Raw genomic sequence first — 56,375 nt, 5'->3', positions numbered from 1 at the left:
GCCCGGCAGCTTGTCCTGCGGATCGAGCGTGATGGCAAAGCGGCCATGGCCGTGCGCGTTGACCAGTTGCGCCAGCGTGGCGTCTTCGGCAATCGTCGCGCCCTCGGCGATCTTGGCCGTCGCGCGCAGCGACAGGTCGGACAGGCACTCGACCACAAGCATGCGGACCGGGCCATCGCCATGCAGCTGCATCACCAGCGCGCCGTTGAACTTCAGGTTGGCCGATAGCAGCGCCGCGGCCGCCATCATCTCGCCCAGCAGGCGCCGCACCGGTGCCGGGTAGGCCTGGCGGTCCAGCACCTCTTGCCAGGTGGCCTCCATGCGCACCAGCTCGCCGCGCACGGGGGCCGCGTCGAACAGGAATTTCTGGAGGGTGTCGGGATTGGATGTAGCGGTCACGGTTCTATCAGTCTTCGGTTAATCCGGCGTATCAGCCGATACGCTTCAGTTCGGTCTTGTACATGGCCTGCCGCGTCGCATACGTTTCGGCATTGCGGTAGAGGTTGGCCACGTCAGCATCAGTCAGTTCGCGCACCACCTTGGCGGGCGCACCCAGGATCAGCGAGCGGTCCGGGAATACCTTGTTCTCGGTCACCACGGCACCGGCGCCAACCAGGCATTCCTTGCCGATTACGGCACCATTGAGCACCACGGCCTGAATGCCAATCAGCGAGCCATCGCCAACGGTGCAGCCATGCAGCATGGCCTGGTGGCCGACGGAAACCTTGTTGCCGAGCGTCAGCGGACGGCCCGGGTCGGTGTGCAGCACAGACCCTTCCTGGATATTCGTATCCTCGCCCACCACGATCGGTTCGTTGTCGCCGCGAATCACCACGCCGGGCCAGGCGCTTGCGCGCGACTTCAGCGTCACGTTGCCGATGACTGTGGCTTCCGCTGCCACGTAGGCATCTTCGTGAATGGTCGGGGCGATTTCGCCGAGCTGGTAAAGCGCCATGGGGTCTCCTGCCTGAAGCAATGTAGGTAATTGGGGATGGCCGTCCCGATTAAAAGAGCCTGTTCCTGTGCACCGGCGTGGCGCCGGCGAAGCTCTACAATGGCGGCTTGCCGGATTTTACGCCTATGCCAGTCATCGCACCCGCCGAGATCGCCGATTCGCCACTTTCCGCGCGCCGCCAGGCGCTGGCGGTGCTATGCATGACCGATGCCAGGGCTAAGGCCGCGGCGGCGCGTGCGCTTTTTGCCGCGCTGCTCGCCGATGAGAACACCGTAGTCGATCCCGATGAAGTCCTTGTGGCGGAAGCCGGTGCAGTGCCGGGACGTCCGGCGCGGCCCGAACTGGTGCCGCCGGTGCGTGTGGGGCGCCGGCGGTCGATCCACACCACGGCAGGCCGCGCGAACATGATCCATGCGTTGTGCCACATCGAGTTCAACGCGATCAACCTGGCGCTCGATGCGGTCTGGCGGTTCTCCGGCATGCCGGCGGACTACTACGCCGACTGGCTGCGCGTGGCAGACGAAGAGGCGTATCACTTCACGCTGCTGGCCGATCATCTGGAAACGCTTGGCGCGAGCTACGGTGATTTCCCCGCCCACAACAGCCTCTGGGAGATGACCGACAAGACGGCCGGCGACGTGCTCGCGCGCATGGCGCTCGTGCCACGCACGATGGAAGCGCGCGGGCTCGATGCCTCTCCGCCGGTGCGCGCCAAGCTGGCCGAGGCCGGCGATGCAGCGGCCGCGGCGATCATCGACATCATCCTGCGCGACGAGGTGGGGCACGTGGCGATCGGCAACCGCTGGTACCGCTGGCTGTGCACGCAGCGCGGCCTCGACCCCGTTGCCACCTATGCGCAGCTCGCCGAACAGTACCGCGCGCCGAAGCTGCGCGGCCCGTTCAATCTCGACGCCCGGCGCGCAGCCGGTTTCGACGAGGACGAGCTGGCCTGGCTGGAAGCGTCCGCACGCTAGCCGGCGCTCTTTAGCCGGCGTTCTTTGCCGCGCGGTCCTGCTCCAGCAGCCGCAGTACGCGGCGCTGGATCTTGCCGGTGGTCGTCATCGGCAACTGGTCGATAAACTCGATTGCCTTCGGATACTCGTACGGCGCCAGTTGCCCTCGCACATGCTGCTGCAGTTCGGCGATCAACGCGGCATCGTTGTCGAAGGACCGCGCCACCGATGGCGTCAGCACGATGAACGCCTTGACGATCGCACCGCGCTCTGGGTCCGGGGACGGCACCACCGCGCAGTTCGACACCGCCGGATGCTTGAGCAGGCAGTTCTCGATCTCGCTCGGCCCGATGCGGTATCCCGATGACTTGAACACGTCGTCGGCCCGGCCCTGATACCAGAGATAACCATCCGCATCGATCCTTGCCAGGTCGCCGGTACGGCACCAGCGCAGCCCGTCGTACTCCGAATACTTGGCCGCCGTGGCTGCCTCGTTCTTCCAGTAGCCGAGAAAGAACACCGGATCGGGATGGCCGTGGATATCGGTGGCGCAGACCGCGACCTCGCCGTCCTCGCCCGGCGGGCACGGACGGCCGTCCTCGTCGATCACGGCGACGCGATGGCCGGGGTAGGGCCGGCCCATCGAACCCGGCCGCGCGGGCCAGCCGAGCCGGTTTTCGTTGTACTGCGCGGTGCAGTTGCCGACGATGTAGTTGATCTCGGTCTGGCCAAACATTTCGTTGACGATCACGCCGAGTGCGTCGCGGCACCACGTGAAGACCGTTTCGCCCACGGCCTCGCCGGCACTCATGATCGCGCGCAGCTTGAGCCGATAGTGCTCCGATGGCGACACGCATGCCTTCATCATTTGCTTGAGCGCGGTCGGGAACAGGAACGTGTTGGTGACGCCATAGCGTTCGAGCAGCTCGAACGCGCGCTCGGCCGAGAAACGCCCCTGGTACCCCACGATGGGGCGGCCGAAGTAGAGCGCCGGCATCAGCGCATCCCACAGGCCACCGGTCCAGGCCCAGTCAGCAGGGCTCCAGAACACGTCGTCATCCTGCGGATACCAGTTCTGCGAACAGACAAAGCCAGTCAGGTTGCCGATCAGCGCGCGGTGCGGGATCACCGCGCCCTTGGGCGGGCCGGTGGTGCCGCTCGTGTAGATCAGCACGGCGGCCTCGTCGGCCTTGGTCTGCTCGGCCGTGAACTCGGGGATCTGCGCTGCCAGCAGCGCGTCCCAGTCCAGGTCGCCGCGGCCCGTTGCATCGCCCACGCCGATCACCGTCTTCAGCGTCGGGCATCCGGGGCGGGCGGCCAGCACGTTGTCGATCGAGGTTTCGTCGGCGATCGCCACGCGCGTTTCACTGTGGTCGATCCGGTAGGACAGCGCTTCGGGGCCGAACAGCATCGACAGCGGCATGGCCACCGCGCCTAGCTGGTAGACGGCCATCCCGGCGATCACGGTCTCGATGCGCTGGGGCATTACGATCGCCACGCGGTCGCCGCGTTGTACGCCAAGGTCACGCAACGCGCGCGACAGCCGATTCGCCTCGGCCTGAATATGTGCGTACGTATGGGAGCCGCGCCGGCCGTCTTCGTGCTCGGTGTAGACCGCGACACGATGCATCGTGGCCGGATCGCGCGCCCAGCGGCCGCAGCAGACTTCGGCCAGGTTGAAGTATTCGGGCACGTCCCAGTGGAATGATTCATGCAGCGTGCGATAGTCGTCACGCCGCGTGGCCGGCAAGGCGGTCATCCGGTTGTCTCCAGTTTGCTGGTTGCGTTCGGATTGCATCGTTATGGCTATAATCGGCAAACGAACGATCGTTCTATTTTTATCCGGGCCGCCGCGTGGCCATATCCCCATATCCCGCGCGCGCGCCAGAAGACCCGGGCACAGAGGGTAGAGACCATGACCATTACGGAAACCTCGCGTTCCGAATTTATCACGCTGCGCGGCCTTCGCACGCACGTGCGCCATTGGGGGCAGCCCGGCGCGCCCAAGCTGTTCATGCTGCATGGGTGGATGGATGTCGCGGCGTCGTTCCAGTTCCTGGTGGATGCGTTCCAGCGTGACTGGCATGTGATTGCGATGGACTGGCGCGGCTTTGGCGAATCCGATTTTCCAACGCGTTATCCGGGCACCACGTCGTACTGGTTCCCCGACTACGTGGCCGACCTTGAAGCGCTGCTGGACCACTACCAGCCTGACGGCCAGGTTGACCTGGTGGGGCACAGCATGGGCGCCAACGTGGCCTGCATCTATGCCGGCGTGCGTTCGGAACGCGTGCGGCGTGTCGTGGACCTGGAAGGGTTCGGGCTGACCCGCACGCGCCCGGAACAGGCGCCGGGCCGTCTGGCGCGCTGGCTCGACGAGTTGCGCGAGCCACCGGTGCTGAAGACCTACGACAGCGAGGCCGCCGTGGCGGCTCGGCTGCAGAAAACCAATCCGCGCCTGCCCGACGACCGCGCCGCGTTCCTGGCCGCTCACTGGTCACGCCGCAATGCCGATGGCCAGTGGGAGGTTCTTGGCGATGCCGCCCACAAGATGACCAACCCGACGCTCTACCGCGTCGACGAGATCATGGCGATCTGGGAGAAGGTGACGGCGCCGGTGCTGCACGTGGAGGCACGCAATTCACCAACGCTCGCGCATATCGCACACAAGCAGAGCATCGAGGAATTCAGGGAGCGCTTCCGGGCATTTCCCGACTTCCGCGAGGTGTACGTCGATGATGCGGGGCACATGCTGCATCACGACCAGCCCGCGGTGGTGGCAAAGCTGATCGAGGACTTCCTGGGTTAAGTGTTTTCTCCCCTCTCCCGCATGCGGGAGAGGGGAGCAGCGCCCAAGGGGAAATCAACCGTGCGTGAGCTTCTCCTTGAGCGCGGCGTTGTTGCTCGTATGCACGTGCACCAGTGATTTGTCGGGGAACGCATAGTGGTAGGCGCGGCGCAGCGCCAATGCGGCTTCGTGGAAGCCCGACAGAATCAGCTTCTGCTTGTTCGGATAGAACACGATATCGCCCGCGGCGAAGATGCCTCGGCGAGAGCTTTCATAGGTTGTGGTGTCGACAGCGATGCGGCCCGCGCGCATGTCCATGTCCCACTGGGCGATCGGGCCCGCCTCGGATACCAGGCCGTACAGCGCCACCAGCTCATCGGCCGCGATCGTCTGCTCGCCGTCCCGCGTCTTGATGACGGCCCCGGTCAGCGCGCCAGCGCCATCGGTCTGCAGGCTGCCGAGCATGCCCACTACAAAGTCCATTTCGCCAGCTTCCACCGCCGCCCGCATCGCGTTGACCGAGTGGTCCGCCGCGCGGAAGCCCTCGCGCCGGTGCAGCAGCGTAACGTGTGCAGCCGTCTTGCGTAGCGCCATCGCCCAGTCGAGCGCCGAATCGCCGCCGCCAGCCACGATCACGCGTTTGCCGGCAAAGCGCGAGACATCGCGTACCGCATAGTGAACATGGCGGTCCTCCAGCGCGGTCGCTTCAGGCAACGCTACGCGCTGCGGCGCAAACGCACCGGCGCCCGCGCAAATCAGTACCGCCGCCACGTCGAAGCGCTTGCCCGCGTCAGTGGTTACCAGCAGGCGCGGATGGCCGTTCGCGCCAGTGGTTTCACTGACCGATTCGGCGCGCTGGCTGAAATGCATCGGGAACGCGAATGGCGCGCACTGCTCCAGCAGGCGGTCAACCAGTTCCTGGGCAAGGCAGCCCGGCACTGCAGGAATGTCGTAGATCGGTTTCTCGGGATACAACTCGGTGCACTGGCCACCCGCGCGGTCGAGTACATCGACGATTTCGCATTTCAACCCCAGCACGCCAGCCTGGAACGCCGCGAACAGCCCCACCGGACCGGCCCCTACGATCAACACGTCGGTCTGGATGGTCTCTGGTGTGGTGGCGGGCGTGGTCGGCATGGCGGGAACGGTTGCGAATCGGGTCATGAATGTCCCCATCATACCGTGCGTGCCCGTGCAATCCGGGCACGCCACCGTTGGCGGCAGGGCTAAAAAACCCTGTCAGGAGTAGAATGATCACCATGAAAAGCCCCCACACCATCAACGCCGATCTGCACTGCCATTCCACCGTGTCCGACGGCCTATTGTCGCCGTCAGACGTGGCTGCGCGCGCGCATGCAGGGGGCGTGGAGTTCTGGTCGCTGACCGACCACGACGAGGTGGGCGGGCAGGCCGAGGCGCGCTGCGCAGCAGAAGCGCTTGGCATGCGCTATGTGCCGGGCGTGGAGATCTCGGTGACGTGGGCGGGGCAGACCGTCCATATCGTCGGCCTGCAGATCGACCCTTCCCACCCCGAATTGATCGACGGCCTTGCTAAAACGCGCGATGGCCGCGCGCGCCGCGCGCAGGACATCGGCGAGGCGCTGGCAAAGATCGGCATTTCGGGCGCATACGAGGGCGCGCTGCGCTACGTCGGCAATCCCGACCTGATTTCGCGGACGCACTTCGCCCGTTGGCTGGTCGACGAAGGGCGTTGCGCCACGATTGGCGATGTGTTCAGCGAGTACCTGTCCGAAGGCCGTCCCGGCTTTGTGCCGCACCGCTGGGCGAAGCTGGCAGAAGCAGTGGGCTGGATCCGCACCGCCGGCGGCATTCCGGTGATGGCACATCCAGGCCGCTACAACTACACCGAAACCCAGCACGATGCGCTGTTCGACGAGTTCACGCAGCTTGGCGGCCGGGCCGTCGAGGTTGTGACGGGCAGCCACACGCCAGACCAGTTCCGCCGCTATGCCAATGTGGCGCGCCACTACGGCCTGCTGGCTTCGCGCGGTTCCGATTTCCATGGCCCCGGCGAGGGGCGCGTGGAACTGGGTGCGCTGCCCCCGCTGCCGGCGGACGTCACGCCGGTCTGGCACGACTGGTAAGCGTCCTGATAACAAGCGCCCTCACGGCCAGGCCTACATGTCCCAATACTTCGAAATCCATCCAGACAATCCGCAGGCGCGGCTCATCAAACAGGCGGCCCAGATCGTACGGCAGGGCGGGCTGATCGCACTGCCCACAGACTCCAGCTATGCGCTGGCCTGCCAGCTCGACGACAAATCCGCGGTCGAGCAATTGCGCCGTCTGCGTGAGATCGACGAAAAGCATCACCTGACGCTGATGTGCAGTGACCTGTCCGAACTCGGCAACTTCGCGCGGGTGGACAACCGCCAGTACCGCTGGATCAAGGGCGCCACCCCTGGGCCGTACGTGTTCATCCTGGAGGCCACCAAGGAAGTGCCGCGCAGGCTGTCGCACCCCGCGCGCAAGACGATCGGCGTGCGCGTGCCTGACCATGCAATTCCATTGGCGCTTGTGGCCGAACTGGGGCAGCCGCTGATCTCGGCCACGTTGCAAATGCCCGGTGACGATGCGCCGATGAACGATCCGTCCGAGATTCGGGCACGTCTGGAGAAACGGCTGGACCTGGTGATCTGCGGCGGCCCGGCGCCGGCCCAGCCGACCACGGTGATCGACCTGACCAGCGGCGAGCCGGAGCTTGTCCGCGCCGGCCGGGGCGATGTCGAACGTTTTGGATTGAACGCGTCAGACCTCGCCACGATCTGACACATATTAGACAGCTTCGCGGGCACGTTGCCCGATAGAATAGCCCGCATGGATTCCTCCCTGATTCAGACCGTCGCGGTCTACGCTCTGCCAGTTCTGCTTGCCATTACGCTGCACGAGGCCGCGCATGGCTATGTGGCGCGGATTTTCGGCGATAACACGGCATACATGCTTGGCCGCGTCAGCCTGAATCCGCTGCGTCATGTCGACCCGATCGGCACGGTGGCCGTGCCGCTGCTGATGTATTTCCTGACCAAGGGCCAGTTCGTGTTCGGCTTTGCGAAGCCGGTGCCCGTGGCGTTCAACCACCTGCGCAACCCGCGCTGGCACGGCATGTGGGTAGCGCTTGCGGGCCCTGGCAGCAACATCGTGCAGGCACTCCTCTGGGCGATCGTGGCGGTCGGACTTGCGTGGCTGCAGATAGTGGGGTCGTTCTGGAACGAGATGGCGCGTGCCGGCGTGATCGTCAACGTGGTCATGGCCGCATTCAATCTGTTCCCGATTCCGCCGCTCGACGGTGGCCGTGTGCTGACGGCCCTGCTGCCGCAGCGCATCGCGCCATTTGTGAGCCGCATCGAACCGTTTGGCATTTTCATCGTGCTGGCGCTGGTGGCCGCCAATGTGATCACGGATTTCTGGATGCGCCCCGTGATGACCGCGTTGCTCTCCATCGTCGAACTGATGCTGCGCCCGGTCATGTGGCTGCTGCACTGATTACCTTCCCAAATCGCATGTCCCTGATGCATCCACCCCTTGCCGCGCCGTCTTCGTGGATCACGCGCTGGGCGCACCTGATCCGGCCCGGCGGCCGCGTGCTCGACCTCGCCTGCGGCAGCGGTCGCCATGCGATATGGCTGACGGCGCAGGGATTTTCCGTACTAGGCGTCGATCGCGATGCCGAGGCCATTGCGGGGTTGCCATCCGGCATCGAGGGGCGCGTGGCGGACCTTGAGCAAGGTGCCTGGCCGTTGGCCGATGCCGGCCGGTTCGACGCCGTGGTGGTTGCGAACTATCTGCATCGTCCGCTCTGGCCGCACCTGCTGGAGGCGCTGGCGCCCGGCGGGGTGCTGCTCTATGAGACTTTCGCGGCGGGCAACGAGACGGTGGGCAAGCCGTCGCGCCCCGATTTCCTGCTCCGCCCCGGCGAATTGCTCGATGTGGCGCATGGCGCGCTGCGCGTAGTGGGATACGAGGACGGCACGCTTGAAGTGCCGCGTACGGCGTTCGTGCAGCGGATATGTGCGGTGCGCGAAGCCCCGGGCGCAGCGGACGGCACCGCGCCGCCGCGTTACCTGCTGCCGGCCTGACCCACGGCTTTTGGTGTCAGCGCGGCGCAGCCTTCACACGTTACGCACGCTAACGTTTTCCCTCACTCCGGGGGTGTCCGGACGGCCTGACGGTTCCGGTACAATCTCGGTTGTTCGAATTTCCGAATTCCTGAGCTATGACACAGATTACCGGCAGCATCGTGGCCATCGTCACCCCGATGCATGAGGATGGCAGCCTGGACTTTCCGGCCCTGCGCGCCCTCATCGACTGGCACGCGGCGGAAGGCACCGATGGCATCGTGATCGTGGGTACCACGGGCGAATCGCCGACGGTCAACGTGGATGAGCATTGCGAGTTGATCCGCGTCGCCGTCGAGCAATCCGCGGGCCGTGTGCCGATCATCGCCGGCACGGGTGGCAACTCCACCAGCGAAGCCATCGAGCTGACCGCCTTTGCCAAGAAGGTCGGTGCCGATGCATCGCTGCAGGTCGTGCCCTACTACAACAAGCCGACGCAGGAAGGCATGTACCGCCATTTCCGCACGATCGCGGAAGCGGTGGAACTGCCGGTGCTGCTGTACAACGTTCCCGGCCGTACGGTTGCTGATATGAGCAACGACACGATCCTGCGTCTGGCGCAGGTGCCGGGTATCGTTGGCGTCAAGGAAGCAACCGGTAATATCGACCGTGCCGCGCAACTGATCAAGGACGCGCCGGAAGGCTTCGCCATCTACAGTGGCGACGACCCCACCGCCGTGGCGCTGATCCTGCTGGGCGGCCATGGCAATATCTCGGTCACCGCAAACGTAGCCCCGCGCAAGATGCACGAGATGTGCGTCGCCGCGCTCAAGGGCGACGTGGTGACGGCGCGCCGCCTGCACATGGAACTGATCGACCTCAACCGTGCGATGTTCGTCGAGGCCAATCCGATCCCCGTGAAGTGGGCGCTTCAGCAAATGGGCAAGATGGAAGGCGGTATCCGCCTGCCGCTGACCCCGCTGGCCGAAGGCCAGCACGAAACCGTGCGCCGCGCGCTCGCCGCCGCTGGCCTGCTTGGCTAAGACTTACCGGCTCACATGCGGCGATGTGCCGATTCTTGAAACCAGGATTACGTGTCAATGAAACAGAAGCTTAACCGTCGCGGCGCGACGCAGATCCGCCGTGTCGCAGTGGTTGCGCCCGTGCTGGCGCTGTCGCTGATTGCCGGCTGCAGCAGCATCAATGAAGCGATGCAGCCCGACAAGATCGACTACAAGTCCCAGGGCAAGAAGACCGCATCGCTCGATATTCCGCCGGACCTGACCAAGCTCGAAGGCGACCGCCGCTACACGGTGCCTGACGCCGCGGGTACGTCGACGCTGTCGAACTACAGCCAGGCCACCAAGACGCGCGAAGCGTCGCCGACCGACAACGTGCTGCCGAACGCGCAGGGCATCCGCATGGAGCGTGATGGCAACCAGCGCTGGCTCGTGATCAGCAATGGCATGCGTGCCGATCAGCTGTGGGAGTCGCTGCGCGGCTTCTGGCAGGAGAACGGCTTCCTGCTGACGCAGGACTCGCCCGAGACCGGCATCATGGAAACGGACTGGGCCGAAAATCGCGCCAAGATTCCGCAGGACTTCATCCGCAACACGATTGGCAAGGTGTTCGACGGCCTGTATTCGACCTCCGAGCGTGACAAGTTCCGTACGCGCGTGGAGCGCTCGCAGAACGGCCAGCTCGAAGTGTTCATCAGCCACCGTGGCGCGCAGGAGCAGCTGACGGGCGTGGACAAGTCCCAGACGGTCTGGACGCCGCGCCCGGCCGATCCGGAGCTCGAAGCCGAATTCCTGTCGCGTCTGGCACAACGCCTGGGCGTGCAGAAGGAACAGGCCGACCAGATGGCCAAGAATCCGACCGCCGTGGGTAACGGCGCGACGGCAGCTGCCCAGCCGGCAGCGCCTTCGGGCACTGCATCGGGTATCGGCGCAGCTGCGGCCACCGGCGCGGCAACTGCTGGCAGCGGCAAGTCGTTGCTGTCGCAGGTCAATGGCGCTCCGGCGCTGCAACTGCCTGAGCCGTTTGACCGCGCCTGGCGCTCGGTTGGCCTGTCGCTTGATCGCGTGAACTTCACGGTTGAAGATCGTGACCGCGCGCAAGGCCTGTACTACGTGCGCTATGTCGATCCGAAGACCACTGTGGATGATCGCGGCTTCTTCGGTAAGCTCTTCACCAAGCCCAATGACGGCAAGACTGCGAAGAAGTATCGCGTGGCGCTGAAGGGCAACGGTACGGGTACCACGGTGACGGTGCAGAACGACGCCGGCCAGCCGGAGAACACCGAAATCGGCAAGCGTATCCTGACCCTGCTCGACGAACAGCTGCGTTGATGTTCGTCCCTGGCGGGCACATGGCACCGACGGCGTCTGCCGTCGGGCGCCAACCCGAGCGAGCGCATCAATGATGCGCTTTGCTTTTTTGGGCAGCGGCAGCGAGGGCAACTCGCTGTTGATCGAATCCGGTGAGGGCGCCAGTACGACGCGCGTGTTGCTGGATTGCGGTTTCGGCATCAAGGAAACCGCCCGGCGGCTGGAGCGGCTTGGTATCACGCCGGAGCAGCTTGATGCCGTGCTGGTTACGCACGAGCATGGCGATCACGTCGGTTCTGCCTACGCGTTTGCGGCCCGCCACAAGCTGCCGGTCCATACGAGCCACGGCACGTGGCTGGCCACATCACATATGCGTGGCGCGGATGTGGCGGATGTACGCGTGTGCTGCGCCGATCATCCGTTCTCGATTGCCGGCCTGCAGATCCATCCGTACACGGTGCCGCATGATGCACGCGAGCCGTTGCAGTTCGTGCTGACCGATGGAGATGCACGACTTGGCGTGTTGACCGACGCCGGCATGGAGACGCCGTATGTCACGGCGCGGCTGGCTGGGGTGCACGCCCTGGTGCTCGAGTGCAATCACGATCGTGAGATGTTGCGCAACTCGGCGTACCCATACTCGCTCAAGCGGCGGATAGGCGGTGATTTTGGGCATCTGGCGAATGAGATTGCAGCGAGCATTCTGTCGCAAGTCATGCACGGGCAATTGTCTTGCGTGGTGGCAGCCCATCTGAGCAAGCAGAACAATACGCGCGAACTGGCGGCTGGTGCGCTGGCGACCGTGCTTGGTGTGACGCCCGACGAAATCCTGATTGCCGATCAGCAGGAGGGGCTGGATTGGCAGGCCGTGCGGCCATAATCGCAGCGGTCCATGCCCCGCGAATGAGGGGGTAGGGTAGCGATAATCGAGGAAATAAAAAAGCCGACCCGAAGGTCGGCTTTTTTGTTCGGATGAATCCGATTACTGCTTGGCAGCCGGAGCCGAAGCGTCAGCAGCCGGAGCCGAAGCGTCAGCAGCAGCAGCCGGAGCCGAAGCTTCAGCCGGAGCGGCAGCAGCCGGAGCCGAGGCTTCAGCCGGAGCAGCAGCAGCCGGAGCCGAAGCAGCGGTGTCAGCGGCCGGAGCAGCGGCTTCTTCCTTCTTGCCGCAGGCAGCCAGAGCAACTGCAGCCAGCAGGGATGCGATCAGGAGAGACTTCTTCATTGTTCGTCCTTTAACTTTTAATAACGAAAACAGGCGATGAATAATTACCGGTAATTATCGCTCTTGAACTGCTAATTCGTGGCTCTCCCGGGTGCCGACAATGCAGTGGTCCACAGTACTAGCCAGCGGGCGATTATATCCGCGTTTCCCCTGCTTGTGTACAGTCGAATTTTACACGTTCGATTTGTTACGCATTATTACACGCGGGCGGGCGCAAGTTGCAGCCATCCTTCCATGGCCCAGTCATGAAATGTGTCGATAAGATCGGGCAATGCAACGCAGGCTTCGACTTCACTCGCGGTGAGATGACGCCTGTCTGCCAGGCGCCGCAGCCACTTGGCCAACGGGGCCGGCGGCTCGTACGCTTCGCCGTTGAGGAAGAAGTGCGTGCGATCGTAGAGCGCAATGGTGGCGGGCGCAAGAACCACACCGTGTGCGCGCGCCAGCTTCGTGAACTGCTTGAGCGGAATCTCGCCAACTTCATCGAACTGTACGGACGGCTTCGGCTCGGACAGATACGTACCAAGAAATTCCGAGACCATGCCGGCGTTCCATTTGAGTGCCTGGAGGCGCTCGGTCACGGTACGTGCAAGGTGCGGCGGCAACTGTGCCGGCGAGGACGTTGCGACTTCGCCAGCATCCGCATAGCGGCCGTCGAGATCTTCGTTGTCCGCTACGGTCTCTGAGAGCCATGCGAGGAAATGGCCTGCAAGCTCGCGGTATGCGGGCGCGCGGAAGCCGATCGAGGCGGTCATGCACTCACCCTCGGCCACGCCGTCATGCGCGTACTGTGGCGGCAGGTAGAGCATGTCGCCAGGCTCGAGCACCCATTCCTGTTCCGCGCTGAAGTCCGAAAGGATCTTGAGCGGCATGTCGGGAATCAGGTCGAGTTTCGTCTGTGACGAAATGCGCCAGCGGCGCCGGCCCGATACTTGCAGCAGGAATACGTCGTAGGAGTCGAAGTGCGGTCCCACGCCGCCGCCGTCGGTGGCGTACGAGATCATCACGTCGTCGAGGCGCGCATCAGGTACGAACCGGAACTGGCTCATCAAATCGGCAGCCGCCCGCTCATGCAGATTGACCCCCTGGACCAGCAGTGTCCACTTGCCGGTCTTGCGCGAGGGCAGGTTATCTTCGGCGAACGGGCCGTGCTCGAGTTTCCAGCGGTTGCGAAAGTACGACACCAGGCGTGACTCCACGTCGTCGCGGTCGGCGAGCTCGAAAAGCGCTTCGCGCGACACAGGGGGCACAATTCCCGGCACGGCCTGTCGAATCAGCAAGGGTTTCCGGTGCCAGATCTCACGCATGAAAGCCGCGGGCGTCATGCCCCCGAGCAGCGTGAGCGGCGCGTCGGGATCGACAGGTTCCGCAGGCAGGGCCTGCGCGTATAATGCGGAATCGCTCATGGAGTCAAGAATTGAAAATCGCTAAGAACACGGTAGTGTCCGTGGTGTACAAGCTGTCGGACGCGCAGGGCAATCTGATCGAAGAGTCGGATGAGCCCATGGTCTATTTGCACGGCGGCTATGATGGCACGTTCCCCAAGATCGAGGAAGCGCTGGACGGGCATGACGCCGGCTTCGAGACCCAATTGCAGCTCGAACCTGACGATGCATTTGGCGACTACGATGCCGAACTCGTGAAGGTGGAGCCGCGCGATCGTTTCCCCGAGCCGCTTGAAGTTGGCATGCAGTTCGAAGGCGTTCCCGAGGACGGCGACGACGAGGATTCCATCATCTACACGGTAACCGATGTGGCCGAGGACAAGGTGGTGCTGGACGGCAATCACCCGCTGGCCGGCATGGCGCTGCGCTTCTGGCTGAAGGTGTCCGAGGTTCGTGAAGCCACGGCAGAGGAAGTCGAGCATGGCCACGCACATGGTGCTTCGGGCATCGAAGTGGTCGACGAGGACGATGACGGCGAAGACGAAGCGCCGCGCACGCTGCACTAAGCAATACATAGACGAGCGATACGCGACAGGTCATCGCGGGATGAAAAAGCCGGCAAATGCCGGCTTTTCTCTTTTTGGTTCTGTTGACGGTGATCAATCGCCTTTGGGCCCGTCCTGCAAGCTCACCTGAAAGACCGACTTCGTTCCTGGGGTGATCGTCAGCTCAGTCCAGCGGGAAGGGGAGCCATTCGGCAGTGCCACGCGCGTGAAATTGGCGACGATCTTGCCAGCCGCATCGCGCATTGGCTTGTCGACGCTGAAGCCGTTGTCGCTCGCATGGACCAGTAGCACCTGACCGGAGAATCTTGCAGTCAGGTCGCGAAGCTGCCGCTTGAACTCCGCATAGCCGTCGCGCGGGCCATGCCGCACGAAGGCGTCCAACAGCGTTGGCTTGCCACGCTTTTCCCAACCGTTGCCAAACTGAGGATCGCCGTGCGCGATCACGACGATGCCCGGAAGGTCGCGCTGCCCGGCCACCGAGAACGCCCGCGCCAACCACTGGCGATTGGCCTCGCGCCGGTCCTCGAACTCGCCATTGCGCCCGCCTTCGCTGCGATAGTGATTGTTATCGCCCGGCAGATTCAGACCCACCAGCATGACGTTGCCGGCCACCAGCCTCACGTTCTCGCGATAGCTGCGGAACAGCGCCTGGTCTGACTGCCGTATCACGGGTAGTGTCCGCTGGCCGAGCGTTGTGTCGACCGGAAAAAACAGCTCGCGCAAGCGATTAAGCCGTTCGACGGCGTCGAATTGCCCGTTCGAAGGCTTCTGGCATTCCGCCCAGTCGGTTTCACCCGGCACATAGAGCAGCGGGGCAGGGGAGTCGTCAAGGACCTGCAGGCGCGCACTGAGAATCGCGTCTCCACACGATTCTGTGTCGCCCTTCAGTCCGCCGGCATGGACAATCAGCGCCACCTGCTGGGCGTTCATCATGTCGAACAGCGCGGAGGTTTCCGATTCGGCTGCTGGCCACTGCGGCACATCGGCAACCAGCGCAATCCGCGTTGGCTGCACGGTTGGCGCTGGTGGCGGCGCAATCTTCTCCGAGTGCGCCGCACGCGCGAGTGTGGGCGCTGCGAGCAACGCGCAGGTGGCAGCCGCTAGGACCGCCAGAAGGGCGGTTGCGGCGTTCCGACTCCGGGAGCAGGGCGTCATACCGTACGCGCCGTCTCCGCAATTGCCTTGAGCCGATACAGTGCCTCGAGTGCATCGCGCGGCGACAGGCTGTCTGGATCGATGTCCGCCAACGCCTCCAGCGTTGCCGATTGCGCGGGTGACGCTGTTGGCTGGCTGGATGCCGACTCTCCGGTGTCGTCCTCGCCCGACGGCGCCGGGGGCGCTGCGAACAGATCCAGTTGTGGAGTGGGTGTGGCATCCGCGGACTGCTGCTCCAGCCAGGCCAGATGCTTGCGCGCCGCGCGAATCACCGGCTGAGGAACGCCCGCCAGTTGCGCGACCTGCAGCCCGTAGCTCTGGCTGGCCGGGCCATCCTGCACGGCATGCAGGAACACGATGCCGTCGCCGTGTTCCACTGCGGACAAGTGCACGTTGGCTGCCTGCGGGAATTCCTGCGGCAGCTGCGTCAGCTCGAAGTAGTGCGTTGCGAACAGCGTGTGGCTGCGGTTATGGGAAAGCAGATGACGCGCAATGGCCCACGCAAGCGCCAGGCCGTCGAAGGTCGAGGTGCCTCGGCCGATCTCGTCCATCAGCACCAGGCTTGATGGCGTGGCGTTGTGCAGGATCCCCGCGGCCTCGGTCATCTCGACCATGAACGTCGAGCGGCCGCCGGCCAGATCATCGGCCGCGCCGATACGCGTGAAGATGCGGTCCACCGGGCCGATCATGGCATTGCGTGCGGGTACCCACGAGCCCACGCAGGCCAGTAGCACGATCAGCGCGGTCTGGCGCATGAACGTCGACTTGCCGCCCATGTTCGGGCCGGTGATCAGCAGCAGCTTGCGCGCCTCGGTCAACTGGCAGTCATTGGCAATGAACGCGACGGACTCCGCGGCAAGCTGCCCTTCGACTACCGGGTGACGACCCTGGGAGATGTCGATGACGTTCTCCTTGACGCGCTCCGGCTGGGTCCAGTCGAGCGTTTGCGCGCGTTCGGCCAGGGTTGCCAACACGTCCAGGCGGGCCAGCGCGCCGGCCACGCGGCGCAGGCTGCCGATATGCGGCAGCAGCAATTGCAGCAGGGCTTCGTAGAGCAGTTTCTCGCGCGCCAGCGCGCGGTCCTGCGCCGATAGCGCCTTGTCCTCGAACGCTTTCAGTTCCGGGGTGATATAACGCTCGGCGTTCTTGAGCGTCTGGCGCCGGCGGTAGTCATCCGGCACCTTGTCGGCCTGCCCGTTGGTGACTTCGATATAGAAGCCATGCACGCGGTTGTACTCGACACGCAGGTTCGTGATGCCGGTGCGTTCGCGCTCGCGCGTTTCAAGGTCGATCAGGAACTGCCCGCAGTTCTCGGAGATGTCGCGCAGTTCATCGAGTTCGGCATCGTAGCCACGTGCAATCACGCCGCCGTCGCGCAGCGCGGTCGACGGTTCTTCGGCCACGGCGCGCAGGAGCAGGTCGAGGCAGTCCTGCGGGATGTCGAGTTCTTCCAGCGTCTGCGCCAGCAGCGGTGCTTCGTCAGGCTTGATCACACTGGCCTGCACATCTGGCAGTGCGCGCAGGGTATCGCGCAGCGACGACAGGTCACGCGGGCGTGCAGACAGCAGGGCGAGTCGCGCCGTGATCCGTTCCACGTCGCTGAGTCTGCGCAGCGTGGCGCGCACGACGTCCGGACCCTGGGCGATCAGCGCGCCGATCGCCTGCTGGCGCGCCCGCGGCAATGCCGGGTCGCGCAGCGGGTGATGCAGCCAATGGCGCAGCGCGCGGCTGCCCATCGTGGTCGAGCAAGTGTCAAGCAGCGAGAACAACGTTGGCGATTCGCTGCCACGCAGTGTTTCGGTCAGTTCGAGATTGCGCCGCGTGGCCGAATCGAGGCCGACGAATTCGGACTCGCGTTCGACGGTGACGCCCTGGACGTGCCGGAGCGACTGGCCCTGAGTGGTTGCGGCATAGTTGAGCAGCGCGCCGGCCGCTCCCAGCGCAGCGCCCAGGCCTGCACACCCGAACGGTTCGAGGCTGGCCACGCCGATCTGCTCGCGCAGGCGGCGCGTTCCTGCGTCCTGGTCGAAGTGCCACTCTGGCAGGCGTGTGCGTGCGCAGGTGAGGTCCGGCAGTTCCATGCCGTCGGCATACAGCAGCTCGGCCGGGCGGATGCGCTCGAGTTCGCGCGAGAGTTGCGCGGCGTCACACTCCATCAGACGCAATTCACCGCTGGCCAGGTTCAGCCACGCAAGGCCGGTCTTGCTGACGCCACGGCGCGTGGTCTGCTGGTGCACTGCCATCAGATACGTGTCGGACTTGTCCGGCAGCAGCGCGGCATCGGTCAGCGTGCCTGGTGTAACGATGCGCACCACCTTGCGCTCGACCGGGCCCTTGCTCGTCGCAGGGTCGCCGATCTGTTCGCAGATCGCTACCGATTCGCCAAGCTTCACCAGCCGGGCCAGGTACTGGTCTACCGAATGGAATGGAATACCGGCCATGCGGATCGGCACGCCCCCGGACTGCCCGCGCGAAGTCAGCGTGATGTCGAGCAGCCGTGCGGCCTTTTCGGCGTCGTCATGGAATAGTTCGTAGAAGTCACCCATCCGGTAGAAGAGCAGCGTGTCCGGATGATCGGCCTTTATGCGCAGGTACTGCTGCATCATCGGCGTGTGCTTCTCTGCCTTTTCGGCTTTTTCCGGCTTCTCGGCTTTCTCGGCCTTGGCGGAAGTGGCGGCAAGGTCAGTCAACTGGCCCGCGTTTGCGGTGTTGTCGCCTTCAGTGGCAGGTGCGGAAAGGGCTTCTGCTGGCATGCATTCCTCTTGGGCGGCAGCCGGCCTTCGGGCCGGGCCGCCGGTGTATCGATTGCCGTCGGTCAGGGATCTTGTGGCGTAAGGGCGTCAGCGTTGCCCAGCCGCGGCGCAAAGCGGCATTTTACTGCCACCAGACACAGCGGCTTCGTGCCGAATTCTCATTTTCACTTGGGAATTTTCGCTTTTTGCGCTCAGGCGCCGCTTGCAATGGCATCGAGCGCCACGCGGGCGAGGAAACCACTGCGCGTTTCATGGCGGCGTTCGACGAAAGCATCGATCTTGTGCAGTACAAAGCGCGGCAGGCTGATATTGATACGTTCGGGGCGGGCGTCCAGCTTGCTCGTGTCGACGTCGGCCAGCGCCCAGATTGCCTCCGCGTACTCTGGCCGGGCCTGCAGCGTTTCGATCGGCGTTGCCTCGAGCACAACTTCTTCTCCAAGGGAGAGCAATGCCTCGACGTGTGTCGTGATGGCGTCACGCGCGTTGCGGATCGCGTCCTCGATGGTTTCCCCGGCCGAATAGCAGCCCGCAACGTCAGGCACGGTCACGCCGTAAACCGAGTTGGCGTCCTTGTAAATGGCGATCGGAAAGTCCATGTCGTTCCTCTTTGTGCTGGGTGCGCTGCTCATAGCCCGGCCGTCCTCAGGATGCTGCGGACCGTGCCGGCTGGCAGGTCCTTCTTCGGGTGCGGCACGGTGATGACGAGCATGCACCGCGGATGCTTGAAAGTGAAATGACTGCCGTGCGTGCGCACCAGCCTCCATCCCTTCTGTTCGATCAATCGGATCAGCGCGGACGAATGCAATGTCGACCCCCAGGTTGATCCGTGTGTAAGTCTACACACGGTGAGAGGGGGCGCAAGTAAAATTGTGTGTCGCGAGCAACTTTAGGTAGGGTCGATCAGAAAATCCCGTGCCGGATTCTGAAAAGAAGTGCGCAAAATGAAACAGGCGCCATCGGATTTCTCCGATGGCGCCTGTGATGCGCGGGTCAGGCTTGCTGTCTGGCGATCAGGCCGCGGCGGGCTTGGCGTTGTCCAGCGAGAAAGGCGCCAGCAGGCGGACCATCTGCGCAAAGATCTTCGGGTTGCCGGCCAGTACCTCGCCCTGTTCCATCTGGCGCGATTCACCGGCGTAGTTGCCAACCAGGCCACCGGCCTCGGTAATCAGCAGCATGCCAGCGGCCATGTCCCACGGCTTGAGTCCACGCTCGAAGAAACCGTCCAGGCGGCCGCAGGCCACGTAGGCCAGGTCCAGCGCGGCGGCGCCCGGCCGGCGCAGGCCGGCGCAGCTGCGCGTCATCAGCGCGAACATCTCCAGGTACTCGTCCATGCCTTCCAGGTCACGGAACGGGAATCCGGTTCCGATCAGGCAATCGGCCAGCTTGTCACGGCGGGTGACGCGGATGCGGCGATTGTTAAGGAAGGCGCCGGCGCCCTTGCTGGCCGTGAACAGTTCGTCGCGGGTCGGGTCGTAGACCACCGCCTGCGATGGCACGCCCTTGTGCAGCAGGCCGATCGACACTGCATACTGCGGGAAACCGTGAATGAAGTTGGTGGTGCCGTCCAGCGGGTCGATGACCCAGGTGAATTCGGCCTGCTCGTCGCCGTCGGCCCAGGATTGGCCGGACTCTTCCGCTAGAATGGCGTGCTCGGGGTAGGCAGTGCGGATGACGTCGATGATGGCGGCCTCGGCGGCGCGATCAACTTCCGTCACGAAATCGTTGTGTTGTTTGCGCGAAACGCGAACCAGGTCGACGTCGATGGACGCGCGATTGATGATGGATCCCGCCTTGCGGGCCGCCTTGACGGCGATATTGAGCATCGGATGCATGAATCTCTCCAGGCGGGGCAGCAGCGCAACGGCGCGACAGGAATCGCCGCAAGGGCGAAGCGCGCGGGCTGCCGGGACCACCAGACAACACAACGGATTGTAGAAGAACGAGGGGCGTCGCCATGTGAGGCGCCGCACCGCAATTGGAAGGCAGCATTGTATAGGAACCCGGCCAGTCGTACGAGTCGAGAACGCCAATCGACGTGGCCGGGACGTCCCAGATGACCGAAGCGTTGAATTCTCAGACCGATCCGATCCCCGGCGCCAAAGCCGATGGTGATCTTTCAGGCATTTTTTCCCGTGTGCGCGTGGTGCTGGTGGAAACCAGCCACCCGGGCAACGTGGGCTCTGTCGCGCGCGCGATGAAGACGATGGGCTTCGGGCAGGCGCCTGGCAGCCTCGTGCTGGTTTCGCCGCGCGAGCCCGGCGTGCTGACGCACCCGGATGCCGTGGCGATGGCCAGTGGCGCCGACGACGTACTGGCCGGCGCCCACATCGTGGATAGCATCGAGGCCGCGCTGTCCGGTACGGCCTACACGGTTGCGATGACGGCCCGGCAGCGCGAATTCGGGCCGCCACGCCTGTTGCCGCGCGCCGCAGTGGCCCAGGGGCGGGCGATGCTGAACGCGGATCGCGATGCCTGCGTCGCCTTCGTATTCGGCAACGAACGCTACGGCTTGCCGAACGACGTGGTGTTGCGCTGTTCGGCGGTGACCCATATCCCGGCCAATCCGGCCTATGCGTCGCTGAACCTGGCCCAGGCCGTGCAACTGATCGCCTACGAGTTGCGGCTTGCCTTGCTCGAGGCGCTGGAGGCGGCAGGTGCGCCGTCGGACGACGCCGGCAATATCGGCTATGCTGGTGACCCCGCCACCGCCGAGCAGATCGAGGCGATGTTCGGCCATCTCCAGGCCGGGCTTGCCGCAATCGGGTTCCTGGACCCCGAGAATCCGCGCAAGCTGATGCCGCGCCTGCGCCGGCTGTTCGCACGGGCGGGGCTGGAGCGCGAGGAGGTCAACATCCTGCGCGGCATTGCCAAGCGCATGCTGCTGGCGAGTGAGACCAGGAACGAAGGCAATAAGGAAGGCTAGATCCGTGGCAACCATTCCGGCGTACCCCATGCATTGCCCTATCCGTGGCGGAGCGGCAGACTGCCGTCCGGCCGTGGGGCTGGCATGCGCGACCCTGCCGGAACGATGTTGAAGCCGGTGCCGCTCGAATAGCCCTGACGTCGTCGGGGCGGGGCGGTCGACGCGCAAATCTCTTACACTCGCTGTCTCGCGCGCCTGGGCCGTTCCCACAACACCTGCTCAATACCGGCCAATGACTGCATCGGCGACCGTTCGCATGGACGGCGCACGCTGCGGCTACACGACACGATAAAGATGTTCACTCGCCTGAAGGAAGATATCGACGCAATCATGCTGCGCGACCCCGCTGCGCGCAGCCGTCTGGAAGTCCTGACCTGCTATCCCGGGCTGCATGCCGTGATATTTCATCGCGTGGCCAACGCGTGCTGGCGCGGCGGCTTTCACTGGCTTGGCCGCTGGATCTCGCACTGGTCCCGCTTCCTGACCGGTATCGAGATCCACCCGGCGGTCAAGCTTGGCCGCCGCGTATTCATCGATCACGGCATGGGCGTGGTGATCGGCGAGACCGCCGAAATCGGTGACGACTGCACGATCTACCAGGGCGTGACGCTTGGTGGCACGTCGTTGTACAAGGGCCAGAAGCGCCATCCGACGCTTGGTGCCGGCGTGGTGGTCAGTGCCGGCGCGAAGGTGCTGGGTGGTTTCGAGGTGGGCGATGGCGCGCGCGTGGGCTCCAATGCCGTGGTGCTGAAGCCCGTGCCGGCTGGCGCGACGGCCGTGGGCATTCCCGCGCGCATCATCATGCCGGACGCGCCAGCGCCGCAGCAGGGTGCGAGGCAGGAATTCTCGGCCTATGGCATTACGCCGAACGCGGACGATCCCGTGTCGCTGGCGCTCAAGAGCCTGATCGACAACGCGGCCAAGCAACATGACCGCATCGAGGCCGTGCTGGCCGCGCTCGACCGGCTCGGCGAGCATCTCGAGAACACGCCGAACGACCGCTTCGACGCGAGCGAGCTGCGCAAGCTGATGAAGTAACGGAGGCGCAGGCGGGACGCCGCGGTGGCTGTCGCTTGGTCGAATGCATGGTCATTCGACCTGCGGCAGCACGTGGAAGCCGGTATGGTCAAGTTGCAGGACGGCTGCGCGCGGATGGCGGCCATCGAGGTCCCAGTCGGTCAGCACCCAGCGCACACCGCTGCCGTGTTCGTGGCGAGCGGGGCGATGGGTGTGCCCGTGGACCAGCGTACCGGCTGCGCTGGCCGCCAGCAGCGCGCTGACGGCGTCAGGCGCGGCATCGCCATAGGTTGGTGGTGTCGCTTCGTCGCGCTGGCGAGCACGTCCGGCCTCGCTATCGGCGCGCAAGCGTCGCGCAACCGCCAGCCGTGCGGCCAGCGGCAGCATCAGGAACAGCCGCTGCACCCAGCCTTTGCGTGTCCAGTGGCGGAAGCGCATGTAGCGTTGGTCGTCGGTGCACAGCATGTCCCCGTGGCTGAGCACCACACGCTGGCCAGCGCAGACGATCACCGAAGGGTCCGGCAAGAGTCTGGCGCCCGCCGCGGCGGCAAAGCGCCGGCCGATCAGGAAATCGCGATTGCCATGCATCAGGTAGATCGGCACGCCCGCGTCCGATAGCCGGCGCAGGGCTGCCGCCACTTCGGTGGCGAACGGCGTGTCGGTTTCCTCGTCACCCACCCAGAACTCGAAGAAGTCCCCCAGGATGAACAAGGCGCGCGCATCCCGCGCAGCGCGTTCCAGCACGTGGCGGAACGCGGCCAGCGTGCGGGGCATGCCGGCAGTCAGGTGCAGATCGGAAATGAACCACGCCGGCGCCTGCACCTCGACAGGTGCGGCCACCGGCGTGCGGGTGGGAGCGGTCATGCGGTCCGGATGTATGTGTTCACCACGAGCGGCATGCCGCGTATCGGTTGAATCGACGGTAACGTGATTACTCGACGATCGTGGCCTTCTGGATTACCACGTCGTCCATCGGCACGTCCTGGTGGAAGCCCGAGCTGCCGGTGCGCACGCCCTTGATGGCGTCCACGACGTCGGTGCCTTCCACGACCTTGCCGAACACGGCGTAGCCGAAGCCTTGCGGCGTGGGCGAGCTGAAGTTCAGGAAATCGTTGTCCACCACGTTGATGAAGAACTGGGCCGTGGCCGAGTGCGGTGCGTTGGTGCGCGCCATGGCAACCGTGTAGCGGTCGTTCTTGAGGCCGTTGCCGGCTTCGTTCTCGATCGGCGCATCGGTATCCTTCTGCTTCATGCCCGGCTCGAAACCGCCGCCCTGGATCATGAAGTTCTTGATCACGCGGTGGAAGATCGTGTTGTCATAGTGGCCCTTGCGCACGTACGACAGGAAGTTCTCGACCGACTTCGGAGCCTTTTCGGCGTCCAGTTCGATGGTGATGACGCCTTGCGTGGTTTGGAGTTGTACCTTGCTCATGGGGTTACCTCTGTACGATGTTCGATGTTCGGTGATGGGGTGTTCGGGGTTACTTCGTCACCACGGTGGCCGATTCGATCACGATCGGCGCGGCGGGCACGTTGCGCATGGCGCCATAGGCGGTGGTCGGCGCGGTCTTGATCTTGTCGATCGTGTCCATCCCCTCTACCACCTTGCCAAACACGGCATATCCATTGCCGTCCGGCTGCGGGTAGTCGAGGTTCGGATTATCCACCACATTGACGAAGAACTGGGCAGTTGCCGAGTTCGGATTGGCCGTACGGGCCATGGCGACGGTTCCGGCCTTGTTCTTCAGGCCATTCTGCGATTCCAGCGGGATTGGCGCCAGTGTCGGCTTTTCCTTCATGTCGCGGTCGAAGCCGCCGCCCTGGACCATGAAACCGTTGATCACGCGGTGGAAGATCGTGCCGTTATAGAAGCCGCTCTTCACATAGCCGAGAAAGTTAGCGACAGTCTTGGGCGCGGCATCCGGGTACACCTCGATGGTGAACTTGCCGTCGGTCGTCACGAACTGCACGCGTTCGGACTTCGGCGCGGCGGCGGCCGGGCTTGCGCCCTGTGCCATTGCGGCCAGCGGAGACAGGGCGGTGGCGGCGGCCATCAGGCCGGCCAGGACGAAGCGGCGGGAAAGGGTCATCTCTGGACTCCGGGTTGCAGGTCAGGCAGACGGCGACATCACCTGGACATCGCCAATGTGGATGAATATCTGTCGGTGCTCAGTGTGCTGCGGGTGAGCTGGCCGGGGCGGCTGCGGGCTCCCTGGTGGGCTCCTTGGTAGGCTCCTCAGCCGATTCCTTGGCCTGCGCCTTCGCAGGTGCCTTCACTGACGCCTTGGGCTGTGCCTTGGCCGGGGCGGCTGGGGGGCTCGAGGCCGGCTGCAGCTCACGCAGGCTTGCGGCAGCGCGCTTGTCGCCAGGGTTCCGGCGGACCGCGTCCCCGTAGGCCTGCACGGCCAGCGCCCGATAAATGTCGCCAAGGTTGCTGTAGGAAATGGCGTAGTCGGGCTTGGCCTCGATGGCCAGCAGCAGTTCCGCTTCGGCGCGCTTCAGGTCGCCACGCTTCGCATACAGCAGAGCCAGGTTGTTGTGCGGTTCGGGTAACTCGGGGAAATCCTGCGCCATTTCGGCGAAGGCCTGGATCGCTTCGTCCTCATGCCCGGCCTTGGCCATTGCCCATGCGCGCTGGAAACGCGCCTGAGCATTGCGCGGGTTGGCCGCCAGCACGCGGTCGAACCCGGCGATGGCTTCGTCATAGCGCTTGTCATTGGCGGCCTTTTGCGCGGGCTTCATGCCGGGATCGGCCGATTGCGGGCCCGTCGGGACCGCTGGCGGGGGCGTCAGCGACAGCGGCCCGTTCTGCGCGATTGCCGGCGCGGCGGCCAGCATGGCGGCCATCGCCAGCGCACTTGCCAGTGCGGAAAGTGATCCGCCACGGCGGAGCGAAGCAATGGTCGGGTTGGGCAGAAGCAGGCTCATGTAAGGGCGGTCCGTTATACTCCGCGGCATTCTAGCAAAGCGGCGAGGCGTGCAGCACTGGCCGCACGTCTGCAAGACATCATCGACAGCGTGTCCGGCTGCCGTTGAAGGCTTCCGGTAAGATATGGGGCCCGCGCGTCATTGGCACGCGTGCCCGTGCGCCGCGGTCTTCGCTCGATGTCATCGACGCCGTCACCCACTCACATCGCTTCATGCAGCAACTGAACATCTACAACACGCTCGCGCGTGAAAAGCAGCCTTTCGTGCCCATCGAACCCGGCAAGGTCCGCATGTACGTGTGCGGCATGACCGTGTACGACTATTGTCACGTTGGCCATGCGCGCGTGATGGTGGTGTTCGACATGGCGCACCGCTGGCTGCGCGCTGCCGGCTATGACGTGACTTACGTCCAGAACATCACCGATATCGACGACAAGATCATCCGCCGCGCTGCCGAAAACGGCGAGACGATCGGCCAGCTGACCACGCGCTTCATCCAGTACATGCATGAGGATGCGGCCGCGCTGGGCGTGATCCGCCCCGACTACGAGCCTCGCGCTACCGAGTACGTGCCGCAGATGCTCAACATCATCGAGAAGCTGGAGGCCCGTGGCCTGGCCTACCAGGCCGCGGACGGCGACGTGAACTTCTCGGTGCGCAAGTTCCCCGGCTACGGCAAGCTGTCCGGCAAGTCCCTGGAGGACCTGCGCGCCGGCGAGCGCGTCAGTGCCAACGACGCCAAGCAGGACCCGCTCGACTTTGTGCTGTGGAAGTCGGCCAAGGAAAGCGAACCGCCCGAGAGCAAGTGGGATTCGCGGTGGGGCAGTGGCCGTCCGGGCTGGCATATCGAGTGCTCGGCCATGAGCTGCACGCTGCTTGGCGAGCACTTCGACATTCATGGCGGCGGCGCGGACCTGCAGTTTCCGCACCACGAGAACGAGATTGCCCAGTCCGAAGGCGCCAGCGGCAAGCCGTTCGTCAACATGTGGATGCACAACGGCTTCGTGCGCGTGAACGACGAGAAAATGTCGAAATCGCTCGGCAACTTCTTCACGATCCGTGACGTACTCAAGGAATACGATGCCGAAGTGGTGCGCTTCTTCATCCTGCGCGCCCACTATCGCAGCCCGCTGAACTATAGCGATGCGCATCTTGACGACGCGCGCCACGCACTGACGCGCCTGTATACCGCGCTCAAGGAAACGCAGCCGGGCGGCTGCGCGGTGGAGTGGGATGAGCCGCACGCCAGGCGCTTTGCCGAGGCGATGAACGACGATTTCAACACGCCGATCGCCGTTTCGGTGCTGTTCGACCTGGCCAGCGAGGTTAATCGCACGGGTTCGGTGGCGGCTGCCCATCAGCTCAAGGCGCTTGGCGGTACGCTGGGCCTGCTCGAACGCGATCCACATACGTTCCTGCAGGGCGGCCAGGTGTCCGGCGGGTTGAGCGGCGATGCGATCGAAGCGCAGATCGCCGCCCGCCGCGCAGCCAAGGCCGCGCGCAACTTTGCCGAAGCGGACCGTATCCGCGCCGAACTGCTGGAAGCCGGCGTGGTGCTGGAAGACAAGCCAGGTGGCGTCACCGAGTGGAGGCGTGCTTGAACGCTGCCGCGCGCAAGCCGAAGGCAATCGCACCTGCCCAGCCGGGGCCGGCGGGCAAGGTCGCCGCCAAGCGGGCGCCCAAGGTGCTCGACAAGGTCGCCGATAAGGTCACCGTAAAGGCTCCAGCAACGGTCCCTACGAAGGGCGCCGCGAAGGCCCCCGCAAAGGTCGCCGGCAAATCCCGCAAGGCCGATCTGCCTGAGGTGGACGCCATACCGTTGCCGGTCGAGACCGTCATCGACGCCGTTCGCCCCGCGTACTGGGACGAGGCCTGCGCCGACCTGATGAAGCGCGACCGCATCCTGCGCAAGATGATCCCGACCTACGGTCCGGCGCACCTGGTGTCGCGTGGCGATCCGTTCATCACACTGGCACGCTCGGTCGTCGGCCAGCAGATTTCCGTCAAGGCAGCGCAATCGGTCTGGGAGCGGCTGGTTGCCGCGTGCCCACGCCTGACCCCCGCGCAGTTCCTGAAGGCAGGCACCGACGAACTGGCGGCCTGCGGGTTGTCGAAGCGCAAGGCGGAGTACATCATCGATCTGGCCGACCACTTCAAGGCCGGGCGCGTTCATGTCAAGGAATGGGCGGGCATGGACGACGAGGCGGTGATTGCCGAGTTGACGCAAATTCGCGGTATCGGACGCTGGACGGCGGAGATGTTCCTGATGTTCAATTTGATGCGGCCCAACGTGTTGCCGCTCGATGACGTTGGGCTGATCAATGCGATCTCTGCCAACTACTTTAGCGGCGAGCCCGTGACGCGCAGCGAGGCGCGTGAGGTGGCCGCCAACTGGGAGCCGTGGCGAACCGTGGCGACGTGGTACATGTGGCGCAGTCTTGATCCGGTGCCAGTGACGTATTAGGAGCAATGCGGGTTGTATTGGGACAAATACGGTGTTGATTTCCGCTATTTGTGCGTTGAAATCAACTTTCAGGGCGGTCGGAAACCGGTCTTTTTCCGGTAGAATGCGCCCCTTCACAGACAGGTCCGCGTTTTTATGAAAACCACCTTCCTGGATTTCGAACAGCCGATTGCCGAACTCGAGGCAAAGATCGAAGAACTGCGTTTTGTGCAGGACGATTCGGCTGTCGATATTTCCGAAGAGATTTCCCGGCTGGCCGGCAAGAGCCAGCAGCTGACCAAGGACATCTATGCCAGCCTGACCCCGTGGCAGGTGGCACAGATCGCGCGCCATCCCCAGCGTCCGTACACGCTGGACTATGTGCGCGAGATCTTCACCGATTTCCATGAACTGCATGGCGATCGCGCGTTTGCCGACGACCTCTCGATCGTTGGCGGCATGGCGCGCTTCAATGGCCAGGCTTGCATGGTGATTGGTCACCAGAAGGGCCGCGACACGAAGGAGCGCGCGATGCGCAACTTCGGCATGTCCAAGCCCGAAGGCTATCGCAAGGCCAAGCGCCTGATGGAACTGGCCGACAAGTTCGGCCTGCCGATCTTCACGTTCGTGGACACCCCGGGCGCGTTCCCGGGCATCGACGCCGAAGAGCGTGGTCAGTCGGAAGCGATTGGCCACAACCTCTACGTGATGGCCGGGCTCAAGGTGCCGCTGATCGCCACGATCATCGGCGAGGGCGGTTCGGGCGGTGCGCTGGCAATTGCCGTGGGTGACGTGGTGCAGATGCTCCAGTTCGCGACCTACGCCGTGATTTCGCCGGAAGGCTGCGCGTCGATCCTCTGGAAGACCGCCGAAAAGGCGCCGGAAGCTGCCGAGGCACTGGGCCTGACGGCTCACCGCCTGAAGGCGCTGGGCCTGATCGACAAGATCGTGAGCGAACCGCTCGGCGGCGCGCATCGTGATCCGAAGGGCATGGCGACGATGCTCAAGCGCTCGCTGGCTGAATCGCTGCGCCAGTTCCAGGGCATGAGCGTCAAGGAACTGCAGGCGCGCCGTCACGAGCGCCTGATGGCTTATGGCAAGTTCAAGGAAACCGGCGCCCAGGAATGATGTGAACGGACGTCGTCTGACCGACAAGGTCGCACAGGCTCTTCAGGCCGGTGCGGCCTTTGTTGTTTCTGGCGCTGGCGCGCCGCTCACGATCGCCGTGGCGCTGTCCGGCGGCCGTGATTCGGTGGCGCTGCTGCATGCCACGCGCGCCGCGCTGGCCGAAGCATGGCCGCTTGCGCGCCTGGTAGCCATGCACGTCCACCATGGCCTGCAGGCGCAGGCTGACGAGTGGGATCGTTTCTGTGAAGCGCTGTGCGGCGAATTGCAGGTGCCGCTCGTAGCCGAACGCGTGACCGTAGCGACCGCGACGGGCGAGGGTATCGAAGCAGCGGCGCGCCGCGCGCGCTACGAGGCGCTGGGCCGCATGTGCCGTGCGCAGGGTGCGAGCCTGCTGCTGTTCGCTCATCATCGCGACGATCAAGTGGAAACGGTGCTCCTGCGCCTGTTTCGCGGTACCGGCGTGGCCGGAATGTCTGGCATGCCCGCGCGGCGTCCGCTCGATGCGCAGGGCGATGTGCAACTGCTGCGCCCGTGGCTTGACGTCTCCCGCGCCGAGATCGACGAGTACTGCGTGCAACACGGGCTTCGATGGATCGATGACCCGTCGAACGCCGATACGCGCTTCGCCCGCAATGCCTTGCGTGCGCAACTGCCCATCCTTCGGCAGTCATTCCCGGCTCTATACGAAAACGTGACTCAGGCCGCCGCCCATTTCGGTCAGGCGGCCGGCATGCTCGATGCAATGGCCGCACAAGCCCTGGCCTCGCTGGCTGGTCCCGGGCGCGATGCCGATACGCTAGCGGAACTCGATCTGGCCGGTTTGCGGGGTTTGACCGCCGACCAGGCCGATGCCGTGCTGCGACTGTGGTTGCGTGACCTGGGCGCGCAGCCGCCTGCCACGGCGCGACTGGCCGCGATGCGCGCGCAGTTGATCGAGCATGTCGGCGGTGAGCCGGCCATCAAACATGACGGACTCATCCTGCGACGCTTCCGCGACCGGGTGCTGGCCTGCCGTGCCGTACCCGCCGAGGCGCCGGCGCCATTCGTGTTCGATTGGCGTGGCGAGCCCCGCATTGTGGTACCCGCGTGGCGCGGGGAGCTGCGTTTTATGCGCGACGACGATTATGGTGTGCCGGAAGCGGTACTGCGCCGGCCGCTGCGGCTGACGGGCAGGGCGGGCGGTGAACGAATTGTGTTGCGTCCCGGCGGCCCGGCGCGCGCGCTCAAGCAGGCCTATCAGGAGGCCGCAATCCCCGCGTGGCGGCGTGCATATCTGCCGCTGCTCTGGAGCGAAGATGCGCTCGTGCTGGCGGCTGGCCTGGGCATGCATCGCCGTTGGCCTGCCGATGACGCCCACGCGCCGCGCTGGCGCGTGGAATGGGTTGCGCGGCCGGACCTGCATGGATAGCCGCCGGGTTTCAGGGGAAAATTGGGGACAGAGTCTTTTTCGCTTGTGAATTATTTTCACAAGAAAATGACCCAAAATGTGCGACGTTTTTGCTGGTTTTTTGCCCTTCGGCCTTTACGGGCAGCCACTCTTCGTGTAATTTCATTGGCTTTGCACAATCGCTGGCGTCGACAAGAAGATGGCTCTCATCGTTCACAAATACGGCGGCACTTCGATGGGTTCCACGGAACGCATCAAGAATGTCGCCAAGCGCGTTGCCAAGTGGCATCGTGCCGGTCACCGCGTTGTCGTGGTGCCTTCGGCCATGTCGGGCGAGACCAATCGCCTGCTGGGCCTTGCCAAGGAAATTTCCGCGCAGCCGGACCCGCGTGAACTGGACATGCTGGCCTCTACTGGCGAGCAGGCCAGCGTGGCCCTGCTGGCCATCGCGCTGCATGGCGAAGGCATCGATGCGGTCAGCTACACGGGCTGGCAAGTGCCGGTGAAGACGGACTCGTCCTACACCAAGGCCCGTATCGAATCGATCGACGATGAGCGCATCCTTGGCGATCTCGACGCCGGCCGCGTGGTGGTGATCACGGGCTTCCAGGGCATCGACGACGACGGCAACATCACGACGCTTGGCCGCGGTGGTTCCGATACGTCGGCAGTGGCCATCGCCGCCGCCATCGAAGCCGATGAATGCCTGATCTATACCGACGTGGATGGTGTGTACACGACCGATCCGCGCGTGGTCGAAGACGCCCGCCGCCTGGACCAGATCACCTTCGAGGAAATGCTGGAAATGGCCAGCCTGGGCTCGAAGGTGCTGCAGATCCGTTCGGTGGAGTTCGCCGGCAAGTACCGCGTGAAGACGCGCGTGCTGTCGTCGCTGACCGACCCCCTGATGCCGCTCGAGCAGGAAATGCATTCGGGCACGCTGATTACTTTTGAGGAAGAGTCTGACATGGAAGCAGCCGTCATCTCCGGCATCGCCTTTGCCCGTGACGAAGCCAAGATCACTGTTCTGGGCGTGCCGGACAAGCCGGGCATCGCCTACCAGATCCTGGGCCCGATCGCCGACGCCAACATCGACGTCGACATGATCATCCAGAACCAGTCCGTGGACGGCAAGACCGACTTCACGTTCACCGTGCCGCGCGGCGATTACCAGCGCGCGCTGACGATCCTGAACGACAACGTGAAGGCTCATATCGGCGCGGCAAGCGTGTCGGGCGATCCGAAGGTGTCGAAGGTGTCGGTGGTGGGCGTGGGCATGCGCTCGCACGTTGGCATCGCCAGCAAGATGTTCCGCACGCTGTCGGAAGAGGGCATCAACATCCAGATGATCTCCACCTCGGAAATCAAGATCTCGGTGCTGATCGACGAGAAGTACATGGAGCTCGCCGTGCGCGCGCTTCACAAGGTGTTCGAACTGGATCAGGCGTGATCCGGAGTTGAAATAGTTCTGGCGAGGGCGCAGCTTTTTTTGCTGCGGGTCGGTGAAATTTCATTGACCAGTTGCAGGACCCTCGCTAGAATACGCGCTTCGTTGTGTGGCTCCCTCGCACAACGCAAGTTTGGGAGACGTGGCCGAGAGGTCGAAGGCACTCCCCTGCTAAGGGAGCATCCGGGCCAAAACCTGGATCGAGGGTTCGAATCCCTCCGTCTCCGCCAATGTCCGTTAGGACGGTAGTTCTGGCGGTGGAAACCCCGTAGAGTCGCGGCTCTACGGGGTTTTTGTTTTTTCGGAGGGTAGTTCTGCGCCTCTGTTCCGTGGTCGCTTTCTTGCCGCGCTGTCGCAGCCCTTCGCACACCTTCGCGTCCTGCTCGCGTCCTCCGCGTCCTCTCAGAGTCCTGCACGAACTCGCTACTAGTTGCCCCGAATCAGAATTGATCCGGGAGCCCGAATTCTAACGCGAGTCCTGCACGGGGGTATCGCGGAGTGCCCGCTGCGTGATGCACCGTATGACCATCTCTCAGGGCTGCTGTAGGGCTGAGTGGCGCGATTCTCCCGGAGCCCGAAGCCGGGGTGCAGGAGCCCTTCGGAGGCGCGGCGCCACAGGGGAGCCTGTACCCTCCGCCGCCCTGTGCAGGGCTGGGCGAGAGATGTGTGAGAGAACATATCCTTGGGATATCGACCGATCCCCGGACGGCCCTAGACGACTTCCCGACCGGGGCGCGGCGGTTCCCCGTAGCCTTCCCAGCGGATCATCAAATCCGCACAGCCGGCACAAGAAATACGCCGTATCTACGCGAAGAAGGCACCCTCGCCAAGCGCCAGGGATTGGGTAGATTCGGTTCCTGAATTGAAGTCCAAGAAGGGGCTGATGACTTGGAGGGCAGTTTGCGATCACCTGAAGATCGACACCGCAGGCGACTCGGCGCGGCGCAAATTGAAAGGTTGGGTAAAGGACAATCGGCCTAACTGGCCGGAAGTACCGGAAGCGGGTTAGGTTCGCGACGCACTCAGCCCACTAGTGCACTAGGGACTAATGACCCGGCAAGTCCCATAAGCGATGCCTTCCCGTCCGTTGTTCTCAACGTAGTTGAGTCCACCGCCGAAAAGCTGGAGGTCAAATCCAGAAGCGAAGTGGTAGAACTTCTTGATCTTGCTGCCGGCTGGACCTTCGGAAACAGCCACCTTGTCCATCTTGTAGCGATCGCATTCCTTTTTTCCAGTCGATTGCCCGATGGAGCAGCGCGAGACGAAGGCACCTTGGGGGCCCTCTTCGATGACGTTGGAATATTGGTACTTCGCTATCAGCTCGTCCGAGTAGACCCGCTCTGCATCGACCTTGCGCGACGCGACGCAGGTGTACCCGGCGGCTGTTGCTTGCGTCACGAGCATCGCTGCCAGAACGCCAACTGATAGATTCAGCTTCATAGCCTCGCCCACGCTCGTTCGAGTTCGGCCTGCGTCATACGTGAACAGGCCGAACGCAACTGGGTGATTGGAACGTTCGCGTACTTGTCGATGTTCGTCTTGACGGCAGGCGATACAATTTTTGCGGCAACCTTCTGGGACGCCACGTTTCCTTGCTCCACAATAGCCAGCGCCCCGCAGTCCTGCCGAAGTCCTTTGAGCAATTTGATGCGCCGCCAACCGCCCAGAATCCCTTACGGGCATTGAATTCACAGAATGCACGATTCTCCCTTTCTACGGGAGTTCCCGCAACGTTTCATGCGGCGAATAGTCCTCAGGGAATTAATGTCTGATGAGCCGCTTTCTGCACTGGCGAGAGCCACTGGCATGAAATGTTTAGCAGGCGGGCGGTAATGCAAAGCTTCGCGGCCTGTCCTTGCCTACAGTGGTTTTGAGGCGGGAGTGACAGCAAACGAAGGGAAATGATCGAAATGTTTAAGTTCATTCGCAAAATAAAAGAAGAGCGTCGCGCGCGCGAAGAGGCGCAAAAGCGGCTCGTCCATTCGTGGATGTATTTCCATTTTTCTCAGATGAAATTTATGGAACGCTATACAGCAGAAAAGGAAGGGAAAAGCGTTCTGTGGAATCAACGCGCTCGGCTCATTTGGGACTTTCTGGAAAAGCAGGCAAAAGAAAGCAATGACGTCATGGGTGCAGCAAAGACATACATGAACGTTGATATTAATAAATCATGCGAGACGAATTCTCTTTGTTATCGCGATCCTAATATGGTCGACCGTGATCTTGAAGCATATCCCAGCGGAGTACAGGCAACCGCAGCGATGCTGGAAAAAGCGGCAAGTGTCGTTGCAAATGGTCCGACTCCGTTTTGATTTGCGACAAATGATCCATCTCTTTTTCGGGTTGCTGTGCATCCTATTGGTCTGCATCTTCTGGCGGATATTTCTGCCGGTGGGTATTTTGGCTCTGCTTGGCTTTCTGCTCCTTCTGGCAATATCGTATCTAGCGCAAAACGATTGGAGGGCGCTGCGCTCCGAACCTGCGCCCGCGGCAGTAAGCGCCCTGGAACCAAGCTATGATTCCCCAAACTACCAAAGCGGAACTGCCCATGACAGCTACGCGCAAGAATGCTATATCGAGGGCGTGCGCGGCGATCACGATATAGAGGTATGCGTCATGCGTAAGCAAGCTGCTGAGTGATAGCGCTTTTGAGGCGGCTGCGCATCGGTTTTTCGTGACTCGGGGAATGGTTCTCAAGCCCAATCACAAGGTTATGCTTGGGGTGAGCGCGCCACGGCCTAGTGGTTGTGATGGCGGACGGGACGACCGAAGGCTTCAAATCTACCCGCGCCGCGTTCCGCGCTTTGAACTTGCCGGGTTCGCGCTGTATCAAGTTCCGTCTCGGGCTGAAGGAGTCGGGGCGCGAAGTGTTTGTTAATGCCGGAGTTGAGCTGGCGTGCCCGCGCGAGATCAATGTCCTATCGCTTCCGTAGGCGCGGCGGATACCGGAGCCTTAACCGCCCGTTACTCCCCTTAAGCGGGAGCGCCGTAACCCATTTTTTATGGATCCGTTTGCATCAGATTGGCGCAACGGGACTTATCCGGGCCGCGAACGCGCAAAAGAAAAGCCGCGACACGCGCGGCTCCCGTTCCAAAAACGAACCTATAAATTATGGGCTCTTTCGCTTACCCCAACTTCGCCGCGATAGATTCCGCCGAAGGCTTCGCATAAATCGCTAACATGCTAAGCGAACGGTGGCCTGATACTTGCGGGACTTCGGCAATCGAAAGTCCCTTTTCGATCATCAAGGACACCGCTTCTCTACGGAGATCATGCATCCGCAGCCCTTCGATGCCCGCCCGGTCCCGGCACAGCACCCACGCGCGTTTAAGGTTTCGCGAAGTCATCCCGTGTAGCACCCGCTCACCCTCTCGCGGAATCTCTTCGAGAATCGCGCAGGCCTTCGAAGACAGCGGAATCGTTCGCGGGTGTCGATTTCCGCACTGGCGAATTGGAGTGGCATGAAGTGTCAAGCAGACGAACAGTAATGCAAAGTCTCGCGGACCATTCCTGCCTACAGTGGTTTCGGAAGCAATGCGTAATTAATCGGCGCTAATTGTTGTGATGGATTGGCAACGGATTTGCGCGACAAACTAACCGTCCCATAGTTCTAATCCGACCAAAAGAAATAAAGTCATGAAACGCACTCTCATTGCCGCGCTCTTCGCGCTTGCCTCCGTCCCCGCGTTCGCGGCGGGCGGCGTCCTCGCCACGATGCCCAACGAAGCCGGTGGAAACATCGAGATCACCAATATTAAATGTCCGGACGGCTATTCCGGTTTCATCACGCGTTCGTTCTTTACGAACGGGCAAGCGGAGGACATTTTTGGATGCTGGATTCCAAGTGCCGACACCGCCCACATCCGAATCGTCTGGTATCCGCGCGATCAACACAAAACCAGCCGAACCTATAACACCAAAGATTTCGTCGCGACGAAATACGGCGATGACCGCTCGCATTGGGACGAACTCGACAAGTAAATTTGACCCGACCATTCAAGGAGAACCACCATGAAAAAGACCCTCATCGCGCTCGCGCTCGCCGCCGCCTCCGTCCCGGCCTTCGCCCAGTCCTATAACAGCCAACAAGTCGGCAACACGACCTTCTATTCAAACGGCGAAACCGCCCAACGGATCGGAGACACTACGTTCTATTCCAATGGCGAAACCGCCCAACGCGTCGGCAATACGACCTTCTATTCCAACGGCGAAACCGCCCAACGGATCGGCAACACGACCTTCTATTCGGACGGCCAGACGGCGCAACAGGTCGGAAACACGACCTTCTATTCAAACGGGCGGACCTGTCAACAGATCGGGAACCAGCGCTTCTGTCAGTGAACTTTTTGGTTCGACAGCCAAAATATTTCTTGCGCTATCACTTAAACGCATTCTGGATTTGAAGACTGAACGAGAATCGAAGCTTCTCGAAAATCGCCGCCATGGCGCTTAGCGCGGGAAAATAGGAGGGCTGGTCATGCGAATCGATTCTGTATGCACCGAATGGAAGAAGTTTCCTGATCCGAGACACGGCGGCATGCTTGCCGCGCCTTTCGGACCGGGGTGTTATGAGCTGCGACTTGGTAATGAACTCGTTTTATTCGGGACCGGCAAAAATGTCGCCTATCGTATGAGTTCGCTTTTGCCCGAGCCATTCGGAGCCGGACACCGCAGTAATAGCGCGAAACGGGATTACGTCCTGGCGAACTTAGGCAGCATCGAATATCGGACCTTGGCCTGCGCGACTGCGGAGGGCGCCAAGGAGCAAGAGCGGCGATTGAAAAACGGCAGCAATAGCTATCGGTTCCCGACTTGATGGGCAGTACGCGGCGGACCGTTCCGCCCGCCGACCATGTCCGGGCGCACGAATCAATGTTCTACGCCGTGTAACGAGCCGCCATCAGGCTACCCTACACTAAGCCGCGATCATCGCCCGTAGGCGCTCCGCCCGCCGCGTCCTCTCAGAGTCCTTTGCACCGGCAAACGCGCACCAAGCCACCCGGAACCCCTTACGGGCAGTGGATTCCCCACTCGCACGATTCTCCCTTTATAGGGGAGTCTCCCCGTTGCGGAAGCGATCAGCCCGGACGGTGGGTAGTAAGAGGGGCGCAGATCCCCAAAAACCTCTCATGCCCATCCCGTCATACAGTTATGGCGATGTGTCAATTCGTGTTCGAGCAAGCTGTCAGTCTTTGTCGAAAAGAACTCCAAGCACGAAACGACATCTGCCACGTATGCAGCATCTAGAATGCCCGGATTCGCAAGGCCAGGGACATTTGCTGGAGTCGAGAACCCATGAGCAAATGAATGGCGAACGTCCATGATGCCCTTCAAAAAACTTTGCGTATCGTTCTGAGTGGCGAAGCGTGGTGCCCATATCCAAGACGGATAGGGGTCCATTCCTGTAACGTTCACGATCAACTCACGAGCCTTATCCCAGCTTGGCGTATTTAATTCGCTGGTCGCTTTCTGCACCATGGATTCGAATTGAACGATAAGCGGCCATGCTCTTCGATGAGCTTGAACTCTGGTCTTGGATACAAACTCCTTCAAAACCTCTTCCAGATACCCCTCCCAGCAACCAACAGCCTGAGCGACTGATGCTCGCATGAGATTTTGATCAGTAAAGTTCTGATCTGCGCTCGCAACACTTGCAGTCCCGACAAAACTCGCAAGTACCTTTGCACCGGCAATGACTGTCCGAAACTTGATAAGAGCCGCAGAGTCCATTAGAGCCTCTGCACTAGCTTCGCAACTGCCTTCGTATATTTATCGATTGCTGTCTGGTTGACTTGCACAACTTTGCCATCAATCGTGTGATGTCCGGATTGCAATTGCGACAACGGGCACCCCTCGCTCGAAGCAACAACAGCAACCGAGTGGTAGTCCGGCATTTGTGCAAATAACTGCGTCACGCTAGAATGGCCAACGAAAATCTTTTTCGAGGCTGCGTGTGCCTGACCAACTATTTCCCGTATTGGCTGGCTCTTAGCCTCGAATGCCGAACTGGGTTGCGACTTATACATGGTGACACGATTATTCACAAAGGTGTGCAAACGAGGTAGATCAATTTTCTCCTCCGTGGCCCGCTTGGAAAAGCTAAGGCGCGCATAACCCTTTAGTTCATTATCGGCAACGCCATAAAGCAGTGCAAAGACGTTTTCAATCCCGCGTCGTGAGCTGTCATCCGCGGTAAATGGAACGATTAAAAATTCTGCCGAACAAAGAGCGATCTGCGTGTAGACGGAAAAACTGGGATTGCAGTCTACGAAAGCTGTGACATCACTCGCCTCAGACGCTTCGGAAAAGGACTTGATCAAGTCTAGCAGCCAGCGCATGACTTTTGACCACGCATCCATCGGTAGCGGCATTTGCGAAGCTTGGCGAATTGCTTCGGCCAAAAGCTCAAGAAGATTATCCCCAGGTACTAGATATAGATTCTCTGGGATATTCTCGTTGAAGTCGGCCGGTCTGGTGATGAATGGCGATATGTCAGAGAGTGGCAGGAAGGGGGACGTTAGGCGGGCTTCAAAATATCCGCCAATGGAACGACGGGGTTTTTGCGTATAAAAATGATCAATATGGCTCGGCGCATCCTCATGATCGCCGAACAGCATTTCCGTCAAGTTTGCCTGCGGGCACAAATCCAAGACGAGCACATCTTCGTCCGGATTTTTCAATGCGTATTCACACGCCAACGCAAACGTTAAAAAGCTCTTTCCGACCCCACCCTTGTTATTCCACAATGCGTATCGAGGCATTAACTGTCCTTTTTCATATTTGCCCCGCCCTCGCGCATGCTGAGCGGCTTCAAACGGCACATGATACCCCTTCCATGCCACTTGGGAACCCCAAATAGGCGCTCCCTCCACAGGGCCGACCATCACTCAATCCGCGCCAAGCGCTCGCAGCCGGACATCGCCCGTTACCACCCGGAAGAGGGAGCGCCGGATGCATAACGGCTGGCTCCGAATGCAGCTAGGCCGCGCGGCAGGACGTATAGGGGACGCGAAGGCGGTTTTGCGGCTGCTACTATGCCGGCATCGAGCCGCGCGGCCACAGAAAGTCGGGAGGGATAACATATGACTAAGCATGTCATCGCTGCGCTCGCCCTCGCGGCGGGTTTTGGAGCGGCTCATGCAGAAAGTGCGGTGGACACGGCGCACATGGTCAGCCTTCCGGACGGCAGCAAGTACGTCAAACTGCGCGTGTGGGGTTGGGGCACGCAAGGTGGTGAAAACGGTAGGCCGCTGATGGACAGCTACGAGTCCTACAACCTCGTGACCTGCGGCAGAGGCATGGTCTGGTCCGTTACTTCAACCGACTTCTATAGGGGCAAGGTCGTGGAGGTGTCCTATGCCCCGACGCGAATCGACGTGTCCGAGATAAAAGAAGACACTGTGGCGGACTTGGTCTATAAAGCTGCCTGCGGGCGCGACCGTTAGCGGGGCAAACAAAAAGGGCACGGCCTCTTTCGAGAACCGCGCCCAAATCCGTTTGCTCAGTTGTCAGTCTATCCTAACTTCGCCGCGATGCTCTCCGCCGTGGGCCGCGCGTACACCTGTAGCATCGCGAGCGACCGATGACCGCTGACCTGCGCCACCTCCACCACGCTCAGCCCTCGCTCGATCATTCGCGACACGCCCTCCCGCCGCATGTCGTGGAACCGTAGCCCTTCGATCCCAGCCCGCTCCCGGCACAGTACCCATGCGCGCTTAAGCGTTCGCGAGGTCATCCCATGCAGAACCCGTTCGCCTTCGCGCGGCATGCCTTCGAGAATCGCCACCGCCCGCGAGGATAGCGGGATGGTCCGGGAATAGCCGTTCTTGGTGATCGGGAAATGCGCGGTCCGTTTCGAAACGTCCACGAATTCCCAGCGCAAATTTATGAGCTCGCCCGCCCGCGCGCCCGTTTCGATAGCCAGGAGGATCGCCGCACTCAGCCCTTTACTCCGTGAACGCTTCGCACTCTCTAGGATGCGGTCTAGCTCCCCGGCTTCCAGTCGCCTAGTCCGCGCGGCGGGAGCCTTCGGGCGCGCAATCTTCACGTCCGGGATTTCGACATTGTGTTCGACCCGCGCCCGGTTTATCGCTGCGTAAATAAGATTCATTTCGCGTAGAACGGTGCCCGCTTTAACTTCCTTTAGGCGATCATCCCGCCATTTCGCTAAAGCCGCTTTTAGGTCCGCGATGGCCGTTTTCGCTAACGGCTCTTCAAGTAGCAAGTCGATTTTCATTGTGGCGATTTCGCTAGAACGCTGCTTCGGCACGGCTTCGTCCCGATACGACCGCAAGATGTCCGCGAGTGTGGTGAATTCCGTCCCGTCCCCCTCCGCTTCGGAAGGGGGCGCGGCGGGCTTGACGCTCTCCGGTAACTCCCCCAGATCGAACCCGCGTTCAACTTCTCGGATGAAGGCTTTCGCATCCTTCAGTTCGCGGAAGGTCTTGCTGATGACCGGGAACCCCTTGCGGCGGCACTTCGCTTGGTAGGTGGTGATGCCGGCCTTCGTTATATTTTTCGTGATAACGCCCATGATGCTTCGCTCTCTTTCGTGTGAGAGCGAGTCCATGCATGGAGGCGGAGGGGGCAGGGCAGAAGCGTACATTCGCGTCCTGCTCGCGTCCTTGCACGAGGGGCGGCGCGGCGCGGCGGTAAGAATCCCCAAGCCGATCAACGGCTTAGGTCAGCCCAGAGAGCCTAAAGTTTCTCCCCTGCTAAGGGAGCATCCGGGCCAAAACCTGGATCGAGGGTTCGAATCCCTCCGTCTCCGCCACTACATCAGTATTGGCGGCGAACCCCGGAAGATCGCGGTCTTCCGGGGTTTTGTTTTTTCTGGGGTCCGAAATCCTGGGCCTGCTCTCGCTGCTTCGTCGCGTCCTGTCGCGTTCTATCGCGTCCAATCTGACCGTCTCGCGTCCTACGAAAAGTCCTGCGCTTCCATTCGCTAATCTGGTCCGAACTGGCGCGTTTGCACTTCATGCTGCGCCTGCCTACCATGTATCGAAGGCGTGACGCCCCATGGCACGGCGTCTGAATTGTCATATGGCAGGCGAGTGTGGAAGCGCGCATACGTGCAGCGGCACTGACAAATTTCTTCGAAGTCTCACGAGACCTTGGCCTGGATCCGCAGCCTCTTTTGCGCCAGGTGGGGCTGCGTCGCGCGGAGTTGGACGATCCTGACAAGTGGATTCCGGCCGCTGCCTGTGTGGCCTTGCTCGAGGCCGCCGCAACCACAACCGGCTGCGAAACCTTCGGCCTGCGCATGGCGGAGTCACGACGGCTGTCGTCGTTTGGACCGCTCAGCCTGCTGATCAGCCTACAGCCGACTGTGAGAGCGGCCCTGCTGACGACGATCCAGTACCGCGATCTCATCAATGAATCCGTCGCGTTGCTGCTCGAAGACGTAGGCCAGACCGCCATCATCCGGCAGGAAGTCATTGCGAATACTCCCTGCCGCCAGGCAACCGAGCTGGCGATTGGTGTCGTGTTCCGGCTGTGCCGGGGAGGACTTGGTACACACTGGCGCCCCGTTAGTGTCAACTTTGCCCATCAGGCGCCAGCCGACACGCAGGTCCATTGGCGCATCTTCGGGTGCCCGCTTGCGTTTGGCAGTGAGCTGAACGGGATGGTCTGCAGAAGCGCAGACCTGGACGCGCCCAACCCGCATGCCGATCTGGCCATGGCGCGCTATGCGCAGCGGTTTGTCGACTTGCTGCCCCGTCTGCGAGGGCGCAATGTCAGCCACGACGTACGCTGTGCCATCACTCTGATGTTGCCGATGGGTAGGGCAAATTCCGAATCCGTAGCCGAGGCGCTGGCGTTGAGCGTGCGTACGATGCAGAGCAGGCTGGATGAAGCCGGAGAGAGTTTCAGCGGCATTCTCAATGAGGTGCGTTGCGAGTTGGCCAGCCGCTTTGTGGAAAATACGGACTACTCGATGCTGCATGTAGCGCAGTTGCTGGGCTACACCTCGGCAAGCGCGTTCTCGCGCTGGTTCTCAACGCAGTTTGGCATGCCGCCGATCGAACGGCGCGCACAGCGGTCCGTGCCCACACCACGCGGGATCTAGCATTACTCTGCAGCCTTGGCGCGTTCAACTCGCACCGCACAGAACTTCAACTCCGGAATCTTGCCCATGGGGTCAAGTGCCGGGTTCGTAAGCAGGTTCGCAGCCGCCTCCGCGTAGCAGAATGGCAGGAAGATCATGTTCTCCGGCACATCCCTGTCGGAGCGGACCTTGACTTCGATGGTGCCCCGGCGCGTCCACAGGCGGGCAAACTCGCCAGGCTGCAGTCTCAGGCGGTGCAAGTCCTTTGGCGACATCAGGGCGACGGCTTCCGGCTCGATGACATCGAGCACATTCGAACGGCGAGTCATCGAACCTGTATGCCAATGTTCGAGAACGCGCCCTGTGGAAAGCACCATGGGGTACTCGTTATCGGGGATTTCATCTGGTGGCCGGATGTGAGCCGGGACGATTTTTGCCCGGCCGCTAGCAGTCGGAAAGCCGTTAGTGAAAATGATGTCGTTGCCCGGCACTGCCGGTCCCTCCACCGGGTACGTCACCGCACCCTCGCGCTCAAGGCGTTCCCACGTGATGTTTTTCAACGAAGGCATCACCTGCGTCATTTCCGCGAACACGTCGGCAGGTCCACGATAGTTCCACGCGAGACCCATGCGCTTCGCAATCTCCTGAATGATCCAGAGGTCCTGACGCGCATCGCCCGGCGGCTCGATGACCTGGCGCGCCAGTTGTACGCGGCGATCTGTATTGGTAAAGCTGCCAACCTTTTCGGCAAACGCGGAAGCCGGCAGGATCACGTCTGCATGAAACGCAGTCTCGGTCACGAACAGGTCCTGCACCACAAGGAACTGGAGCATTGCCAGGGCCTCTCGTGCGTGCTGCAGATCCGGGTCAGACATCGCCGGATTCTCTCCTTCGATGTACATGCCGGTGATCGTGCCCGCATGAATGGCATCCATGATTTCCACCACGGTCAAGCCTGGCGTGGGATCGATTTCCTGCTGCCAGACATGCTCGAATGGTGCGCGCAGATCCGCCCGCGCAACGGACTGGTAGTCCGGCAGGCACATCGGGATCAGTCCCGCATCGGATGCGCCCTGAACATTGTTCTGTCCCCGCAACGGATGCAGCCCTGTTCCCGGTCGTCCAATCTGCCCGGTGACCAGCGCCAGTGCAATCAGACATCGTGCATTGTCGGTGCCGTGCACGTGTTGGCTGATGCCCATTCCCCAGAAGATGATCGAAGCCTTCGACCTGGCGTATAGCCGTGCGACTTCTCGCAACGACTCGGCCGGAACGCCGCAGATCGGTTCCATCTTCTCCGGCGAGAACGCCAGTATCCGTTCTTTCAGTTCCTCATAACCTTCGGTGTGGTCGGCAATGTACCGGTCGTCCGTCAGACCCTCGGTGATGATCGTGTAAAGCATCGCGTTAAGCAGCGCCACATCGCTCCCCGGCTTGAACGCCAGATGCATGTGGGCATGCCGCGACAGGCTTTGCCGTCTCGGGTCAATCACGATCAGCCTGGCGCCCCGTCTTGCCGCGTTCTTGATGAACGTTGCCGCAACCGGATGGTTCACCGTTGGGTTGGCGCCGATAACGATGATGACTTCCGCGTCGAGTGCCGCCTCGAACGGTGCAGACACTGCGCCGGAGTTCAGCCCCTCCATCAAGGCTGCGACCGAAGACGCATGACACAGTCGCGTGCAGTGATCGACGTTGTTCGATCCGAAGCCGGCACGCACCAGCTTCTGGAACAGGTACGCCTCCTCGTTGGAACCCTTCGCCGATCCGAAGCCGGCCAGTGCCCTGGCGCCTTGCGTATCGCGAATACTGGCGAGGCCGCGCGCTGCAACGTCGAGCGCTTCCTCCCACGTCGCTTCGCGGAAGTGGGTGTACGGGTTGGCGGGATCGACCTGATCGGTCCAGTCCTTTTTTGCGTTTGGCAGGCGGATCAGCGGCGTCGTCAGCCGATGTGGGTGATGGATATAGTCGAATCCGAAACGGCCCTTCACGCACAGCCGATTGTGGTTGGCGGGACCGTTCTTGCCATCCGCATACAGGATCCTGTTGTCCTTCACCTGGTACGTTACCTGACAGCCAACGCCGCAGAAAGGGCACAAGGAATCGACCTGCCTGTCTGGATAATTGACGCGCGTCTGATGCTCGTCCAGCAGGGCGGAAGGCATCAGTGCACCGGTAGGGCAGGCCTGGACGCATTCGCCACAGGCGACACAGGTGGACTCTCCCATCGGGTCGTCGAAGTCGAAGACAACCTTTGCTTCGTGACCTCTGTAAGCCATGCCGATGACATCGTTTGCCTGAACTTCCCGGCAGCCGCGTACGCACAAGCCGCATTGGATGCAGGCGTCAAGATTGACGCGCATGGCGGGGTGACTGGCGTCTCCTTCCCGGCGTGTCGAACTTGGAAATCGGCTCGTGCTAACCCCCGTTTTATCCGCCCATTGCCAGAACGTCGAGTCCGGATCGTGCGACGTGGCGCGCGCGGGTTGATCGGTGACCAACAGTTCCATCACCATTTTTCTGGCCGACACCGCGCGTGTGCTTGCGGTCTTTACTTTCATTCCGACGGCGGGTGGTCGCATGCAGGAAGCAGCCAGCACGCGCTCTCCCTCAATTTCGACCATACAGGCGCGACAGTTGCCGTCCGCACGATAGTCAGGCTCCGGCGAATAACACAAATGCGGGATATCAGTGCCCAGTCGTTTGGCGACCTGCCAGATCGTCTCACCGGGCGCCGCTTCAACCATCTGTCCGTCGAGTTCAAACTGAATGGCGTTCATTGCGCGCGCTCCCGGGCCGGAAACAACTCAGGAAAATACTTGATGACGCTTGTTAAGGGATTCGGGGCGGCTTGCCCCAAACCACAAATGGACGCGTCCCGCATCGCCTGGCTCAGCTCGCCCAGTAACTCCTGATTCCAGACCTCTTCGGACATCAGTAGTGCCGCCTTTTGCGTACCTACCCGGCATGGGGTGCACTGGCCACAGCTCTCGTCTTCGAAGAACCGCATGAGATTGAGCGCGGCCCGCTTGATGTCGTCCTGCTCTGAGAGAACGATTACCGCTGCGGAGCCGATAAAGCATCCGTACTTTTCCAGCGTGCCGAAATCGAGCGGGATATCGTCCATCGATGCAGGCAGGATGCCGCCGGATGCGCCGCCCGGAAGGTACGCTCGGAAGGTGTGCCCGTCCGCCATGCCGCCGCAGAATTCTTCGATCAGCTCGCGAACGGTGACGCCGGCGGGGGCCAGTTTGACCCCGGGATTCTTTACGCGTCCGGATACCGAATAGCTGCGCAGCCCCTGGCGCCCATTGCGACCGTGGGCTTTCCACCAGTCGGCGCCTTTTTCAACGATATCGCGTATCCAAAACAGGGTCTCGACGTTGTTGATCAGCGTGGGACGGCCAAACAGGCCAACCTGATAGGGGTATGGCGGCTTGTGGCGCGGATATCCGCGCTTGCCTTCAATGCTTTCCAGAAGCGATGATTCCTCACCGCAGATGTAGGCCCTCGCGCCGCGCCGAAGATGCAACACCGGACCGCCGGGCGGTAGCTTGCCGATTTCACGCGCGAGGATTTCACGCACCGCCGGATACTCGTCCCGGATGTAGATGTACACCTCGGTTGCTTCGACAACATGGGCGCCGATCAGCGTGCCCTCGATAAAACGGTGAGGATCACGTTCGAGGTAGTAACGATCCTTGAAGGTCCCGGGTTCGCCCTCGTCGCCGTTGATCACCATGAGGCGCGGGCCCTGGACGCTCAGAACGGAACGCCATTTGCGGCCGGCAGGAAAGCCGGCTCCTCCCAGGCCGCGCAAACTCGAATCGTCGAGCACCTTCAGCAGGTCTTCCGCCGCAAGCGCACCGGAACGCAGCCGGCTCAACAACTGGTATCCGCCTGCTGCTACATACTCCTCGTACCCAACATATTTTGGCAGGCAGACGTGCGTGTCATTGTGCTTGATGGCTTCCATCACGCCGTGAACGTCCGCGTGATCGATGAAATTGTGGCCGACTTCTGCCACGGGAGCTGTGTCGCACCGTCCGACACACGGCGCGCGAACGACGCGAACGCCGGGTCCGGAGGCGACTTGCAGTTCCCCCAGCAACTTCTCCGCGCCAAGCATGGCACAGGTAATCGAGTCGCAGACGCGAATCGTCAGTGGAGGGATCGCCGGGTCACCCTCCTTGACGACGTCGAAGTGCGCGTAGAAGGTGGCTGTCTCGAACACCTCGGAAAACGCCAGCTTCATCTCATCGGCCAGCGCCGCGAGGTGGGCCGCCGAGATCTGCTTGTATGTGTCCTGAATCAGATGCAGATGCTCGATAAGCAAATCTCGTCGCCGCGGCCTTTCGCCAAGCAATAGGGCAATGTCGCGAGCCGCCTGTGGATCGATCGCTCGACCTTTCGGCGTTGCCCTGGCTTTGCGTCCTCCGGCGCCAGGATGCTCGAAGATCCTGATCGTCTGCTCATGCTGACTCATGTTTCACGTCTCCGACCGTGACCGCCCCGATACGACTGTGCTGCACTCAAGTGCACGTTATGTCATTCAGACAATAACGAACCATGGTGAGATTCGTAAATAGGTACTTTTGCACCGAAGCGGAGAGATCACAAGTGGGTGGTCGCCATCACCTGCCGCGTGCTATCGATGCAGCGAGGTCGCCAGACTCATGAGGTTCTGCGGGGCGACGCGGATCAGGCCGCCACGGGGGCTGTCGATATCGGAGATCAGTGCCAGGGACAGCGAAACCGTCATCGGCAGAATGAACAGGACGGCTCGCGACGTTTCCGTGCGTGTGCCATAGCCTTGCATCAGCGTGCTGAAGAAGGCAATGACAAGCATGAGGGACCAGGCCGATACGGGGATCCTGTTCAGCCATGCGGCTTCGGCATAGCCCTGCGAATTGATCACGTCGTTCATGCCGGCAACAACAAGCGACGTAATCGGGTTGGGCTTGTCCCGTGCGACACCACGCACAATCTTCCACATCTCGTCTTCAACCTGAGACGTGACCGCTTCGATCGCATCGAGATGGTCGTGGTCGCGCGTGCGGTAGTAAAGCAGCCGCTGATCGAGATAGCGGACAAGCAGCGCCTTGACCTTGTCGGTGTCGGGGCCTTCGATCAGGTCCGCGCGCAGATACTCGGTGCCAATCGCGTTGGCTTCCCCTTCCTCCAGGTTCTTGCGCTGATCGTAACGTCCGACAGCCATGGACAAGGTAAAGCCGATCAGCAGCGCCAGCAGCGTCAGCGTAGCGCCCTGCACGATATTGAAGTCGTCGCGTGCCTCGCTGGGGATGGGCTTGATTCGGCGTAACACCAGGGCGCCGACGGCTGTTGATGAGGTCAGCAGCACCAATAGCGCGATGAACAGGATGGCTGGATGACTGATCAGTTGGCTCATGGTGCTGGTGTCGGAAGACGCAATGGAGCTTCGAACCAGCCGTTCCCGGGTGGGTCGATCCGATCGCCATTATCGGCCTCTGCGTGGCGCCGGCGTGTTAAGACCTTTTGTTCTGCGATTTAAGAATCTTGCTTTCGCAGATGCTCTTGGGCTGGTTTTGTGCCCGGCACCATCACTCACGCTGCGTCTGCGCCCGCCACCCGAACAACGTAGGGTGTCGAATCGACACAACTATCACGCATCATTGTCTTAAATCATTTCTGTCATTCTTTTGAGTGGCGCAAGACAAGAGCAAGAGGTGGGTCAATGGGTCGCAGGAGAAAGCCGAAGTCGCTCAGCGAGGAACTGCTGGAATCGCCATGGTGGGTGTCCGCGATGTTCGCGCTCGGCAGTTATATCGTCTTCTACGCTGTCGTTCCGGCGATGCTGGCCGGGAATCCTTTGCTGGCAGGGCTTGCGGCGGTGATCAGATCGGTGGCATGGGCGCCGCCGTTGATTTTCGCGTTCGTCGGGCTGCTGTCTTTCGTTAGGGAACGGCGGCAGGCGCAGACGGCCCGCGTGCAGGGTGTTTCGCAGCGATTCCGGCCGGTCAGCCGCCCCGACAGCCGCCCCGACAGCCGCCAGGGAACTGCTCACGAAGCGGCTGCTCACCGCGAGTGGTCGATCGAAGCCTTGAAGCAGCTTGAATGGAAGCGTTTCGAGCTGCTGTGCGTGGCGTACTACGAAGCGATGGGATTCAAGGTCAAGACGGTGCCGCACGGCCCGGACGGCGGCATCGATGCCACGCTCTACAAGGCAGGCGTCGGAACGCCGCTGGCGGTGGTGCAATGCAAGGCCTGGAACAAGCCGGTCAAGGTCGAGCAGGTGCGGGCGCTTGGTGGCGTCATGCATGAGCACAAGGTGCGGCGTGGCGTGTTCTGGTCGCTGTCCGGCTATGTCGGCCAGCCCGTGCGGGAATCGGCCGAGCGTGCCGGCATCCAGCTTCTCGATGGGGCAGCGATTGTCGAGCGCATCCGCGCGTTGCCTGCCGAAAAGCAGGCCGCACTGCTGGCACAGGCGTTCAAGGGCGACTACCGTACGCCGACGTGCGCGGCGTGCGGCGTCAAGATGGTTCCGCGCGAAGTCAAGGGCAGGCCGATCTGGGGCTGCCGGAACTTCCCGTCATGCCGTTCGCTGTTCTTCCGCACGGCCTGACGACCGACGGCCAGACAACGGCTCAGCTCAGGCTGGTTGGCTTGGCCAGTTGGCTCACGATCCAATCGCGGGCTTCAGCGGACTGGCTCATCGTGAACGTGCGGATGTGGCCCGGCACCAGGAACCGGAAGACATTGATCGCGTGGCGGATCCAGTCATGGTCGGTCACTACCGCTACGCCTTCCCAGCGCAGATAGTGGGTAACGCCCAGCTTGAAGTCGTCCCATGCGGCTCCGGGTTCCATGCTGCTGAATTCGGGGCCGAGTTCGTAGTAGACGCGGATCTTCTCTCTGCCGGCCAGTGCAGCGTCCACGGCCGGGATCAGCACCTTCTCGTAGTCCTCGCGCGTCAGCTTGCCGGTGGCATGCACTGCAACGACGTTCCCCGGAAAGCCATCCAGGATCTTGATCATGGTCTTTCTCCATGCGGGGCGATCCGCCGATAGCCGATAGACGCTGCCCGCCTGCGTTGCCCATTCGGCTGGCGGACGCATGGGCCGCCAGACCGTCCGAATTCACGGTATATCCGGGTTGCGCCTGCGGCAAGATTCCTTACAAATCGTGCATCCAGAATGAAGGATATCCGCCGGCGGGTACAGAGTTCGGCACATGGCTCGACACTGAATCCGCTGCACCACGTGCCGATGCCGGGCAGGCGGGTGTGATGAATTGCATACTTGGTTCCGTAGTGCCGCAATGAACCCACGGCGCAGCGTGGCGAGGTGCACAAGGTTCATTTCCGGGTTTGCGGAATTGCACCCGTACGACCTATCGTTAGCTAGAGTGCCGACCTCGGCGCAGGACATGCAGGACACGCAGGACATCCGGAAGGCCGCCCCCCAAGGAGACGTCATGACCAAGAAGTCCTCCCACATCACGACCTGGATACTGATCGCGATGATCCTTGGCGCGGCCGTTGGCTACGCCTGCAATGTCGCCTTTCCGGACCCCAAGGTGGCCAAGGAGATTGCCGGGTATATCTCGCTGTTCACGGACATTTTCCTGCGGCTGATCAAGATGATCATTGCGCCACTCGTGTTCTCCACGCTGGTGATCGGCATTGCGCACATGGGCGATGCGGGTACGGTGGGGCGGGTTGGCGTCAAGGCAATGGCGTGGTTCATCACGGCGTCGCTGGTGTCGCTGACACTCGGGCTGATCATGGCGACGGTGCTGGCGCCCGGTCACAATATCGGCCTGCCGCTACCCGACGTGGGTTCGGCGACGAACCTCAAGACCAATGCGTTCACATTGAAGGACTTCGTGGTCCACCTGGTGCCCAGATCGGTGGGCGAGGCCATGGCGAACAACGAGATCCTGCAGATCGTGGTGTTCTCGATCTTCTTCGGCACCGCAATCTCCATGCTCGGCGAACGCGGCGCGCGCATGGCCGGCGTGATCGACGATCTTTCGCACATCATGCTCAAGATCACGGGCGCCGTGATGTGGCTGGCGCCGATCGCTGTTTTCGCGGCAATCGCCTCGACGGTGACCACGCAGGGCCTTGGCATCCTGGTGACCTTCGCCAAGTTCATGGGCACGTTCTACCTGGCGCTGTTCGTGCTCTGGGGGCTGCTGACACTGGCCGGGTTCATCTTCCTGGGGCCGCGCGTGTTCGCGCTGATCCGCCTGATCCGCGAGCCGTTCCTGATTTCGTTCTCGACGGCCAGTTCCGAGGCGGCGTACCCGAAGCTGCTCGATTCGCTCGACCGCTTCGGCGTCGATCGCAAGATATCGAGCTTCGTGCTGCCGCTAGGCTATTCGTTCAATCTCGATGGCTCGATGATGTACTGCACGTTCGCGGTGCTGTTCATCGCGCAGGCCTATGACATCCACCTGCCGATGGGCACGCAGATCACGATGCTGCTGCTGCTGATGCTGACGTCGAAGGGCATGGCTGGCGTGCCGCGCGCCTCGCTGGTGGTGATTGCCGCCACGCTGAATCAGTTCGGCCTGCCGGAAGCTGGCCTGCTGCTGATCATGGGCGTGGACCAGTTCCTGGACATGGGCCGGTCCGCCACCAATGCGGTTGGCAATTCGATTGCGGCGGCCGTGGTGGCCAAGTGGGAAGGGCAGTTGTCCACCGGGCCCATACCCGAGACGGAAAGCGCGATTGCCGCGGACGATGCGAGCACGGCGGAGGCCTGACATCATGGCCGCCCGCTTGCCACGATTGCTGGCCGCGCTGTGCCTGGGCCTGGCCGCCATGGCTGGCGCAACGCTGGCCACGGCGCAGGACGCCGCCGTGCTGACCGGCACACTCAAGAAGGCCAAGGACACTGGCACGCTGGTGATCGGCTATCGAGAGTCGTCGCTGCCGTTCTCGTACCTGAACCAGGCCAACCGGCCCATCGGGTATTCGATCGACATCTGCACGGACATCGTGCAGGCCGCCAGCGAGGAAGTGGGGCGCGAGCTGACCGTCAAGTGGGTGCCGGTGACGTCCGAGAACCGCATCGACGCGATCACCTCGGGCAAGATCGATCTTGAATGCGGATCGACCACGCGCAATGCCGAGCGCATGCAGTCCGTGGCGTTCTCTCCTGTGATCTTTATCGCAGGCACCAAGCTGATGGTGCCGCGCGGATCGCCGATCAAGTCGTTCCGTGACCTCAAGGGCAAGACCGTGGTGGTCACGGCGGGCACGACGAACGAACAGGCCATCAGGCAGTTGTCGATGCGCTTCAGTCTGGACATCAACCTGATCCGCGTACGTGACCACGCTGATGCGTTCGCGGTGCTCAGCCGTGGCGGCGCCGATGCCTATGCCGGGGACGACGTGCTGCTGTACGGCTTCCTGGCCCACTCCGGAGCCGGCAAGAAGTTCACGATCACGCGGGACTTCCTGTCTTATGACCCGTACGGGATCATGCTGCGCAAGAACGATCCGCAGTTCGCGGCGGTGGTGGACAAGGCCGTGCGCGAGGTGATCACATCGGGCGACCTGGGACGGCTCTACAAGCAGTGGTTCATGAACCGGCTGCCCACCGGGGAACAGTTGGGCATTCCGATGAGTGCGGAACTGGAGGGCATCATCGGCGCCACGCCGGAACAGGCGGAATAAGCGAACGAGTGTCGTGCTTAATGGGGCACTTATGCAAAATCGACAAGCACAGTTAAGGATTGGTGCGGCGCGATAGCTGAAACTGTACTCTTCCCGGCGCGGCGATTCTGTATATCACGGGCGTCACATCGAGGGCCTAGTCTCTCGTGCATTGCAGCAAGAAGTCGCCCCCCGATGAGTACCCCGATTCCCGAAAACGGACACGTTGCTCCGTATACGCACCCGGCCGCCGGCTGGGGCGCGCTCAAGCAGATCGCCATCAACCTGGTCAAGGAAAAGGTTGCCGGCGGCAAGTACAAGACGCTGTTCAAGCAGAACCAGCCTGACGGTTTTGATTGTCCGGGCTGCGCCTGGCCGGACCGCCAGCACGCGTCGACCTTCGAATTCTGCGAAAACGGCGTCAAGGCCGTGGCCGCCGAGGCCACCAGCAAGCGCGTGACCAATGCGTTCTTCGCGCAGTACACGGTCACCGAGCTGATGCAGCAGTCCGATTACGAGCTGGAGCAGCATGGCCGCCTGACGCACCCCGTGCGTTATGACGCCGTCTCCGACAAGTACGTGCCGGTGGACTGGGACGACGCGTTCCGCCTGATTGCAGGCCATCTGCAAGGGCTGGACGACCCCAACCGGGCCACGTTCTACACCTCTGGCCGCGCCAGTAACGAAGCCGCGTTCCTGTTCCAGCTTTTCGTGCGGATGTACGGCACGAACAACTTCCCCGACTGCTCGAACATGTGCCACGAGGCCACCAGCCGTGGCCTGCCCGTGACGGTGGGCGTGGGCAAGGCCACGGTGCTGCTCGACGATTTCCAGCTTGCGGACACGATCCTGGTGTTCGGCCAGAACCCGGCCACCAACCACCCGCGCATGCTCAACGAGTTGCGCGACGCGGCGAAGCGAGGTGCGACGATTGTCTCGATCAATCCGCTCAAGGAGCGTGGCCTGGAGCGCTTCACGAGCCCGCAGCATATGGCCGAAATGCTCACGGGCAGCAGCACGAAGATCGCGACGATGTTCGTCCGCCCGAAGCTGGCGGGAGATTTCGCGCTGCTCAAGGGCATCGGCAAGCGCGTGATCGAACTTGACGATGCAGCGATCGCCGCAGGCGGCAGGCGCGTGGTGGACGTGGACTTCATCCGCGAGCACACCGCCGATTTCGAGACATTTGCCGCCGACCTGCGCGCCGAAAGCTGGGCCGATATCGTTGCGGAGTCTGGCGTGACGCGCGAGGACATCGACGCGCTGACAGCCGTCTACGTCAGCAGCGAACGCACGATTGCGTGCTGGGGCATGGGCCTGACGCAGCATAAGGACTCGGTGCGCACGATCCAGTTGCTGTCGAACGTGATGATGCTGCGCGGGAACATCGGGCGGCCCGGTGCCGGGCTGATGCCGGTGCGCGGGCACTCGAACGTGCAGGGCGATCGCACGATGGGTATCGAGGAACAGCCGGACGACGCGTTCCTGGACCGCCTGGGTGCCACGTTCGATTTCGATCCGCCGCGCGCGCACGGCCAGGACGTGGTGGCCGCGATCAACGCGATGCTGGCTGGCAAGGTCAAGGTGTTCGTGGGCCTGGGCGGCAATTTCTCGATTGCCACGCCCGATACGCCGCGCACGTGGCAGGCGCTGCGCCAGTGCGACCTCACGGTCAATATCGCCACCAAGCTAAATCGCAGCCATCTGGTGATCGGCAAGGATGCGCTGCTGCTGCCGACGCTTGGCCGCACCGAGATCGACGAACAGAACGGCGTGGCGCAGGGCGTGACCGTCGAGGATTCGGTGTGCATGGTCCATATCTCGTATGGCATGAACAAGCCTGCGTCGCCGCATCTGCTGTCGGAGACCGCCATCGTGGCGCGCATGGCCGATGCCACGCTTGGGTCCGGCAAGGTGGACTGGCTCTGGTACGCGCAGGATTACTCACGCGTTCGTGATGCGATTGAGCGGGTGATTCCGGGATTCGAGCAGTACAACGAGCGCGTGGCGCGGCCGGGTGGCTTCCACCTGACCCCGGCATCGCGCAACCGCGTGTGGAAGACGGCATCGGGCAAGGCGCAGTTCCTGGTCCATGCGATCGACAAGGACACGCCGATCAAGCGCGCCCGTGCCCGCCACGGCGACCAACTCATGGTCATGATGACCACGCGCTCGCACGACCAGTACAACACCACGATCTACGGGCTCGATGACCGCTACCGTGGGGTGTTCGGCCTGCGCCGCGTGGTGTTCATCAACCGCGCGGATCGCGAGCGGCTGGGGTTTGAAGAGGGCGGGCATGTCGATATCACAAGCGTCTGGGAAGATGGCGTGACGCGCCACGTACGGGACTTCCGGCTGGTGGACTACGACATCCCCGAGGGCTGCCTCGGTGCGTACTATCCGGAAACCAATCCGCTGGTGCCGCTGGAGAGCATCGGTGACCGGTCCGGCACGCCGACGTCGAAGTCGATTCCCGTGCTGCTGCAACGCGCGGCCTGACTGAGAACGGTCATGGCGGAATACGAACCGGATCACGCCGGCTACGTGGAGCGTGAGGTCCGGCGCCACCAGGGCGCCCGGACGGTCATCGAACTGGACGATGTGGCGGAAGAAGTGCCGGTGGCGCTGGTCTACAACGGCATCTCGCACGCGGTGATGATGGCCACGCCGCTCGACCTGGAAGTGTTCGCGATCGGCTTTTCGCTGACCGAGGGCATCGTCGACAGCGTCTCCGAGATCTATGACGTTGAAGTGGATGCTGGCTGCGACGGCATCGAGGTTCGCATCGAGATTGCCCAGCGCGCGTTTATGGCGCTGCGCGCCCATCGGCGCACGCTGGCCGGGCGCACCGGTTGCGGCGTGTGCGGGACCGAAAGCCTGGCGCTGCTCGATCTGGCAGCGGCGCCGATTGCCGCACCCGCGCGCCGGATCGAACCCACGGCGGCCACGATTCGCCGGGCGGCCGAAGCGCTGCGCGAGCGCCAGCCATTGATGGCGGCAACCGGTGGCGCGCATGCCGCCGCGTGGTGCGATCCCAATGGCAACATCGTCGCCGTGTTCGAGGACGTGGGCCGCCACAACGCACTGGACAAGCTGATAGGGCACCTGGCCCGCGCACGCGAGTCGTTCGATGACGGCTTCGTCTTTCTCTCCAGCCGCGCCAGCTACGAACTCGTGCGCAAGGCCGCACGCATGCAGATCCAGATGCTGGCGACGATATCCGCGCCAACTTCACTGGCCATCAGGATCGCCGAACAGGCCGGTCTGCGCCTGCTGAGCTTCTGCCGGCAGGATGGCTTTGTCGAATACACGGCACCCGCAGCCACGGCCGATTTCGTATTACGATCCGAGTCGCTGGCACTGGCGGGCTGACGCCTGACTCCGGAGTTGCCGGCAATTACGGATAACTCTGGCGAAAGGTTGGCGGTGTGACTCTTTATGAAAAGCTTGCGGCCGATATCGAGGCGCTGGTGCAGCAGGGTGTCCTGCTGCCGGGCGAGAAGATTCCATCGGTGCGGCAGGCCGCCCAGCATCATCGCCTGAGCATCACAACGGTGGTGCGCGCCTATCTGCTGCTGGAATCGCGCGGCATCCTGGAAAGCCGCCCGCAATCGGGCTACTTCGTGCGCGCGCGGCCCGGCGAGCCGCCGATCGACCTGCAGCCGACGCGCCCCGCGGCACGCCCGTCCGCCGTGGATGTCAGCGCGCTGGTGCTGTCCACACTGCGTTCGATCCGCGCCGATGACGCGGTGCCGCTCGGCTCGCCGTATCCTGATCCCAAGCTCTATCCGTGGCAGCGCATCACGCAGTACGCCAATGCGATTGCCAAGCGCTACGACACGTGGAGCGTGCTGGACGACCTGCCACCGGGCTCGCCGCAACTGATCCGCCAGATCACGCGCCGCTACCTGGAGAACGGCCATGCCGTCGATCCGAACGAGGTGATCGTCACGATCGGCGCCACCGAGGCTATCAACCTGTGCCTGCAGGCCGTGGCGAAACCGGGCGATACGATCGCCGTGGAATCGCCGACGTACTACGCGATGCTGCACGCGATCGAACGGCTAGGCATGCGCGCGGTGGAGGTGGCGACCGATCCGGTGGAGGGGATCGACGTGCAGGCGCTGGCCAAGCTGCTCGACGAGCGACCCGTGGCCGCATGCATGGTGATGCCGAACTTCCAGAATCCGCTGGGCTTCCAGATGCCGGACGCGCGCAAGCAGGCACTTGTCGAACTGTTGACGGCGCGCGATATTCCGGTCATCGAGAACGATGTCTACGGCGAGCTTTACTACGGGGATGTCCACCCGACCTCGCTCAAGTCCTTTGACACGGCTGGCATCGTGCTGCACTGCTCGTCGTTCTCCAAGACGCTGACCAATGCCTACCGGATCGGCTGGGCGCTGCCGGGGCGCTATCGGGATAAGGTGGAGCGGCTCAAGTTCCTGAACACGCTGACCACGTCCACGATTCCGCAGCTTGCCATTGCCGAGTTCCTGCAGAAAGACGGCTACGACTATCACCTGAGGCGTGTGCGCCGTGCCTATGCGCAGCAGGCCAACATCATGGCGGCCGCTGTGCGGCGTTTCTTTCCGGCTGGCACGCGGGTGTCCCGCCCGGCCGGTGGCTATGTGCTGTGGGTGGAATTGCCTGAGGAGGTCGATGCCATGGCGCTCTATCACGCCGCGCTGGAGCGGCGCATTACTGTGGCGCCGGGCCATATCTTTTCGCCGGTGCCGACCTATACGAATTGCATCCGGCTGAACTACAGCGGGGCCTGGTCCGCGGAGATGGAGGCGGCCGTGATTACGCTTGGCAAGCTGGTGGCAACGCTGCAGGAGCGGGAGATAACATGAGCGACGATGCGATCGATCCGGTGCTGGAAGCCATTCTGCGGGCGCTCTGGGAACACACGGGCGGCGACCTGTCGCTGGCGCGGCTCAGCAAGCGGGCGGGCGTCCAGATGAGCGTGTTGAGGCGGATGCTGACCCAGCTTGCCGATGCGGAACTGGCGGTGATGACGCTGGAAGAGGACGGGCGCGGTTCGGCGCGGCTGACCGACGAAGGCGAGGCGTTGTGCGGGCAGTTGTTCGAAGAGGATGGTGGGCAGATGCTGCACTAGTTGTTCAAGCGCTTGCCCTCTCCCCCAGCCCCTCTCCCGCGCGCGGGAGAGGGGAGCCAACCGACAGCATTTGACGTGCCCGTGGTGTTCTCCCCTCTC

54 protein-coding genes and 1 tRNA gene (1 of these 55 running past the window's edge) are annotated in these 56,375 nt (G+C 62.5%); 32 read left to right on the top strand and 23 right to left on the bottom strand.

Going from position 1 to position 56,375, the window contains the following annotated elements:
* A protein-coding gene (locus B552_RS0108255) for an Hsp33 family molecular chaperone HslO (protein ID WP_019448529.1) crosses the window boundary here: on the bottom strand, positions 1 to 399 show its 5' portion. Its footprint begins 606 nt before the window's first position; the window shows 399 of its 1,005 coding nt (coding positions 1–399); it begins with the start codon at positions 397 to 399; its stop codon lies off the left edge, out of view.
* A gap of 31 nt (positions 400 to 430) precedes the next feature.
* Positions 431 to 955: a gamma carbonic anhydrase family protein gene (locus B552_RS0108250; RefSeq protein ID WP_019448528.1), complete on the bottom strand. Its 525-nt coding sequence runs from the start codon at positions 953 to 955 to the stop codon at positions 431 to 433.
* A gap of 125 nt (positions 956 to 1,080) precedes the next feature.
* Here B552_RS0108250 and B552_RS0108245 point away from each other — a divergent pair, with 125 nt between their 5' ends.
* Positions 1,081 to 1,929, top strand: coding sequence for a ferritin-like domain-containing protein (locus B552_RS0108245; RefSeq protein WP_019448527.1), 849 nt, complete (start codon positions 1,081 to 1,083; stop codon positions 1,927 to 1,929).
* 10 nt (positions 1,930 to 1,939) lie between these two features.
* On the opposite strand, the gene B552_RS0108240 is transcribed toward B552_RS0108245, so the two are convergent.
* Positions 1,940 to 3,667 (bottom strand): AMP-binding protein, encoded by a 1,728-nt coding sequence (locus B552_RS0108240; protein WP_019448526.1) that lies wholly within the window; start codon positions 3,665 to 3,667, stop codon positions 1,940 to 1,942.
* Between the two features lie 156 nt (positions 3,668 to 3,823).
* Between B552_RS0108240 and B552_RS0108235 the strand changes: the two genes are divergently transcribed.
* Complete coding sequence (locus tag B552_RS0108235; protein ID WP_019448525.1) at positions 3,824 to 4,717, top strand: alpha/beta hydrolase; 894 nt, start codon at positions 3,824 to 3,826, stop codon at positions 4,715 to 4,717.
* Positions 4,718 to 4,771: 54 nt separating this feature from the next.
* On the opposite strand, the gene B552_RS0108230 is transcribed toward B552_RS0108235, so the two are convergent.
* A complete protein-coding gene (locus B552_RS0108230) occupies positions 4,772 to 5,833 on the bottom strand; it encodes an NAD(P)/FAD-dependent oxidoreductase (protein ID WP_026035450.1) in 1,062 nt (353 codons plus the stop codon).
* A gap of 122 nt (positions 5,834 to 5,955) precedes the next feature.
* Between B552_RS0108230 and B552_RS0108225 the strand changes: the two genes are divergently transcribed.
* The 7 genes from B552_RS0108225 to B552_RS0108195 all read left to right on the top strand — a co-directional run bounded on the left by B552_RS0108225 (position 5,956) and on the right by B552_RS0108195 (position 11,982).
* Positions 5,956 to 6,801 (top strand): 3',5'-nucleoside bisphosphate phosphatase, encoded by an 846-nt coding sequence (locus tag B552_RS0108225; protein ID WP_083860261.1) that lies wholly within the window; start codon positions 5,956 to 5,958, stop codon positions 6,799 to 6,801.
* Positions 6,802 to 6,838: 37 nt separating this feature from the next.
* Positions 6,839 to 7,486: an L-threonylcarbamoyladenylate synthase gene (locus B552_RS0108220; RefSeq protein ID WP_019448522.1), complete on the top strand. Its 648-nt coding sequence runs from the start codon at positions 6,839 to 6,841 to the stop codon at positions 7,484 to 7,486.
* A 48-nt stretch (positions 7,487 to 7,534) separates the two neighbouring features.
* Positions 7,535 to 8,200 carry a site-2 protease family protein gene (locus B552_RS0108215; RefSeq protein ID WP_019448521.1) on the top strand — a complete coding sequence of 222 codons (666 nt, stop codon included), beginning with the start codon at positions 7,535 to 7,537 and terminating at the stop codon, positions 8,198 to 8,200.
* A 17-nt stretch (positions 8,201 to 8,217) separates the two neighbouring features.
* Entirely contained in the window at positions 8,218 to 8,793 is a 576-nt protein-coding gene (locus B552_RS0108210; protein ID WP_019448520.1) for a class I SAM-dependent methyltransferase, read from the top strand.
* 137 nt (positions 8,794 to 8,930) lie between these two features.
* Positions 8,931 to 9,815, top strand: coding sequence for a 4-hydroxy-tetrahydrodipicolinate synthase (dapA, locus tag B552_RS0108205; RefSeq protein WP_019448519.1), 885 nt, complete (start codon positions 8,931 to 8,933; stop codon positions 9,813 to 9,815).
* Positions 9,816 to 9,872: 57 nt separating this feature from the next.
* Entirely contained in the window at positions 9,873 to 11,123 is a 1,251-nt protein-coding gene (gene bamC, locus B552_RS0108200) for an outer membrane protein assembly factor BamC (RefSeq protein WP_019448518.1), read from the top strand.
* Between the two features lie 70 nt (positions 11,124 to 11,193).
* On the top strand, positions 11,194 to 11,982 hold the full coding sequence (locus tag B552_RS0108195) for an MBL fold metallo-hydrolase (RefSeq protein ID WP_019448517.1): 789 nt from the start codon (positions 11,194 to 11,196) through the stop codon (positions 11,980 to 11,982).
* A gap of 102 nt (positions 11,983 to 12,084) precedes the next feature.
* On the opposite strand, the gene B552_RS28340 is transcribed toward B552_RS0108195, so the two are convergent.
* Positions 12,085 to 12,324 (bottom strand): hypothetical protein, encoded by a 240-nt coding sequence (locus B552_RS28340; RefSeq protein WP_083860259.1) that lies wholly within the window; start codon positions 12,322 to 12,324, stop codon positions 12,085 to 12,087.
* A gap of 197 nt (positions 12,325 to 12,521) precedes the next feature.
* Complete coding sequence (locus B552_RS0108185) at positions 12,522 to 13,730, bottom strand: cupin domain-containing protein (RefSeq protein WP_019448515.1); 1,209 nt, start codon at positions 13,728 to 13,730, stop codon at positions 12,522 to 12,524.
* A gap of 11 nt (positions 13,731 to 13,741) precedes the next feature.
* Between B552_RS0108185 and B552_RS0108180 the strand changes: the two genes are divergently transcribed.
* Positions 13,742 to 14,275 carry a peptidylprolyl isomerase gene (locus B552_RS0108180; RefSeq protein WP_019448514.1) on the top strand — a complete coding sequence of 178 codons (534 nt, stop codon included), beginning with the start codon at positions 13,742 to 13,744 and terminating at the stop codon, positions 14,273 to 14,275.
* A 93-nt stretch (positions 14,276 to 14,368) separates the two neighbouring features.
* On the opposite strand, the gene B552_RS0108175 is transcribed toward B552_RS0108180, so the two are convergent.
* The 5 genes from B552_RS0108175 to B552_RS0108155 all read right to left on the bottom strand — a co-directional run bounded on the left by B552_RS0108175 (position 14,369) and on the right by B552_RS0108155 (position 20,015).
* A complete protein-coding gene (locus B552_RS0108175) occupies positions 14,369 to 15,430 on the bottom strand; it encodes a hypothetical protein (RefSeq protein WP_026035448.1) in 1,062 nt (353 codons plus the stop codon).
* Positions 15,427 to 18,036: a DNA mismatch repair protein MutS gene (gene mutS / locus B552_RS0108170; RefSeq protein WP_035879592.1), complete on the bottom strand. Its 2,610-nt coding sequence runs from the start codon at positions 18,034 to 18,036 to the stop codon at positions 15,427 to 15,429. Before mutS ends, B552_RS0108175 begins: the two co-directional genes overlap by 4 nt.
* 338 nt (positions 18,037 to 18,374) lie before the next feature.
* Complete coding sequence (locus B552_RS0108165; RefSeq protein WP_019448511.1) at positions 18,375 to 18,779, bottom strand: type II toxin-antitoxin system HicB family antitoxin; 405 nt, start codon at positions 18,777 to 18,779, stop codon at positions 18,375 to 18,377.
* 29 nt (positions 18,780 to 18,808) lie between these two features.
* Positions 18,809 to 18,988 carry a type II toxin-antitoxin system HicA family toxin gene (locus B552_RS0108160; RefSeq protein ID WP_019448510.1) on the bottom strand — a complete coding sequence of 60 codons (180 nt, stop codon included), beginning with the start codon at positions 18,986 to 18,988 and terminating at the stop codon, positions 18,809 to 18,811.
* Between the two features lie 205 nt (positions 18,989 to 19,193).
* Positions 19,194 to 20,015, bottom strand: coding sequence for an inositol monophosphatase family protein (locus B552_RS0108155; RefSeq protein WP_019448509.1), 822 nt, complete (start codon positions 20,013 to 20,015; stop codon positions 19,194 to 19,196).
* A gap of 221 nt (positions 20,016 to 20,236) precedes the next feature.
* Between B552_RS0108155 and B552_RS0108150 the strand changes: the two genes are divergently transcribed.
* Both B552_RS0108150 and cysE read left to right on the top strand, forming a co-directional pair.
* Positions 20,237 to 21,106 (top strand): RNA methyltransferase, encoded by an 870-nt coding sequence (locus B552_RS0108150; RefSeq protein ID WP_019448508.1) that lies wholly within the window; start codon positions 20,237 to 20,239, stop codon positions 21,104 to 21,106.
* Between the two features lie 294 nt (positions 21,107 to 21,400).
* Positions 21,401 to 22,144, top strand: coding sequence for a serine O-acetyltransferase (cysE, locus tag B552_RS0108145; protein WP_019448507.1), 744 nt, complete (start codon positions 21,401 to 21,403; stop codon positions 22,142 to 22,144).
* A gap of 51 nt (positions 22,145 to 22,195) precedes the next feature.
* On the opposite strand, the gene B552_RS0108140 is transcribed toward cysE, so the two are convergent.
* The 4 genes from B552_RS0108140 to B552_RS27315 form a co-directional block, all read right to left on the bottom strand.
* Positions 22,196 to 22,987, bottom strand: a complete 792-nt coding sequence (locus tag B552_RS0108140) for a UDP-2,3-diacylglucosamine diphosphatase (protein WP_019448506.1) — start codon at positions 22,985 to 22,987, stop codon at positions 22,196 to 22,198.
* Between the two features lie 67 nt (positions 22,988 to 23,054).
* A complete protein-coding gene (locus tag B552_RS0108135; protein WP_019448505.1) occupies positions 23,055 to 23,555 on the bottom strand; it encodes a peptidylprolyl isomerase in 501 nt (166 codons plus the stop codon).
* A 49-nt stretch (positions 23,556 to 23,604) separates the two neighbouring features.
* On the bottom strand, positions 23,605 to 24,213 hold the full coding sequence (locus B552_RS0108130) for a peptidylprolyl isomerase (RefSeq protein ID WP_019448504.1): 609 nt from the start codon (positions 24,211 to 24,213) through the stop codon (positions 23,605 to 23,607).
* A 79-nt stretch (positions 24,214 to 24,292) separates the two neighbouring features.
* Positions 24,293 to 25,051, bottom strand: a complete 759-nt coding sequence (locus tag B552_RS27315) for a tetratricopeptide repeat protein (protein WP_019448503.1) — start codon at positions 25,049 to 25,051, stop codon at positions 24,293 to 24,295.
* Positions 25,052 to 25,263: 212 nt separating this feature from the next.
* On the opposite strand from B552_RS27315, the gene cysS reads away from it, so the two are divergent.
* The 6 genes from cysS to B552_RS0108095 all read left to right on the top strand — a co-directional run bounded on the left by cysS (position 25,264) and on the right by B552_RS0108095 (position 31,686).
* Complete coding sequence (cysS, locus tag B552_RS0108120; RefSeq protein ID WP_026035446.1) at positions 25,264 to 26,652, top strand: cysteine--tRNA ligase; 1,389 nt, start codon at positions 25,264 to 25,266, stop codon at positions 26,650 to 26,652.
* Positions 26,649 to 27,515, top strand: a complete 867-nt coding sequence (locus B552_RS0108115; RefSeq protein ID WP_019448501.1) for a DNA-3-methyladenine glycosylase — start codon at positions 26,649 to 26,651, stop codon at positions 27,513 to 27,515. Before cysS ends, B552_RS0108115 begins: the two co-directional genes overlap by 4 nt.
* 135 nt (positions 27,516 to 27,650) lie before the next feature.
* Positions 27,651 to 28,622 (top strand): acetyl-CoA carboxylase carboxyltransferase subunit alpha, encoded by a 972-nt coding sequence (locus B552_RS0108110; protein ID WP_019448500.1) that lies wholly within the window; start codon positions 27,651 to 27,653, stop codon positions 28,620 to 28,622.
* A 97-nt stretch (positions 28,623 to 28,719) separates the two neighbouring features.
* Positions 28,720 to 30,030, top strand: a complete 1,311-nt coding sequence (gene tilS, locus B552_RS0108105) for a tRNA lysidine(34) synthetase TilS (RefSeq protein WP_026035445.1) — start codon at positions 28,720 to 28,722, stop codon at positions 30,028 to 30,030.
* Positions 30,031 to 30,208: 178 nt separating this feature from the next.
* Positions 30,209 to 31,459 carry an aspartate kinase gene (locus B552_RS0108100; RefSeq protein ID WP_026035444.1) on the top strand — a complete coding sequence of 417 codons (1,251 nt, stop codon included), beginning with the start codon at positions 30,209 to 30,211 and terminating at the stop codon, positions 31,457 to 31,459.
* Positions 31,460 to 31,592: 133 nt separating this feature from the next.
* Positions 31,593 to 31,686 (top strand) — tRNA-Ser (locus B552_RS0108095).
* Positions 31,687 to 32,494: 808 nt separating this feature from the next.
* Here the strand turns inward: B552_RS0108095 and B552_RS0108090 are convergent.
* Complete coding sequence (locus tag B552_RS0108090; protein WP_019448497.1) at positions 32,495 to 32,896, bottom strand: hypothetical protein; 402 nt, start codon at positions 32,894 to 32,896, stop codon at positions 32,495 to 32,497.
* Positions 32,897 to 33,366: 470 nt separating this feature from the next.
* Between B552_RS0108090 and B552_RS27310 the strand changes: the two genes are divergently transcribed.
* From B552_RS27310 to B552_RS28810, 5 genes are all read left to right on the top strand, one after another.
* Positions 33,367 to 33,768, top strand: coding sequence for a hypothetical protein (locus B552_RS27310; protein ID WP_162137615.1), 402 nt, complete (start codon positions 33,367 to 33,369; stop codon positions 33,766 to 33,768).
* A gap of 10 nt (positions 33,769 to 33,778) precedes the next feature.
* Entirely contained in the window at positions 33,779 to 34,096 is a 318-nt protein-coding gene (locus B552_RS0108085; RefSeq protein ID WP_035879583.1) for a hypothetical protein, read from the top strand.
* Positions 34,097 to 35,093: 997 nt separating this feature from the next.
* Entirely contained in the window at positions 35,094 to 35,438 is a 345-nt protein-coding gene (locus B552_RS0108080; RefSeq protein ID WP_019448495.1) for a hypothetical protein, read from the top strand.
* A gap of 30 nt (positions 35,439 to 35,468) precedes the next feature.
* Positions 35,469 to 35,798 carry a hypothetical protein gene (locus B552_RS0108075; protein WP_019448494.1) on the top strand — a complete coding sequence of 110 codons (330 nt, stop codon included), beginning with the start codon at positions 35,469 to 35,471 and terminating at the stop codon, positions 35,796 to 35,798.
* Between the two features lie 136 nt (positions 35,799 to 35,934).
* A complete protein-coding gene (locus B552_RS28810; protein ID WP_083860256.1) occupies positions 35,935 to 36,273 on the top strand; it encodes a hypothetical protein in 339 nt (112 codons plus the stop codon).
* A gap of 311 nt (positions 36,274 to 36,584) precedes the next feature.
* Here the strand turns inward: B552_RS28810 and B552_RS28805 are convergent, their stop codons facing one another.
* Together B552_RS28805 and B552_RS0108070 are read right to left on the bottom strand one after the other, a co-directional pair.
* Complete coding sequence (locus tag B552_RS28805; RefSeq protein WP_157160209.1) at positions 36,585 to 37,187, bottom strand: HEPN domain-containing protein; 603 nt, start codon at positions 37,185 to 37,187, stop codon at positions 36,585 to 36,587.
* Positions 37,187 to 38,341, bottom strand: coding sequence for a ParA family protein (locus B552_RS0108070; protein ID WP_237718177.1), 1,155 nt, complete (start codon positions 38,339 to 38,341; stop codon positions 37,187 to 37,189). The genes B552_RS28805 and B552_RS0108070 overlap by 1 nt, the downstream gene beginning before the upstream one ends.
* Before the next feature lie 198 nt (positions 38,342 to 38,539).
* On the opposite strand from B552_RS0108070, the gene B552_RS0108065 reads away from it, so the two are divergent.
* On the top strand, positions 38,540 to 38,902 hold the full coding sequence (locus tag B552_RS0108065) for a hypothetical protein (RefSeq protein ID WP_019448492.1): 363 nt from the start codon (positions 38,540 to 38,542) through the stop codon (positions 38,900 to 38,902).
* A gap of 68 nt (positions 38,903 to 38,970) precedes the next feature.
* On the opposite strand, the gene B552_RS0108060 is transcribed toward B552_RS0108065, so the two are convergent.
* The gene (locus B552_RS0108060; protein ID WP_019448491.1) at positions 38,971 to 39,990 is read right to left on the bottom strand and encodes a site-specific integrase; all 1,020 of its coding nucleotides are present in this window, start codon (positions 39,988 to 39,990) and stop codon (positions 38,971 to 38,973) included.
* A gap of 522 nt (positions 39,991 to 40,512) precedes the next feature.
* Here B552_RS0108060 and B552_RS0108055 point away from each other — a divergent pair.
* The gene (locus B552_RS0108055; protein WP_019448490.1) at positions 40,513 to 41,526 is read left to right on the top strand and encodes an AraC family transcriptional regulator; all 1,014 of its coding nucleotides are present in this window, start codon (positions 40,513 to 40,515) and stop codon (positions 41,524 to 41,526) included.
* A 2-nt stretch (positions 41,527 to 41,528) separates the two neighbouring features.
* On the opposite strand, the gene fdhF is transcribed toward B552_RS0108055, so the two are convergent.
* The 3 genes from fdhF to B552_RS0108040 form a co-directional block, all read right to left on the bottom strand.
* Complete coding sequence (fdhF, locus tag B552_RS0108050) at positions 41,529 to 44,285, bottom strand: formate dehydrogenase subunit alpha (protein ID WP_026035442.1); 2,757 nt, start codon at positions 44,283 to 44,285, stop codon at positions 41,529 to 41,531.
* Positions 44,282 to 45,991, bottom strand: a complete 1,710-nt coding sequence (locus tag B552_RS0108045; protein ID WP_026035441.1) for an NADH-ubiquinone oxidoreductase-F iron-sulfur binding region domain-containing protein — start codon at positions 45,989 to 45,991, stop codon at positions 44,282 to 44,284. Before B552_RS0108045 ends, fdhF begins: the two co-directional genes overlap by 4 nt.
* Before the next feature lie 162 nt (positions 45,992 to 46,153).
* Positions 46,154 to 46,915 (bottom strand): hypothetical protein, encoded by a 762-nt coding sequence (locus B552_RS0108040; protein WP_019448487.1) that lies wholly within the window; start codon positions 46,913 to 46,915, stop codon positions 46,154 to 46,156.
* A 306-nt stretch (positions 46,916 to 47,221) separates the two neighbouring features.
* Here B552_RS0108040 and B552_RS0108035 point away from each other — a divergent pair, with 306 nt between their 5' ends.
* The gene (locus B552_RS0108035; protein ID WP_026035440.1) at positions 47,222 to 48,109 is read left to right on the top strand and encodes a restriction endonuclease; all 888 of its coding nucleotides are present in this window, start codon (positions 47,222 to 47,224) and stop codon (positions 48,107 to 48,109) included.
* A 22-nt stretch (positions 48,110 to 48,131) separates the two neighbouring features.
* Here the strand turns inward: B552_RS0108035 and B552_RS0108030 are convergent, their stop codons facing one another.
* On the bottom strand, positions 48,132 to 48,521 hold the full coding sequence (locus B552_RS0108030) for an STAS/SEC14 domain-containing protein (RefSeq protein WP_019448485.1): 390 nt from the start codon (positions 48,519 to 48,521) through the stop codon (positions 48,132 to 48,134).
* 439 nt (positions 48,522 to 48,960) lie between these two features.
* On the opposite strand from B552_RS0108030, the gene B552_RS0108025 reads away from it, so the two are divergent.
* From B552_RS0108025 to B552_RS0108000, 6 genes are all read left to right on the top strand, one after another.
* The gene (locus B552_RS0108025; protein ID WP_019448484.1) at positions 48,961 to 50,256 is read left to right on the top strand and encodes a dicarboxylate/amino acid:cation symporter; all 1,296 of its coding nucleotides are present in this window, start codon (positions 48,961 to 48,963) and stop codon (positions 50,254 to 50,256) included.
* A 4-nt stretch (positions 50,257 to 50,260) separates the two neighbouring features.
* Complete coding sequence (locus B552_RS0108020; protein ID WP_019448483.1) at positions 50,261 to 51,172, top strand: amino acid ABC transporter substrate-binding protein; 912 nt, start codon at positions 50,261 to 50,263, stop codon at positions 51,170 to 51,172.
* 174 nt (positions 51,173 to 51,346) lie between these two features.
* Positions 51,347 to 53,653: an FdhF/YdeP family oxidoreductase gene (locus tag B552_RS0108015; protein WP_019448482.1), complete on the top strand. Its 2,307-nt coding sequence runs from the start codon at positions 51,347 to 51,349 to the stop codon at positions 53,651 to 53,653.
* Positions 53,654 to 53,665: 12 nt separating this feature from the next.
* Positions 53,666 to 54,526, top strand: a complete 861-nt coding sequence (fdhD, locus tag B552_RS0108010; protein ID WP_019448481.1) for a formate dehydrogenase accessory sulfurtransferase FdhD — start codon at positions 53,666 to 53,668, stop codon at positions 54,524 to 54,526.
* Between the two features lie 56 nt (positions 54,527 to 54,582).
* A complete protein-coding gene (locus B552_RS0108005; RefSeq protein ID WP_019448480.1) occupies positions 54,583 to 56,010 on the top strand; it encodes a PLP-dependent aminotransferase family protein in 1,428 nt (475 codons plus the stop codon).
* Positions 56,007 to 56,276, top strand: coding sequence for a hypothetical protein (locus B552_RS0108000; RefSeq protein WP_019448479.1), 270 nt, complete (start codon positions 56,007 to 56,009; stop codon positions 56,274 to 56,276). Before B552_RS0108005 ends, B552_RS0108000 begins: the two co-directional genes overlap by 4 nt.
* Positions 56,277 to 56,375 lie beyond the last annotated feature (99 nt).

Origin of the sequence: Cupriavidus sp. BIS7 (genome assembly GCF_000292345.1) — a bacterium.
Taxonomy (GTDB): Bacteria; Pseudomonadota; Gammaproteobacteria; order Burkholderiales; family Burkholderiaceae; genus Cupriavidus.
This window is presented reverse-complemented; position numbering and strand designations above follow the sequence as displayed.

Bases quoted from the DNA above. Each gene is read 5' to 3' on its own strand.
- B552_RS0108250 (WP_019448528.1), bottom strand. From the start codon at position 955: ATGGCGCTTTACCAGCTCGGCGAAATCGCCCCGACCATTCACGAAGAT.
- B552_RS0108245 (WP_019448527.1), top strand. From the start codon at position 1,081: ATGCCAGTCATCGCACCCGCCGAGATCGCCGATTCGCCACTTTCCGCG.
- B552_RS0108240 (WP_019448526.1), bottom strand. From the start codon at position 3,667: ATGACCGCCTTGCCGGCCACGCGGCGTGACGACTATCGCACGCTGCAT.
- B552_RS0108235 (WP_019448525.1), top strand. From the start codon at position 3,824: ATGACCATTACGGAAACCTCGCGTTCCGAATTTATCACGCTGCGCGGC.
- B552_RS0108230 (WP_026035450.1), bottom strand. From the start codon at position 5,833: ATGCCGACCACGCCCGCCACCACACCAGAGACCATCCAGACCGACGTG.
- B552_RS0108225 (WP_083860261.1), top strand. From the start codon at position 5,956: ATGAAAAGCCCCCACACCATCAACGCCGATCTGCACTGCCATTCCACC.
- B552_RS0108220 (WP_019448522.1), top strand. From the start codon at position 6,839: ATGTCCCAATACTTCGAAATCCATCCAGACAATCCGCAGGCGCGGCTC.
- B552_RS0108215 (WP_019448521.1), top strand. From the start codon at position 7,535: ATGGATTCCTCCCTGATTCAGACCGTCGCGGTCTACGCTCTGCCAGTT.
- B552_RS0108210 (WP_019448520.1), top strand. From the start codon at position 8,218: ATGTCCCTGATGCATCCACCCCTTGCCGCGCCGTCTTCGTGGATCACG.
- dapA (WP_019448519.1), top strand. From the start codon at position 8,931: ATGACACAGATTACCGGCAGCATCGTGGCCATCGTCACCCCGATGCAT.
- bamC (WP_019448518.1), top strand. From the start codon at position 9,873: ATGAAACAGAAGCTTAACCGTCGCGGCGCGACGCAGATCCGCCGTGTC.
- B552_RS0108195 (WP_019448517.1), top strand. From the start codon at position 11,194: ATGATGCGCTTTGCTTTTTTGGGCAGCGGCAGCGAGGGCAACTCGCTG.
- B552_RS28340 (WP_083860259.1), bottom strand. From the start codon at position 12,324: ATGAAGAAGTCTCTCCTGATCGCATCCCTGCTGGCTGCAGTTGCTCTG.
- B552_RS0108185 (WP_019448515.1), bottom strand. From the start codon at position 13,730: ATGAGCGATTCCGCATTATACGCGCAGGCCCTGCCTGCGGAACCTGTC.
- B552_RS0108175 (WP_026035448.1), bottom strand. From the start codon at position 15,430: ATGACGCCCTGCTCCCGGAGTCGGAACGCCGCAACCGCCCTTCTGGCG.
- mutS (WP_035879592.1), bottom strand. From the start codon at position 18,036: ATGATGCAGCAGTACCTGCGCATAAAGGCCGATCATCCGGACACGCTG.
- B552_RS0108165 (WP_019448511.1), bottom strand. From the start codon at position 18,779: ATGGACTTTCCGATCGCCATTTACAAGGACGCCAACTCGGTTTACGGC.
- B552_RS0108155 (WP_019448509.1), bottom strand. From the start codon at position 20,015: ATGCATCCGATGCTCAATATCGCCGTCAAGGCGGCCCGCAAGGCGGGA.
- B552_RS0108150 (WP_019448508.1), top strand. From the start codon at position 20,237: ATGACCGAAGCGTTGAATTCTCAGACCGATCCGATCCCCGGCGCCAAA.
- cysE (WP_019448507.1), top strand. From the start codon at position 21,401: ATGTTCACTCGCCTGAAGGAAGATATCGACGCAATCATGCTGCGCGAC.
- B552_RS0108140 (WP_019448506.1), bottom strand. From the start codon at position 22,987: ATGACCGCTCCCACCCGCACGCCGGTGGCCGCACCTGTCGAGGTGCAG.
- B552_RS0108135 (WP_019448505.1), bottom strand. From the start codon at position 23,555: ATGAGCAAGGTACAACTCCAAACCACGCAAGGCGTCATCACCATCGAA.
- B552_RS0108130 (WP_019448504.1), bottom strand. From the start codon at position 24,213: ATGACCCTTTCCCGCCGCTTCGTCCTGGCCGGCCTGATGGCCGCCGCC.
- B552_RS27315 (WP_019448503.1), bottom strand. From the start codon at position 25,051: ATGAGCCTGCTTCTGCCCAACCCGACCATTGCTTCGCTCCGCCGTGGC.
- cysS (WP_026035446.1), top strand. From the start codon at position 25,264: ATGCAGCAACTGAACATCTACAACACGCTCGCGCGTGAAAAGCAGCCT.
- B552_RS0108110 (WP_019448500.1), top strand. From the start codon at position 27,651: ATGAAAACCACCTTCCTGGATTTCGAACAGCCGATTGCCGAACTCGAG.
- B552_RS0108100 (WP_026035444.1), top strand. From the start codon at position 30,209: ATGGCTCTCATCGTTCACAAATACGGCGGCACTTCGATGGGTTCCACG.
- B552_RS0108090 (WP_019448497.1), bottom strand. From the start codon at position 32,896: ATGAAGCTGAATCTATCAGTTGGCGTTCTGGCAGCGATGCTCGTGACG.
- B552_RS27310 (WP_162137615.1), top strand. From the start codon at position 33,367: ATGTTTAAGTTCATTCGCAAAATAAAAGAAGAGCGTCGCGCGCGCGAA.
- B552_RS0108085 (WP_035879583.1), top strand. From the start codon at position 33,779: ATGATCCATCTCTTTTTCGGGTTGCTGTGCATCCTATTGGTCTGCATC.
- B552_RS0108080 (WP_019448495.1), top strand. From the start codon at position 35,094: ATGAAACGCACTCTCATTGCCGCGCTCTTCGCGCTTGCCTCCGTCCCC.
- B552_RS0108075 (WP_019448494.1), top strand. From the start codon at position 35,469: ATGAAAAAGACCCTCATCGCGCTCGCGCTCGCCGCCGCCTCCGTCCCG.
- B552_RS28810 (WP_083860256.1), top strand. From the start codon at position 35,935: ATGCGAATCGATTCTGTATGCACCGAATGGAAGAAGTTTCCTGATCCG.
- B552_RS28805 (WP_157160209.1), bottom strand. From the start codon at position 37,187: ATGGACTCTGCGGCTCTTATCAAGTTTCGGACAGTCATTGCCGGTGCA.
- B552_RS0108070 (WP_237718177.1), bottom strand. From the start codon at position 38,341: ATGGTCGGCCCTGTGGAGGGAGCGCCTATTTGGGGTTCCCAAGTGGCA.
- B552_RS0108065 (WP_019448492.1), top strand. From the start codon at position 38,540: ATGACTAAGCATGTCATCGCTGCGCTCGCCCTCGCGGCGGGTTTTGGA.
- B552_RS0108060 (WP_019448491.1), bottom strand. From the start codon at position 39,990: ATGGGCGTTATCACGAAAAATATAACGAAGGCCGGCATCACCACCTAC.
- fdhF (WP_026035442.1), bottom strand. From the start codon at position 44,285: ATGAACGCCATTCAGTTTGAACTCGACGGACAGATGGTTGAAGCGGCG.
- B552_RS0108045 (WP_026035441.1), bottom strand. From the start codon at position 45,991: ATGAGTCAGCATGAGCAGACGATCAGGATCTTCGAGCATCCTGGCGCC.
- B552_RS0108040 (WP_019448487.1), bottom strand. From the start codon at position 46,915: ATGAGCCAACTGATCAGTCATCCAGCCATCCTGTTCATCGCGCTATTG.
- B552_RS0108035 (WP_026035440.1), top strand. From the start codon at position 47,222: ATGGGTCGCAGGAGAAAGCCGAAGTCGCTCAGCGAGGAACTGCTGGAA.
- B552_RS0108030 (WP_019448485.1), bottom strand. From the start codon at position 48,521: ATGATCAAGATCCTGGATGGCTTTCCGGGGAACGTCGTTGCAGTGCAT.
- B552_RS0108025 (WP_019448484.1), top strand. From the start codon at position 48,961: ATGACCAAGAAGTCCTCCCACATCACGACCTGGATACTGATCGCGATG.
- B552_RS0108020 (WP_019448483.1), top strand. From the start codon at position 50,261: ATGGCCGCCCGCTTGCCACGATTGCTGGCCGCGCTGTGCCTGGGCCTG.
- B552_RS0108015 (WP_019448482.1), top strand. From the start codon at position 51,347: ATGAGTACCCCGATTCCCGAAAACGGACACGTTGCTCCGTATACGCAC.
- fdhD (WP_019448481.1), top strand. From the start codon at position 53,666: ATGGCGGAATACGAACCGGATCACGCCGGCTACGTGGAGCGTGAGGTC.
- B552_RS0108000 (WP_019448479.1), top strand. From the start codon at position 56,007: ATGAGCGACGATGCGATCGATCCGGTGCTGGAAGCCATTCTGCGGGCG.